Consider the following 57,378-nt stretch of genomic DNA (forward strand, 5'->3'; position numbering starts at 1 on the left):
CGTAGAAATGATTCCCCTGTTCCTTTTCCCCCAACAGCTCAAAGTCAAGACGGGGCACCCTGCTTCGGTTGCTATCCTTCAGCACGCCCGGCTGCACGGACTGGAATATCAGGTCCTGGATTTTACCGGCCTCAAGCTTGATCTCGACCAGATAGAGGGGAACGGATTTGTCATGGATCGTGATGGAACCGGCATTGGCCACTCCCTCCGGCAGCGGCTCTCCAGCCAGGGGAAGGCGAACCGTGGTATCGGCAATCTGAGGCCCCACCAGACCGCCATACCGGGTGAGCCGCGCCGTAAGAACGGGCTGTTTGGCCGGCGATTCTTCGACAGCACAAAGGACCCAGGCCCGGTAATATGGCTTATTGGGCACCGGTACCACGCAATTCTCCCTAGCGGCATTGTAGGGGTTGCGCGTCCAGTAACGTTCCCCGCCCAGATCATCCCCCCACACGTTCCTGATGCTTGAAAGATCTACATTGTCCCCGCCACTGAGCACATTGAAAGGGATACCCGCCACTTGACTTAAGCCTCCACCACTCTTCAGGTCAAGCAGCAGAAACCGGGAAGGCTCCTTTCGTACCGCGACAGCAATGTCCCGTATTGCCGTATTTGGCGGCATTTCAAAGGATATCTTATTAAGCGGGTTCGCCAACCCGATCCGGCCACAGTACCGCCCGCCGATCCAAACCTCCACGTTCGCGGGATCAGTCAAGCGAAACTCATATTTAACAAATCGTTCGGATGCCCCGGGAATCTGCGCCCAATCCCGCATATAAGCGGGTTGCGCATCCGGATCCATTTGCGAAATCTGTGGCCTCACAAAGTAGTCGATTTCATCACGGAGTCCCGCATCGAGCCCTGAAAACTTGATTGAGGCATCAGGCAACAAAACACTCCCGGGCACCTGCTTCGATACCGGTTTGTCTGCAAATTGCCCCGTTTTGTCGTCCTGCTCATAAATACTTTGCGCCACCATCCGGGTGAAACGAAGCGGCATGACTTTCCCGGTAATCACCTTCTCGACCCCGGCCTGATCGACCAGCCTTATAGCCACTCCGCCTTTCAACCATCCAATCCTGACGCTGGCGCTGACGGTTCCGGCATCCGCCGGAACGGGAATATCCCACACGGAAAACCCATTGGCCGTGGAGATGCTGCCCTCGGCAACAAAGGCCTCTTTCCCGCGAACAGGCAAGGCCACCAATTGAATTTCATCAAAATCAATGGGAGTACTGGTTTTGAAATTGAACCCCATCAATGGGGTCCCCAGTGTCTCGACGACCCCGAATTTAACCCATCGTCCGTCGATGGCCGCAAACGCTTCCAGAGTACGTCCGCAGGAAACCATCTTGATTTCCGACCAACCCGATGCGGGAAACCCCGCCAGTTGAAGATCCTTGAACGACGCCATCGGCATGGCCATCCTGGATGTGGCGGCCCCATTTTTGAACGCCATCCCTTCATCGCTAATGGCAAACGTATATTTCTGCAGCTTCAGCTTGTTCCCGTCGCCTTTCGCCACGAGTTCCAGGTCAAAGGCCCTCTTGCTGTCGCGCGGAAACTGAAACTTAAAGCGAAATTCATAATCGGGGACTTGAGCCGCCGGGATCAATTGATTCATCCCCCCGGCGTAAACGGAAGCGGGCTTGTCTTCTTTCGGCCTGAACTTCAAATATCGCAGGGCCGGGGGAATTTCGCCCAGTGTGCAGGCATCGGTAAAGATGGACTGCGGAGGAATGTCGTTATAGCCATTGAAATCATCCTTAAAAACAACGCCCTCCGCGACAGCCACGCCGGCCATTCCCGCAAGAACCAATATCATCATCCATTTTTTCATAGTAGGGGTCCCGGTATTTTAGATATGTCGCCGCTGAAATTCCGAAGGTTTAAGGCTCACATCCATCACGCCCGTCGGCAAATGAAGCTTAAAGTCATGAGAGCGGTCAAAATCGATATTCATCAAACAGACCGAGCGATCCTCGGGAAAATAACTGAACATGATATAGTCACACTCGGTGCGAGGCAATAGCCCGTCATCCGTAATGTAAACCGTCCCGCGCGACTTATTGGCGAGATGCTTGAAAATATAGCCAGGCAGGCCCACGGAGTCCAGCACCGCACTCGGACCCTCATCCCGGTAAAGGGCCCCGGGATAACTCCACGAATTCAGGAAATAGACCTCGCCCTTTCCGAATTGATGACGGACCATGAGCGGAGAAAAATCCTCATCATCGCAAAGCATCACCTCCACGTCGCCGGTTATCTCCATCTCCCCCATGCACGTGTGCATGGTGCCGAAACGACGGGGATAGGCAAACTCGAACTGGCTGTTCATCCGGGAAGACTCGGAGGTCGCCCAATAGAAACGCTTGCCCCGCCCCTTGACCTTAACCCCGCACAATTCAGAGAAATCACCGCCCCGCACCAGTTCTGTAACGGCATAATTCCCATAATTGCGGGTTTCATTGGTTGAAAGATGAGGGATCGAGATGAAAATACGCCCTCCCCGCCTAACATACTGCGAGATCAAAGCATATTGTTCTTCCGAACAGGTATTCCAGCCGGTAAAAATCAAGGTTTGATAATTCTCCACCAGGAAATCGACATCTATTTTCCCGGATAAACTCACGATATCCACGGGTCCGTAAGGGGTCCCTGAAATATAGCGGTTATAGTATTTCCCGGTAATATTCCGCCTTGGGAAAAAGACTTTCTTGGCGAGATCCCAACCCCGTTCCGGCGCCCCTTCAAACCAGAGCGGGTTTTGGTCCGCGAGGTTGTAGGCCCCGGCAATAGCCCGGTTGGGATTGAATTCGTCACAACACGTCAACAGGTCAAGGTTCCCTTTAGCTAATGCGATCCTCGTCTCCGGCTGTCCCGCTGGGGTCCCGTTCTCCTTTACATAATCATAGAAGTCGGAGATTTCCTGCCGGTACCGCCGGGCGTGCGGCGAGTCGTAGTTAATGGTGTGATAGTGACGACGGGCCTCGTCCACGTAATCAGCCGAACGATTGTAATCATTTTTCCGCCCGGGTTGATGCAACTTTGGCATTTCAGTCACCATCGGGGAATCCTCACAGAGATTTGACTGCAAGTACCAGTTCCCGCATTCATTGATCAACATTTTCGAGCCTGACATGTACTTGATATACATGCCGTTCCGGAACGATTCAAACCGGTATTTACAGCTATAGGGCAACCACGCATACCACTCGTGATTCATATGGGTGCCCCACCCCGCCAGGCCATATTGCCGGGCAAGGCCCCGACACAGCGCCGAGGCCATATTGTCGGCATAATCTTCAAACAGCGGAAATTCTATGCCGGCCTGAATCTCGTAATCCACGGCAAATGAGCCGCCGGTCGACATCAGCATCCCCCACCCCGCCTGATGATATTCATCGCACTTCGCCTTGACGGTGGCCCGGAAACCGTCAGCAAGCTGACTGAGCTTCACCCCTTCGGCGGCGCTGATCGATGTCAGGGACTCGTCAAACCGGAATGTAAATATCTCCCCGAAATCGGAGCCAAGATACCTGTCGCCAAAGCGCGAAAGCATTTCAGAATATTTCTTTTCTGCGTGGGAATAGATGACCATGGAATACAAGTTCTTTTCTGCCGCCTTTTCAATGAAATCAATCATCCCTTCGCCGAAACGCGCATCACTCTTCGCAATTTCAGGCCAATCCCCCGGGGAGAGCATCTTCCGGTTTTTCCAGTCTGGCTGCGGAATGTCGACGCCGTCCTTAAACATCCCTCGCCACCAGGCCGCCGCCTTCAATTGGCTGCCAAGACAGTTTGGCCAAAGCTGGACAATGTTCCCCTGGTTCTCTTCGATCGTCTTGTCCAAATACCATTCCGGCGCATGATCCTCAGGGTTCCAACAGGTGAACAGGCGTCCAAGTCCGATGGTGTAATCGGCAAAAGACACATAGATGGCTGAGCCAATGAATATTCCGCACGGAGGCAACCGTAATATTCTGTCCGACATAGCGACACTCTCTCCCTGTCAGTTATTCTGACTCCCTTGATCGTCACACGCCATAACCGGGCGAACAAGTCGCCATTTGTGACATGTTGCGCTGTATTGTGACATAGAACGGGACAAGAGATCAGCACCTCACCCTGCAGACGAAGAGGTACTTCTGTCCCGATCGGCATCTTGCGGTATGACAGGTAGAATCAGTCGCGATGGGTATTCCCGCGAATGGTAAACCATCTGGACCGATTCCTGTAGTTCAGCTTCATCGCCCGCCGTCCTGCCGGTATTCGGGTTACGGGAATAATGAGGAAAATTGCTTCCGGCAATTTCCAGCCGGACGCCATGCCCCTGCATGAAGACATAGGCGGTTACATCCACTTCAAAACTGAATTCATATACGGTACCGGGGTTCATCAGTTGCGGCTCCTTTTCGATTCCGCCGCGGAAACGTGCCCGCATGATCCCGTCACAGACATTATACGGCCTTCCGTCAGGATACACATCCACCAGCTTGACGGCAAAATCAGCATCAGGCGTTGAGGCGGCGGCGAAAAGCGTAACGGACACAGGACCGGTTACCTCCATCGGTTGTTCCAATGGCGGCAAGGTGTAAACCAGCACATCCTGTCTATTTTCGATATCAGACTGGTCGCGTTGCCCCGCATTTCCCACCCCGCGACCGCCACAGGTAGGGACCGGGTTTTGAGGGTCACTGATAAAGATATCCGGCGGACACTCATTCCCGTCAAGCTTGAACCGGCTCAGACGCCCATCCCCGCTCGCTGTATTGGCATGCCCATTGCCCCCGAGATAAAAAGGAGTCCAGTTCGTCCGCTTAAGCGGCCATTCATTCTCAAACCGCCATTTGTTTTCGCCCATGACGAAAATCTGGAGAGGCGACGGATTCCCAGCTGATTCCGGGACCTGGCCTTTCAATAAGCATGTCAGGAAGTCGATTTCATGGTCTTCAGTAACGAGGGCAGCCGGGCCATAATCCAATTCACCCTCCTTGACATTAACCCCATGCCCCCAAGGGCCGATTCTCAAGCAAGAATACTTTTGACGCGGGGTTGAAGCAATGCCCGGGCTGTTGATGATTTCACTGAAAAAGGTAAACACTTTTGAGCCGATATGGTCGAACCAGCTATTCTGAAGAAATACGCCTACCTCGGTATCCCGGAAGCGGATTTTACTGGTTTTTTCTTTCCAATAGTTGTCCCTGCCATCGTGAGCCACAATCTCTTTCCATGAGGGACAAGGAATGCCGGCCTCGTCGTCTAACGAGGAAAGCGGTGTTTTCTTCAATAGTTCCGGCCAGTCTGGCAAAAGAGTCCCTTCGCTTTTGCGTTGTGTCATCCCCACATGCCAGGCGAGCATGAAAGCCAACGTCAATACTCCATGGGTGTAATACACCGAGTAAAGATCGTTCTGAATGGCGGACGGCGCGATCGCTTTGAGTGCGGGATGCCGGCTGGCCGCCGCCGCCAACTGGGTAAAGCCGGCGTAGGAGCCTCCCACCATGCCGATATTGCCGTCACACCACGACTGTCCCTGTATCCACTCAAGCAGCGCATAGGCATCATCCTGCTCATTCACCCATGGCGTGAAATTACCACCAGACTTAAACCGGCCTCGACAATCCGCACATACAAAGGCAAACCCGTGCCCGGCCCACTTCATCGCAGCTGGAAGATGACCACTGGTGACATCATAGGGGGACAGGAGCAGGACGACAGGGTACGCCCTGGCGTCATCGGGAGGCAGATACACATTGCACGTCAACTTCACGCCATCGCGCATGATTACTGGTTCATCAGTGATCATTTTTTGAATCCTCAGAAAGGGGCCTACTTTCCCCATGGAACACGCACGCCTCTCCACCGCGTTTCTTCCATTCCTTGTATACCATGGCGAGCAATATCAAACCCAAGCTAGCGAAAAAAAGTTGCCAGCCCGGAATTAACCGGTAACAGAAGTCTTGCCCGTAGATCATATCCGGGTAAATCCGCCGCATCCGATCGATGTACAGGCCCCCGATGATACCTGAGGCCACACCGACCAGCGCGGTACAAATTGCCAGAAACGAACAGAACTGGCCAAATTGCTCACGGGGGAAGAGGCGCATGTAAAGCGGCATGAGCGTTGCGGCATAGATTTGCCAGAAGATCACACTAATGACGTTCAAACTCAAAAGGATCTTGAAATTAACGGATGGCTCGAAATGGGTGAACAGCCACACGAAGTTGAGCGGCATCCAGATGACCATCCCCAGCTTCAGCCACACCATCACCCGCATGGGATGGAACCGGTCCGCCAGCATTCCCGCCGGATAGGCCAGCAACCCTGTCGCCACACTCGTAATACCGGCAAGGATCCCGATTTGTGCCAGCGTGAGGCCCAATGACAAATACATGAACACAAGGAATGCGGCACAAGCCGAGGCCAGGGTCCACACCATGGTATGCAGGTAAAGGAGCACGAATAACTTCTGATGGAGACACTCCTTCACATAGACGCGTATCCTGGCCAGGGAGCCATCACCCACCGGGCGCGAGGAAGGAGGGGGATACTCCCCTTCTTTCACGCGGAAACACATCATCACAAATCCGACGCAATACAGTAAGCCGGCCACTACAAAAATAACCCTCATGTGGGTCAGCGCGTGCTGGAAAACGAAAAATTCATAGAGCGCGCCCCCAGCCAGGCCTACCACACGGGCCAAGGCAAGGAAACGGGCAATCACCTCCCGCGGAACCACATCGTTGAAAAAATAGTAGAACAGCGTACTGATGAATAATTCAGCAATCCGGAATAGAGCAATAACGGCACCAATCACCCCGATGGTAATGGCACTCAAGCTTAACCCGGTTGCCCGCCCAAGCCCGAGATCGTACAAACCCCGTCCAATTTCTGGGAAAAACCCCATTACACACAGGAGGATCCCGATAAATGGCGAGGCGATCAGCATAAAAGGACGGCGCCTGCCCCACGAACTGCGATAACGGTCACTGGCGGTACTGATCAACGGATTGAGGAGCAAGTTGAGAATCTGGGGTAGACTCACCATGACGGCGCCGATCACCCAGTTTGGCGCCTGAAGTTCCTTGATCTTCAGGGGGATAATGCTGGCCCACACCTTCTCCATGATGACGAAACAGAAGTCGCCCCATAGCAGCCAGAAGAACAGCGTGACCAGCCCGGCGGCCGTATAGGTCAGCGTGCCGGCCTGGTACGTTTTACAAGGTACCCCGTCAGCGGATGCCGAAGGACCCTCGGGTGTCAGCGGGCTATTCATAATCAGGACTATTCAGCGACCGGGGCCCTGCTTTTCTTGCGCTTTATACCCAACCCTGATTCCGCGATCTCGCCTTTGCAGTTATCAACCATCACATCGATATCCGGACCTTTTGCCTCGTATACGATGGAACAATCGCTGAACTCACAGTTTTTGAAGTGAACCAGACGGGTGTCGCTGTCGGCAATGAAGTGCACATTTGTGAGATTGCAGTCCACGAAACTGAAATAGGTTCCCTTGATCCGCTTGACGTCGTTAAGGGTTTCGTGTTCGAACCTGAGAGGACGCGTTTCAACGGACTTCGCCGGCGTGTGGACGAAGCCGTCATTAAATCCCTTGGGATCAAATATGATAGAGAGGGTCTGGAATTTTTCGTAAAGATTTCCCTGCATACTGGCAACGCCCGTCCGTGTCTTGAAGCCGGTGTCGCCCATGAAATGGTTCTTACGGAAGGTATAGTTGTGCGTACGGCCCCACACGTACACATTCTTCTCGAATTGATTCCCTTCAAATATCATCTCACTCCCGGCGCAAACCACGAGGTCGCCCTTGCGGTTGTCCTTGAAGGTGTTGTTCCTGAACACGACATCCTGCATAAAGTCCCACCCATCTTCAAAATCGATACCACACCCCGGTGCGGTACCCCCGTTTCCTTCAAATCGGTTTTCCTCGATGAGCCATCGCTGCCCCCCGCAAAACGCGAAGCCCAACCGCCTGTTGCCCGCGAGAATGTTATGATGAAAATGCACGTCCATCGGGGGGCGGGAACTGAGAACGGCCCCGTAGAGTGAAGGAGCTTCAGGGCCTTTGGCCTCAGGCTGATTAAATTCCAAACGAACGAATTTCCCGCCTTCCGGTATCGCTGTTTTCTTAAACTGAATACAGGATTTCTTCTGAAGGAACTTCATATCCTTGTCATAGAAGCATGCCTGATAATACCGATCCATCACCGCCGGATAACTCATATACCCGAACATGAACCCGAACTCGAGTTCCCCATTGAATTCCTCACCCGGCAGTTCATAGGGTTTTATCGTCCGCGTCTTCAGTGCATCCGGCTCCGGTACGCCGGCGTTTGAAAGGGCACCCTGTTCAAGGTTTTTCGCCATCACCTTCAGACAGCGCTTGGCGTCCTTGAACGGAAGACCGGCATTGGAACGGATGCCATCGCCGGTACAATTGGTGACGGTGACATGATCGACCTCCAAATTGACGCCTCCATCGAAGACCAGACCGCACCCCCACTCGTGCGTCCCCGGCACGGTCTTGTAGTCATGTGACTCCTTGTCCCCGCACAGTCGGCCGTTAGTAAGTCTGACATTTTCAGCCCCGTGCTCAAACCTGAAGATGGCATATTTCGGGAGCCCGTTTGGATTGATCCTGAACGTTGCCCCATTCAGGTCAATGATCATATCCTTGTTGATGATCACCACCGGGTTTGACTCGCCAATCAGGTAGGTCCCGGGCGGAAATACAATCCGATTGGCTCCTGCCGCCTGAGCCTCCCGAAGGGCCAGGTTGATTCCTTGCGAGGTTTCAACAGGATTTGTGGCATTGCAGCTGATGTGAAATTTATCGAGGTCAATGCGGTATTCCCGGGTATGCTTCGAGTCGTCCGCCGTCGCTTTCGGGGTTTTAGTAATCGCGACCGGCGTCGCTTTCAAGTTCCCATGATAGGCCCCGTCCATTTTGCCGTTTCGGGCTTCTTCAGGCACCCACTCGTACTTGTTTTCCGAACTGAAGCAAGGATGGACGAGCACACATGCCGCCATGAGTGCTGTGATAATGGCCTCTTTTGCTTTTTCAGGAAGGGTTAACATGCCGCTTATTCTTCCACGTCTCTTCAGGGCACACAAGACTCCCATTTGTGACATGTTACGGTGAATTGTGATGACCCTCGCTTTTATTTGGTCGTAGACCATCCCTGCTTCGCTAAAGCTACGCAGGGCAGGCCGTAGCTCAAGCCGAACGGCGCCGAGCGAAGGCTACCAAAGGTGCTTGTGCGCGAAGGCATGTCCAGATCCGGTCTTGAAATATTGCTCAAGCCGCCGGGCCTGATCTTCAGTACGTACTGCCACGTACGTAACGATTTCCCACGGGCAAAACCTTGAAGTATAGGGGCATTCCCCGGCATTGTGGGTAATCAGTCGAGATTCAACATCCGAAGTCATTCCCACATACGTTTTATTGGGCCGAGAGATGCTTCGAATCAAATAGACAAAGTACATCCTGTGATCGTGCCCTCCTACGCCCTGCGGCTTCGCCTTGTGCTTCGCAGGGCATCCTTCGCTCGGCGCCTATGGCTTGGTCGTAGACCATCCGTAGCTCAAGCCGAACGGCGCCGAGCGAAGGATGGAGCGGGCGACCGGGTTCGAACCGGCGACCATCTGCTTGGAAGGCAGAGACTCTACCAACTGAGTTACACCCGCTTTGTGTGGTAAGACAGCGCTTCTTATATCAGACGCTGCTGGAAGCGTCAACATTGTGCGCTGGACTCCAAAATCAGGCGTGGTATGATTGACCGAATATTTAGGAGAAACCCATGAAAAAGAAGAATGATTTTATCGTTAAAGACATGTCGCTGGCCGCTTTCGGCCGCAAGGAAATCGAACTGGCCGAGAAGGAAATGCCCGGCCTGATGGCCATGCGCGCGGAATTCGGCAAGAAGAAACCCCTCAAGGGCGCCCGTATCACCGGCTCGCTCCATATGACGATTCAGACCGCCGTCCTGATCGAAACGCTCCAGGATCTGGGCGCCAAGGTCCGCTGGGCCAGCTGCAATATCTTCTCCACCCAGGATCATGCCGCCGCCGGCATCGCCGCCACGGGTACCCCGGTCTTCGCCGTCAAGGGCGAGTCCCTGGAAGACTACTGGGATTACACCGACCGGATTCTGGACTGGGGTAACGGACAGGGTCCGAATATGATTCTCGATGACGGCGGCGATGCGACCCTGTTTGTGCATCTGGGCTTCCGGGCCGAGGAAGATCCCTCCATCCTCAACCGCAAACCGGAGAGCCATGAGGAAGCCATCCTGCTGGCCCAGCTCAAGAAGTCCCTCAAGAAGGACCCCAAGCGCTTCCACCGGATTATCAAGGAGATTCGCGGCGTCAGCGAAGAGACCACCACCGGGGTTCACCGCCTGGAGCAGATGCACGCCCGGGGCGAACTGATGATGCCGGCCTTCAACGTCAATGACTCGGTCACCAAGTCGAAGTTCGACAACCTCTACGGCTGCCGCCACTCCCTGACGGACGGGATCATGCGCGCCACCGATGTGATGCTGGCCGGCAAAATCTGTGTCGTGGCCGGCTACGGCGACGTCGGCAAGGGCTGTTGCCAGTCCCTGCGTGGCCAGGGCGCCCGCGTGATCGTGACGGAAATCGATCCGATCTGCGCCTTGCAGGCCGCGATGGAAGGGTATCAGCTCATGACGATGGATGAGGCCTGCCCGATCGCCGACGTCTTTGTCACCGCCACCGGCTGCAGTGATGTGATCACCGAGAAGCACATGCGCCAGATGAAGGACATGGCCATCGTCTGTAACATCGGCCACTTCGACAGCGAAATCCAGGTCGAGGCGGTTAAGAAGTATAAGTGGCTGGAAATCAAGCCGCAGGTCCACAAAATCACGTTCCCCAGCAAGCGCAGCATCATCATGCTGGCCGAGGGACGGCTCGTGAATCTGGGTTGCGCCACGGGTCACCCCAGCTTTGTGATGTCGGCCAGCTTCACCAATCAGGTGATGGCCCAGATCGAGCTCTACACGGACACGGCCAAGTATCCCGTGGGCGTGTACGTGCTGCCCAAGCGGCTGGACGAGAAGGTCGCGGCCCTGCACCTTGGCAAGCTCGGTGTCAAACTCGAGAAGCTTACCAAGAAACAGTCCAAATATCTCGGAATCCCTGAAAATGGTCCCTTCAAGCCCGCGCATTACCGGTATTGATGGGCGACCGTCTCACATTCCCGCCCAACTCCGTGGCACTGGTTACCGGTGCCACGGGCTTTACCGGGGCCGTACTCATAAAAAAACTTTGTGAGTGCGGGATCCGCGTCAGCGCCATCGCCCGCGCCTCCTCCAACCGGGAGGCCTTGCAGGCGCTTCCGATTGAATGGATCGAAGGCAATGTCTACGATCCCGACACCGTCACACGGGCCGTCGCGGGCGTGGATTTCATTTTTCATGTGGCTGCGGCCTACCGGGAAGCCGGCATTGCCGATGAGACTTACCGTAAAGTTCATGTGGACAGCACCCAGTTACTGGCTCGTGCCGCGCTCAACAACCCCGGCTTCAAGCGGTTTGTGCATGTGTCCACGGTCGGCGTGCATGGGCATATCGAGACCCCTCCCGCCAATGAGTTGTATCCCTTCAGTCCGGGCGATATCTATCAGCAAACCAAGGCGGAAGCGGAATTATGGCTCCGGGATTTCGCGCCAAAAAACGGACTGCCCTTCACGGTCATCCGGCCGGCGGCCATCTATGGCCCCGGTGACCGGCGTCTGCTGAAGATTTTCAAGATGGCGACCTGGCCGGTTTTCCCGGTTCTCGGCCGTTCCCGCGGTCAGTTGTACCACCTTATCCACGTCGAGGATCTGGCGGGAATTTTCATTCAGGCGGCCCTGCATCCCAAGGCGCAGGGGGAAGTGTTTATCGGCGGCGATCCCCGCGCCCTGGCCCTGGCGGACATCGTCAGTATCATCAGCACCGAATATGGCCGCCAGGCCCGGATGCTGCGCATCCCTGCCTGGCCCTTCTTCTGGCTGGCCGCCCTGTGCGAAACCGTATGCCGGCCCTTCGGAATTGCCCCGCCGATCTATAGGCGCCGGGTCGCTTTTTTCACGAAGGACCGTTCATTTGACACCACGAAGCTGCGAACGCTCCTGGACTTTCACTACAGCCGGACCACCGAGCAGGGCCTGCGCGAAACCGCCCGCTGGTATCGGGACCATAACTGGATATAAGAACAATGGAGGGCGCCGCTCTGTCGGCGCCAGCGTGAATCACTTGACTTTATCGAGCTAAGGCGTAATCAATATCACCCTATTTATAGCAGGAGTAACTGATGAATGACGTAAGTATTATCGATATGATGATCCGTGGGTGGCCGGTTCTGGCCATTCTGCTGGTGATGTCCATTTTTTCCGTGACCATTATCGTGGACCGGGTGCGCCTCATCCGCCGTTTCAAAGTCAATGAGCGCTCCTTCATGGCGCGCCTGCTCCGTATTCTTGCCGAACAAGGGCACGCCGCAGCGTTGGAGTTCTGCCGCAAATACGACTTCCCGATTGCCGCGGTGTCCGCTGAAATCCTGTCCCAGCCCGGTGGACGCGAAGCCAAGGAGCGGGCGATGCAACATGGCATTCAGGCGCAGGAGCGAAAACTGGGTGCCATGGTTCCGGTACTCGGCACCGTCGCAGGCACGGCCCCCTTTGTGGGTCTGTTCGGTACCGTCATCGGGATCATCAAGGCCTTTGCCAGTATTGCCGCCAATAGCGGCGGCGGCCCGGAAGTGGTCTCGGCCGGTATCGCCGAGGCCCTGATCACCACCGCCTGTGGTCTGGTGGTCGCGATTCCCGCCCTGATCGGCTACAACTACTGCATCCACATGACCGAAGTCCTGATGACCGATGCGGAACTCCTGGCGTTTGACCTGATCGAGACGCTCTGTCCGGAAGGCAAGCCCGCGTGAAGGCCCCCTCCCGGGCGTCCGGCAAGCACCGCATCATGGCGGACATCAATATGATCCCGTTCATTGATGTATCGCTGGTATTGCTGCTGATCTTCATGATCATGACCCCGCTGATGGTGCGTTCCCAGCTGAAGATCAACCTGCCAAGCACCAAGGACTCCCAGCAGGACATTACCCGCAAGGAAACCATTCAGGTTCAGGTCGACCGGACCGGTACGGCCTATCTTTCCGGCATGCCGGTGGCACCCGACCTGCTTGAGAGCCGTCTGCGCCAGCTTTTGAAAGATCCGAATCAGCCCGTTGTGGTCGAGGCCGACAAGGACGTTCCCTTCCAGTTCGTGATCACCGTCATGGATGCGGCCAAACGCATTGGCGCCCTCAAACTCGCCGTCTGCGTGAAGAAGCAGGGAAAGAAATGAAGTGGGGGCTGCTCTGCGTGGGATTGCTGGCTCTGATTCTCCTCCGCAATCAGCCCTGGGATTGTCTCACCGGATATGACCAGGCCAAACAGGCGTACGTCTCACTGGAAATGGTCTAGGATGGGCACTGGTGGCACCAGCATCTCCCGACCGGCCGACCGGCCACCAAGCCTCCGCTGGCAGGCTGGGCTTCAGCCGCCCTCTATCCCGTGATGGGCGGCTGGTGGGAAGGCGCCTGGCGGGCCCCGTCCCTCCTCGCCTATATCGGAATGCTGTTTATCCTGGGGCGGGCGGCCTGGCACGTGAGCCGGGAATGGGGCGGCTATACCGCGTATTGGCATCTGGACACCCGGAATCAGGAAAAGAACAAGGAACTTGCCCGGCATGACTTGTGCCATCAGGTCACCGACTTTGCACACAAAACCGGGGTTGACATCAAAGGGGCAAGGCCGGTTTCAGACTTGAACCAGTCCCTGTTGACCACCCTGCGCTGCACGCGCCCCATCGGACAGAATCAACTGAGGGGCGAGTTGGATAAAGGCAACGCCGTCCTCCTGCCCTTGCCGAAGGAGGCTAAATCCAACGAGGCATGGCTTGTGGTGGTCTCGAGTGATCGCGTCACCGAGGCCGGCCGTGGCTATGGCTTACTCTATCGAAAGTGAACACCGTATGTTAACCCGTGTTTTAAATAACCGGCCGTTATCTCGCTACGGAATCATCGCGCTGGTCTCACTATTCTTCCTGCTTTGCCTGCCCCAGTTGCCTTGGTCGTTGAGTGTGATGTTCAGGGTCTCCGCCCCGTTGGTATAACCGACCGTCGTCAGCAGGTAGTTGCTCGATGTCACAGCGGTTAGGGTATAGCCATCAGTCTTGAAGAATTTGCCATCAAAATCCCTGTTTGTAACGCACAGATCTGTGATTTCCGTTAAGTTTTTCCCGGAATCTCCTGTTGGATAGTGCCCATTTTCTGCTTGGTACGCCTCCATCGCCCTGCGGATTGTGCTCAATCCCACCCGTGCCTCGGCCACCATGGTCCTGTTTTTAGTTCCCGTTATTAGTGGCGCAACCACCGCCACCACAATGGCTATAGTAGTCGCAACCATCAAAAATTCCGCTAACGCAAAACCGGCTTTAATCTTCATATTTTTCCTGACGTGAACTTGACCACCCGGCATACATATAATTAACTGCCGCTAAGAACGATTTTTCATGTTTCTCGATCGCCATTGTCTCCATGCGTAGGCTTAGCTCCTTCGCAAGCGTTGTCCGTTCTGAATTCTGTTGGAGTAACACCAATAACTGATTCGTCGGGTGTCAGGCTTTTGACAACCCTTATTGCACCCCATAGCAGCGGTGGGATGGCGGCCAGCAGGATCCAGGATGGGCCACCCACAAATTGCCAGAATACATGGGCGGTGTGGAGAAATAAAATTCTGAAACTGCCCGGGGGAAGGGTGATGCTGGCCCAGGCGAGGGCTGTTCCGGTCAGAACCCAGATCCACCCCGGCTTCGGGAAGGACTTGACCAGCATGGCCGCGCCCAACATGGGCAGGGGCGCCAGCATGAGAAGATGACGGGAATTAGTCTGTGGACTGAAGATAAGCGCCAGCGCGATCAGAACCGCCCACTCCAAGGCGATTAAGGCTTGCCAGGGTTGCTGTTGCTGTTGACTCGCGTCGGGCCAGTGAAGTCGGGGGATGCCGCCCCGCCGATAGACCCATGCGCCGAAAACAATGATCGCCAGGAAGATGGTTCCCACGGCGGCCCAAGCCAGGAGTTCATGGCCGGGGCCAACCATTCTAACAATGCCGCTGGGGAGCGAAACGCTATAGGAGGCCGTCACATCCTTGATCTGGGCTTTTTGATGAACCCCAGTTTGTATTCCGAGAAGTGACAGGAACCCTCCCGAGGACTGCGCCAGATATTGCAGATTTGTTTTCCATCCAAGCGCTCCCGCCGGGAGTAGTCCGAATGCTATCGTGGTTATCACCATGGACGCTGCGGACCGGTACCGTCGCCTGAATAAAAGGTAAGGCAACATGATGATAGGGAAGGCTTTGATGTTCATCGCCAAGCCGAGGGCGGCTCCCGCCAAAAATGGGCGGCGATCGAGCCAGCGTAACGAAAGAACTAGGAGGAATAGCAGAAGGGAGTTGACTTGAAACATCTGCAGATCGGACTTGATCCGGTCCTCCATGATCGCAAATGAAATGAGGAGCGTAATTCCGAACAGAAGGGGGGTGACAGGAACATTGAACCTACGCAGGATTTCCCGGACTCCCCAGGAAAAGGAAAGCAGGATCGCGGCGACCATGACCGGTACGTAAGCCATGGCCGCAATATTGGCGGGAAGTAAGGCCAAAGGCATGCAGAGTGTCGCAAAGAGAGGAGGGTAAATATATGGTCTTTCCGCGAAAACGTATGGGTCGTTGTGTTCGCAGAGCGCTTTGGCGGCAACATAATAGGCCTGAAAATCGCAGAGGTCGCCGCGGGCCGCTTTTTTAAAGGCGTGAGCCGTGAAGGCAAGCATCATGGTGCTGATGACAAGGGAAATGAGAAGGATCCATTTTTGGGGTGAAATGCTACTCTGTTTCATGTTGTTTAGCCCTGTGATTAAGGTCTAGAGAGTAATGATAGAGCAGCGTGATGTCGATGGCATTCCTGCGGGGTGGCCGGGGCTGTTGAAGTCAACGGTGTTTCTCCTTGACGGGTCTTCTTGCTCGGATGATGATATCGCTCATTTTCAGCGAGCATATATGAAAGTATTACTGGTAGCGGGGGTTGGTGATCGGCCGGAAGCGTATCTTTTTCCGGAACTGGCGGCTAGGGGCGTGCAGGTTAAGCTCCTTTGCGATTCCACATCCCCATACTTTGATTCCCTGAAGGAATCGGGTTTCCCGATGACCCATTTTGTCATGAAGGCCCGGATTGATCCTGCGGCGATTCGAGTCCTCTGGCGGACACTTCGGACAGATTCTTATGATATTGTGCACGCGTTTAATAGCCGGGCACTTTCGAATAGCCTGCTTGCCTCTATGGGAATGAACCTGAAACGCATCGGGTTTTGTGGTACCATGGGACATCTCAAACGGTGGGACCCCTCAGCCCGCTTGGCGGTGTTGAGTTCACGCGCCGACCGGATTGTATGCGTCTCACGGGCGGTTAAGGGTTATCTTCGCGAACTTGGAGTCCCCGACAGTCGCCTTCTCACGATTTATGCCGGGCACGATCCGTCCTGGTTTGCTCCTGCGCCCCGCTCGGCTCTTCGGGAGTTTGGCATCCCGGATAATGCCGTGGTAATTGCCTGTACTGCGAAGGCCCGACCGATCAAGGGGGTGCCCATCCTCATGCAGGCGGTTCGCCGCCTGGCGGCTGATTTCCCCGTCCATGTCCTGCTGATCGGACAAAATGACGATGCTGAAATCAGCGAACTTCTTGGCGATCATGTGTTGCGCGAGCGAATTCACCTGACTGGCTTTCGAATGGATGCACCAGCACTGATGGGGGCCTGCGACTTGTTTGTGATGCCGACTCTCAGGAATGAAGGGTTATCCAAGGCCGTCGCGGAGGCGATGTGCATGGGTGTGCCCTCCATCATATCGGCCGTTGGTGGAATGGTGGAACTCGTGGAGAATGGTAAAACCGGGCTAATCGTTCCCCCGGGAGATCCTGCCCCGTTAGCGGAGGCGATAACGAAATATGTCCGCGACCCCTTGATGCGGAAACAGCATGGTGCTTCCGCCCGTGAACGTCTGCTCGCTTCTTTTTCATTCACGCAAATGGCAGATCAGACGGTGGCGATGTATCGTTCCCTTGTCGCGTAAACTTATCCGGCACCACAGTCAATGAAAGTCCCAGGAAAACATCGATACGCTGCGCCCCTTTTGACGGTGGCGCTGGTCTTGGCCGTGGCGGTATTCGCCTATCCCCATGATACTCAGATCTTCCGTGCCATGCAGTCACTCTCCATCCGGGCAGGAAAATTCCATGTTATACGGGAATTTCTAGAGATGTTCCGCCCCTTCGGGCAGGCGGATGTCATTTTGGTGATTGCTGCCGGCATGGGGTTGTGCGGGGCGCGCCGCCGCGCCCTGCATATCATTCTGGCGCTTGCGGTGATGAGCCTTCTAATCTGGCCGGTCAAGGTCGGGGTCGGCCGGGAGCGCCCCGCCTTCAAGAACTTCCAGTCGTTCCCCAGCGGAGATGTTGCCACAGCTGCCGCATTTGTGACGCCGCTGGTAGGCTTATCTTACTGGATGGCCCCTGCCGCGGTCTTTGGGACCGGGGGCGTTGCCCTGGAACGGGTATATTATGGCCGCCACTATGCCAGCGATGCCCTGGCGGGGGCCGGATTTGGAGTTTTGTCCGCTGTCATCGCCATGGCTATTCTTCGACGGTGGCGGTGGCGCCCCAAACGGTGCTGGTTCGTTCTGGCGGGGCTTCTCCTGATGGTAACCCCATTGATTGCCAGCCTCCTGCGTTCCCGCGGGGCACCCTATCTTTTCGATGTTCTTCGTGTCTGGGGGCCTTTTGGCGCCTTCCTCATTTCGGCACGCCTAATTCCCGGTTTGATCCGGAAACGCAGAACGAAGACCGGTCTCCCTCCGCGACCATTCTCCTCCGGTGGAGTCGGGGTCCAAATGTTGCTGGTCGCCAGTATCGCGGGAGGCTTCATGCTTCTGGTCACCCCCTGGTTTATGCCCGTCTTCGGGCTACGCCTCCCCCTTGTGACTATGGGACTGATTACCCTGGCCATGGCTCGCAGCGTCTGGCGGTTGAACCGGAAAAAGCGAGGGGAGGCCATCCCCGCTGTAACGCTCATGGGCCTGGTGTGTGCGCTCCTGTCGACCGGACTCGCGCTCCTTCCTGCCTTTCTCGCTTATCGGGATTCGGTGCTGACTTTCTAGATACGATTCTTCCGTCTTGACTCCATTCCCCATGGAAAGTAGCTTGCTAAGCAATGATTTCGAGGCCATGAGCCGGAAAGTGTTTCAACGATGATGATAGGTGATGTTCTTTTCATAATCAACGGGTTAGGGATGGGGAACAGTACCCGTTGCCATGCCATCATAGAACATCTCATGGATCAGGGGATCCGGATCCATGTACTCACATCGGGAAACGGGCTCATGTATTTCTCTGGCGTCAAGGAAATTGCCTCGCTGACTCCGATGGAGTCTTTTTTTTATTCAGGCAAAAACGGCGGAGTGAGCGGGTGGCGGACTTTCGCTTCTATTCACGCGTTATATGGTCGCGCTACGGTCAAAAAGCGGCAGCTTGAAGCCTTCCTCCAAACACATCACATTGATGTTGCCGTGGTTGACTCGGAATACATCACCTCGCCGTTGCGCAGACGAAAAATCCCCATCATCGGACTGAACAACGCCGATGTGGTGGTCTCGGAATACTTGAAGCTGAAAAATCCGCCCCCCGAAATCCGCAGCCATTTCTGGCTCGTTGAATTTACGGACTACCTGTTCCACCGGTTTTTCTGCAATTGGGTGATTAGTCCTTCTGCAGTTCCCGGAGAACTCCGTCATTCCCGTATTCGGCGCGTGGGGCTCATTGTCCGCCGATCGATCCTCAACGTGCTTCCTGCGGAGCCCTCGGTCCCGGTACACCCGGCGGAGATGAAGTCCATGGTGTTTCTGTTGAGCGGTTCCGTATACGCCTCCCAGATCGAGATGGGGGACGGAAAATTTGCGTTCCCGGTTGATGTGGTTGGCCGGGAGGGTGAGAACATCGGGGATGTGACTTATCGTGGACGGATGATGGACAACATCGCGTATCTTCAAAAGGCTGACGCCATGGTCATCAATGGCGGCTTTTCGGCGGTCAGCGAAGCCATGGCGCTCGGAAAAATCACTTTTGTCATTCCCGTCCCTGGCCATGCGGAACAGCACATCAACGCCCGGATCCTTGCCGACATGGGGTACGGCTATGTTGTCAAGGAGAACGAGGTGGTAGCCAAACTCAAGGAGTTGTGCCGGGGCAACCACTGGGAGGGTTTGAAGCCGCGCCAACCCATCTTGGGTGTGCAGGGTGCCCGCGAAGCTGCGGATATCATCAGTGAGGTTGTGCGGAATCGGTGTCCCAAGTCCTGATGGAGCATTGTCATGATCGTGTGTGCCGATGATTTCGGGTTGTCCAGTGACATTGATCGCGCCATTCTCCAACTTTCGGAAAGCGGCAGGATTTCAGCAGTGTCATGCATGGTGGGCCTCAGCCACTTCGACCGGGTGGCGTTTTCAAAACTGCTCCGTTTGGGAGGCCGGGTGGATATCGGTCTTCATCTGACACTTACGGATATTCCGCCCCTCCATGCCGTATCCGGTGTGGTTTCGCTGCTCCAGTCAAGGGGTGTTTTTCATCCCATGGATGTCTTACTGAGGCGGGGAGTGCTGGGGCGGATCAAACCGGATGATGTGACTCGCGAGACTCAAAGTCAGTATGATCGCTTCATTCAGTTTGCAGGACGTCCTCCGGACTATCTGGATAGTCATCTCCACATTCATCAGTTCCCGGGTGTCCGGGAAGGTATTCTGAAGTTTCTGGACGGGATGGGACCTGAAGCCGCGCCCTATGTCCGGAATTCCGCCATGACCCTCCGTAAAATCATCCGGCAGGGAGTCTCTCCCTTGAAATGTATGGCCATCGGTTTTTTGGGAAATCATTTCCGCAAGGCCCTTCAATTACGGGGGTTGAAAACCAATGACGGGTTTGCCGGTATTTATGCTTATGACGGGCATCGTGCCTACCCAGAGTACCTCAGGCGCTTTGTGGATTGCATGGAAAGCCGGAATGGAATTCTAATGACCCATCCCGGTGAGAGCGAGGCCTGGCGGAAATGCGAATACAAAACGTTGCTTGAGTCTGACAATCTTCCGGGCCTGCTCAACCGGTTTGGCGGATAAGGCTGTTGTTCTTTTTGGACGAGTCGCTTTTTTCTAATAAAATCCGGCGACATGGCTCGGCATGACTCTTCCAGGGTGCCCTAGATGTTTTCTGGCCGGTGGCTGAGTTGCGGGTTATTCGAGATGTTAAACACTGAGACGGTGCCGCCCCACTTGGGAGCCGCAACCCTCATCCCTTTCGCCCGCGGCTCAGTAAAGTTTATACAGCGTGGGCAGGATGCCCGCGTTCCTTAAGGCCTCAGCCATCTGGATGATTCCCAGAATCCACACGAACCAGATCGCGTCCAGCAAGGCATGCCGGAATTTGACGGGCGAGACGATATACTCTTCAGGTTCCACAATCTTAAAGTTGCGCGGCCAGAAGCGCGGCACGCTGGCCATGTAGGCCTTGAAGGGCTCCCCGTGCAGTTCGGCCAGCTTCGTCTCCTCATCGCGGATGACTTTCGGATAGAACACCGCAAACAGGAGCGCCAACACAAAGGGAATGGTGAGCGTCTCGGTGGCAAACCCGAGCCCGACCGCCCCGATGGAGCTGAAGACATACAGGGGATTCCGGGATAAGGAATACGGTCCGCTGGTGACCAGGTGCTTGGTCTTGTACGCGCAGATGTACTGGGAACACCACAGCCGGCCGATGGCGGCCGTACTCACAAACACACACCCGATCAGGAAGAGCAAGCCGCGCAACACAAACTGCTGCTCCCATTGAGAGCCCGCGAGAATGATCCCCACGGCGAGAGGCCAGACAATTAGTCGTGAAGTACGTATTCTGTAGCGCATAAAAATCTACCCTCTCGCGGCTTGCTTTTGAAGCATACTTAGTTTTAAGACATTCAAAAAATCGACTGAAACTACAGTGGTCACAGCAAAATGTAAATTGGAGGCTGGCCGCCTCTAACTATTCGGCAGAATCAAGATAATCTGACAGAATTTACAGAATGTATAAAATGGTGAAACAAACCCTTGCAAACGCATCTCTGTGTTTTGGCTCCACCCTTCAGGGCTCAATAAACACGTACAGGATCGTTTTTCGCTGCAGCAGGGGGGCAACGAACTCGCGGAACGCCCCGTACCTCATGGATGGGGGGACAAACGCCAGGATGACCCCCGGCACGTCTTCTTTGGACGTCAACGCAGGGATGAGTTGAGCCGCCGTTGGAACGGGAAGACGGGTCTCGCTGAAGGTGGGCGTGGAGTCGTCCCCCTTCCACTCCATACTCACCAGGACCAGGGTTCCCGTGGCCCCTGTGGCTCCGTTTTCAAGAATCAACTCTGCCGCCAGGGCCGGCCGGGCTTCCCGTTTCCGATGCTGTTCGTTGGGAAGAAAGGCCCGGAAATAAGGATGACCCGGTGGCGGCGCATCCACCCGGACGCCATGTTCCGAATCCAGTTTATCCAGCAGCCTCGCCACTTTCTGCAAGGATACCATGGTCAGGGACTCCTCCGGATGGAAAGTCAGATACGCGGCCTGATCGATACCGGAGAAGCCTTCGAGCACATCGAGCACCCCTGAGAGGGTCCGGTTCGTATTCACCGGCTGTCCCGCCGCATCCTGTAACGTGTAAGCCAGATCCGCGGTATTGCTTCCTGAGCCCGGGCCGACCGTCAATACGAAATCAAAGTCATGTGCACGCCCGTCCTTGAAATAAGGTTCAAAGGTCACCTCGATCACCTGGTTGGAAGGGAGCCGCAGGGCTGGATTGGGGACTTGATAGGAATAGACTTCACTTTGGGCGTCACGGCGGGGCACATCCAGCACCGTCGTCCGTTCATTGTAATGCGACACAATGCAACCCGGGGTGAACGCATCGGCGGCATACACCCGGCCGGTGACCGGCTCCGTCACCTCCGTCCACTCGGACCCCGTGAACACAAAGCCATTCTCAGGCAGCGTTTTCCCCGTGCGGGTATCAATGGTCAATCGAGCGGCCGGAATATGGACCTGGTTGGTAAGGGTGGGATCCTGGTAATGGAAGGTGACGGCCACGCGGTCCCCCCTCGGCCAGAACTGGAGAGCGCCCGCATCCACCCCGTGGCCTGGTTTCAACCCGATGAACTGCAAGGCATTATGAATATCCAATGCGGCAGCGAACGCCACCGCATGCGCCTCGTAATCCTTCCCGCTGGTCGCGGTCACCAGCGGGAACTCGGCCGGGCTGCCCGGCTCCAGCCTAAGCGACTCCGCTGACACCCGGACGATGCGGCCGGTTTTGTCAGCCAGCAATCCGGGACGCACCATAAAATTATCCTGCCCGCCATACTGCTTCAGCCGGGCGGCATCGAACGCCTGAACGCTGACGAGGGCTTTTTCACGTGGGGTCAGTTCCACCGGCGGCGCAGCTACCGCACCCACCTGCATCCTGTTGAGCGCCCACACGGCGCCGAGAAGTCCCATCCATTGCTGGCTACGCATCATCATGATTCCTGTTGAAGAGTCCGTTTATGGTTTCGCCCGCTTCACCTGATTTTTTGACTGGGCGATTTTCCAGGTGAACCCCAGGCCCACCATATAGCTGTTCTGCGCCCGCACCAGGGGACTGTCCTCATAAACCGCCCCCGCGACATTATCCATCCGGGCGTAAAGAGCCGCCGATACCCCATCGAACAGGCGGCGGGACAGCCAGCCGGAGGCAAACGCCCCGCTATATCCGCCCTGACTGTGATAATAGGGCCGGGCAGAAGTGACGTAAGCCTCATCCACATCATAGAAATACCCGTGGTAATCCCGGTCCGAAAAATCCAGCCCTGTTTTCAGGCCGGCCGTCCATAGCGAGGTGGGCGTCGGCTTGAACCCGGCCAGCACCAGACTGAGACTGCTTTTCAGTCCTTCATAGCCGGGGCTCAGATCATCCATATCGATGGAAATGACCCCGCGGACGGCGGCTTCCAGAAAGATGGCCCTCACTTTTTCCCCGTTATACAAATAGAATCGGGCCGCCGGCCCCAGCTCAAGCAGCGGGTTCAAATCCGGCATCCCGGTTCGCGCGCCCCCCTCGTCCGTTACCGGAGGATTGCCGCTCATCGATAGTTCAAGCTCGAACCGGTACCCCTTGTAAAATGAACCCCGGACGCCATCCTTGTCCGCCTGGATATAGTCCCCGCGATAGATGAAGAACGGGAGGGGAAAGGCATAGGTTTTATACTCATCGGAGCCACGGTAAAACGGGACACGGGCGGCCATTCCAAAGACGCCAACCTCCCATTTCGGCAACCCCGGCGGAACCGGGGGGCCGGCGGGGGCATTGGAGATCGCGATATCCGCAAACCCGTAAGTCCCCATTCCCAGGAGGAGCACGCCCATTATTATTAATTTAATCAATTTGATCTCATTTACCGGCCACGATAAGACCTGAAACACTTGTCGGGCTAAACTAACGGGCCAGCCATCAGCATGCAACTATTTTGACTCGCCTGTTCCAATATCTATATTGACAGCAGCAGAGGCGAAAGCTTAGGCTTTCCTGCAATTGGGACCTTTGAGTCGCATTTAAGACATACGACAGCAAACAGGAGGTAGCATGAAGAAAATAATAATGGGTTTGGTCATCACCAGCGTCTTGCTCGGAACCGTGTGTCCGTCCCAGGCGATTAATGAAAAACGTGGCGGATTAATGGGCTTCATCGCCGGTTGCTGCTTTGGCATCCGTGCTGGAGCCGCTTATAATGACGGCAGAGAGATCCACTGGCGCGAATGGGTTATGCTGATTCCGTATGTCAATATCGTGTTCGCGATCTGGAACGGAATTGACGGCGCCAACGGCATGCAAACGTCTGATTATACCAAGAAATACGGCGCTGCGTTTTATTGAGTTGTTTCGCGGATAAATTGACAATTACTAAATTCAGATATATTCAGGAGAAATAATGAAAAAAATAGTCATGTGTTTGACGATCAGCGGCATACTGTTCAGTTCGGTAAGTCCGTCTATGGCCATTAACGAACAACGCGGCGGGTTGATGGGTTTCATCGCCGGATGCTGCTTCGGCATTCGTGCTGGAGCTGCCTATAATGATGGTAAAGACATTCACTGGCGTGAATGGATTTTGTTGATTCCTATCGTCGGTTTTGTGGCATCCATCTGGAATGGAATCGATGGCGCCAATGGAATGCAAAAGGCTGATTACGCGAAGCAATATGGCTCTACGTTTTATTGAGACACCCTGCCATTTAATAAAAAGGATTCCGGGCTTTTTGACCGGAATCCTTTTTTTATTTCTGCCCTTCCGGGTGACTGCGGCGGATACGGACTTAGCCGATCAACTATTTCAAGAGGGGAACTGGACGACCTGCATGCAGGAAAGCCAGCGGATCTTGTGCCATACCCCCTCCAACGAACAGGCCCTCCTGCTCTACACCACCTCCGCCCTGCGATCCGGCAAGGCTCATGCCACCAATAGCCTGCCCGCCCTGCTTCACCTCTCGAACCTGGCCCGGCAGCCTGATATCCGGGCACAAGCCGCCAATGAGGCCGCCTGGCTTCTGGCCCGTCAGAACCGGCTTCAGGAAGCCTGGCCCCTTGCCGAACAGGCGTTTCTATCATCTTCCCAGACCCCGATCTTCCTTTCCAGCGGGGCCCTGTTGCTGCGACTCATGACCGCTCATTCCCAGCTCTTCACCCCCTCCGAAAGCCTTCGACTCCAGCTGGAAAGTTGCGACCCTATCCTGCGAGACGTTCTCCCGCCTCCTATCGGCGCCCTCCCCTCAAAACCGGCCTCCCTTCTGTCCAGACCGGGACAATGGGTCGTCGCCTTCTACCGACGCGCCATTCGCCCGGCCATTGGGGCACGCTGTTCGCTGAAACCGCACTGTTCGGAATATTTCCTGCAGGCAGGGCGGGCCCATCCGCTCCTCGCCCTCCCCATGATCGCCGACCGGCTCGTGCGTGAACCCAGCGTGGTCAACTCCGGTACATCGGACGTCGTCCAGGAAAATGGCACGACCTTTTACAAAGATCCGCTTTCAAATCATGACTTCTGGATGACCACACACCTATGACACACCCTTCTCCCCCCCTCTTGACCATCTTTTCCCTGGGACTGGCCTTCTGCCTGCTGCCCCTCCTTCCCGCCCGTGGGACTGACCCTGCCGATGCCAACATCCTCCTGGCCAACACACTCGGCGAGGAAGGCCATCACACAGCGGCAGCCGTGGAATTCCGCCGACTGGCCCTCCTGTCCCCCGCCCCGAGCGACCAGGCCTCCTTCTCCTGTGCGGCAGCCTATGAATACCAGCGTGCGGGAGATATCTTGCTTGCCGAAAAAATGCTCGATCAGGCGGAAAATGAGTATTCTGGGATCACCCCGGAAATCCTCCTGTTCCGGGGCAAGAACGCCATGTCGGCCGGAAACTGGACGGAGGCCTCATTCTATTTCCAGGGTCTGACCCAGGGGGCGACGCAGCCCGTCACACGGTTGGCCAGCCGTTCGCTAGCCGTAACCCAACTCCATCTCAAGGATCCTGCAGGGGCCAAAAAATCCCTCACCGAATCCCCCGGCGATGAAACTGAGGGACTCAAGGCTCTTGAGCACTACTCCCGCGGCTCCGACAAGAGTCCCCGCATCGGAGGACTCCTCGGCATGATCCCCGGCATGGGCTACGCCTACTCAGGGGAATACCCGAACGCCGCACGCTCTTTGATCCTGAATGGCATCTTTATCTTCGGTATGGTCTCCACGGCGGAAGAGGATCTCTGGGGGGCCTTCACCGTCATCAGTTTCTTTGAAGTGACCTGGTACTCGGGAAGTATCTATGGCGGTGTCGACGCCGCCAACCGCTACAATCAGAACCGCCTGGACACCTGCACCTCCGCCATCTACCGGGAGAGTCAGGCCAGACCGGACTATACCCAACTGCCCCTCTTGCGCCTTCAATACAAGTTTTAATGGAAAAAACGAACCCCTCAGGAGCTCCCCATGACCCCACGCCTTGAATCGATTGCACTGGCCCTAGTGTTTGTGTTAGGTTCCGCCACCATGAATTCCGCCAGCACCCTTGTTGACCAGTTGATTGCCGGATACGAGACCATCCAGTCCGTATCCTGCGATGTGCGGCGTGACGCCGAATCATCGGGCAACAAGGTGCGTGCCCTGAGCCGCGTCTTCTTCGAGAAACCTGATAAACTTCATGTGGATAATGTCACGCCGCTGCCCCGCCGGATTATTTGCGACGGAGTCACGTTCTTCAGTTTTTTGGAGGGGGACCCCAAGGGGTATTCCCGCCCGGTAAGTAAGCTGGAAAATGACATGCTGATTTCGTTACGGAAAGTACCTGCCACCGCCATGGATCACCTGCTCCGGTTGCGCGGTATGGCGGAAACAAATCTGGAGGCCACCAGCACGTATCCCGTCCGCAAGGGGTATGATACCGGCAAGATGTTTGCCGTGCTCTCCCTGGACACCTCCAATCGCCTCACTCGCATTGAAATGTTCACCTCGGCGGACTTGAAACAGCTGATTGCCCGGATGGATTACGGAAATTTCGTTGAAGCCGTACCCGGCGTCTGGCTGGCGGCTCTCCATCAGAGTTCCATGTGGTTGGGGGGAAAAGAAAGCAAGGAGACCTCCCGCTTCGATCATCTCACCATCAATCAACCCATTGCGCAGGATCTATTCAAGGCGTCCCTCTATTTCAAGGGCATTGAGTTTGTTTCCAGCTTTGAACAAATGTATCCATGAAGGTAGCCAGAAGTCAGAATTCTGAATACCTGAGCGGTTCCCCACGAAGAAGCCCGACGAACTAGGAAAACACCCCCTCATGTCTGATCCCACCATTGAAGAACTCAAAGCGGCGACCGCGCTGCTCAAACAAGTCGCCGGCAACCGGGCGTTATTAGCGGAACTCTCCCTGGAAGACCGCAAGCATCTGATCTCCGCCGCGGGCGATGTCTACTGCCCGGATATGTTTGAACGCCGGCGTCTGGTCCGCGCCACTGAACGCCGCCGTAAAGCCGAATTGATCGCCCGCGATCAGGCGAAACTCGCGGACACAGGAATCCGCAAACTGCGCCAGAAGCCCGTCTTCACCACCCCCAACATCCTGCCTCCCGCCCAGTTTGAGCAGCAGGATGTCGAGGGCGACCCGGAATTCCGCGATGTGGTGGAGCCCCGCAACTGCTATACCTGCAAACAGAACTATACGTCGATCCACCATTTCTACGATCATCTCTGCCCCGCCTGCGCCACCTTGAACTTCCATAAACGCACCGAGTCCGCCAATTTGAGCGGCCGAGTCGCCCTGCTGACCGGTGGCCGCGTGAAAATCGGCTATCAGGCGGGCATCAAGCTACTGCGGGCCGGCGCCCACCTGATCGTCTGCACGCGCTTCCCCCGCGATTCGGCCACCCGCTATGCCGCGGAAGCGGATTTCGCGGAGTGGGGACACCGGCTGGAAATCTTCGGCCTGGATTTCCGCCACACGCCCAGTGTCGAGGCCTTCTGCCGGCATCTGCTGGCCACCCTGCCCCGGCTGGACTTCATTATCAATAACGCCTGCCAGACGGTGCGGCGTCCGCCCGACTTCTATCAGCATATGATGGCGGGCGAAACCGCCGCCATTCAGGATATGCCGGAGGCGACCCGGCGCTTGCTGGGCGCCTATGAAGGTTTGCGCGGCTACCATCTGTTACCGGAAGGCGATGCCGTGGTTGCCCAGAAGCGGATGTCCGAGGTCGTCGGCATGACCCATGCCGCCGAACTGTCACAGATCCCCCTGCTCCCCGATGAACTGGCGGCCCAGCAGTCCCTCTTCCCGCAAGGCCGGCTCGACCAGGATCTGCAACAGGTCGATCTGCGCACCACCAACTCCTGGCGGATGCTGATGGCCGATGTGCCGGCCGTGGAGTTACTGGAAGTTCACCTGGTGAACGCCGTGGCCCCCTTCCTGCTGAATGCGCGGCTCAAACCGCTGATGCTGCGTACACCGGAGCGCGACAAACATATTGTGAATGTCTCGGCCATGGAAGGCCAGTTCTACCGCAAGCTCAAAACCACCCGCCATCCCCACACGAACATGGCCAAGGCCGCCTTGAACATGATGACCCGCACCTCGGCCACCGACTATTTCAACGATGGCATCCATATGAACGCCGTGGATACCGGCTGGGTGACCGACGAAGACCCCATCGAGCTGGCCGAGATGAAGACCAAGATGCACCGCTTCCACCCGCCACTGGACATCGTGGACGGTGCCGCCCGGATTGTGGACCCCATTATCGACGGCTTCAATACCGGCACCCACGTCTGGGGCAAGTTCCTGAAGGACTACAAGCCGACGGATTGGTGAGGAGAGAGGTCGAAGTCGTGAGTTGCGAGTCCAAAGCCGAACGTGGGCACTCGTGACTTTATTCGCTTAGGCGATAGCTTGTGCTCCGCCCGCGACTCGGATTCAGCATCAGGGTGCCACGCTCGAGAAGTTCCCTTATATCACGCAAGGCAGTGTCGGCGGAACAGTGCGCCAGCTTGGCATATTTGGATGAGGTCAGGTTCCCCTCAAACCCATCCAAAAGCCGGTTGACCACCAGGCGCTGACGGTCATTGATGGCTGACATGTTGATTTTCTCCCAGATCCGGGCTTTTCGCAAGACACCGGCCAGCGTCGTGTGCGCAAGCTCCAAGGCACGACCCAGACATTCAAGAAACCATTTCATCCACAGGGTGATCTCGATGGTGCCCTTCTGGCTGGACTCCAAAATCTGATAATAGTCTTTTCGTTCCGCTTCAATCTGGGCTGACATGCTGTAAAACCGAGTAGCCGTGCCATCAGCTCTGGCCAGGGCCATGTCCGCGATGGCACGGGCAATACGCCCGTTTCCATCCTCAAACGGATGGATCGTCACAAACCAGAAATGCGCCAAAGCGGCCTTCAATACCGGATCGACGGCAGGCGGCGCGTTGAACCATTGAAGAAACGCGTTCACCTCGGCATCCAGTCTGAGAGCGGCAGGAGCCTCGAAGTGCACCTTTTCGCGGCCGATTCCACCGGACACCACTTGCATTGGCCCCGACTCCATCGTACGCCATGCCCCCACGGTGATCTTTCTCATATTGCTATAGCCTGTAGGAAACAGCGCAGCGTGCCAGGAGAAAAGTCGTTCCTGAGTCAGGGGTTCGGCATACTTTTGCGTGGCATCAAGCATCATCTCCACCACGCCCTCAATGTGCCGGGACGACAGAGGTGTCCCGCCAGTCTCCATCCCCAGTTTACGAGCCAGGGAGGAGCGAACTTCGCCCGCATCCAGTGACTCGCCCTCTATAGCAGCAGACTTCACAATATCAACGGTCAAGGTGGCAAGGTGCGCTTCATCACGCAAATGGAACCCCAACGCTTCCATTCGCCCCAGAAGCCGGCCTTGCCGATGCCGAATTTCCACCAGCGCAGGAGCCAATAGCGCATCATCCCACTTGAAATTCGGCCAATCTCGATCTTCGTATATGTACGGCATAAACACCTCACCTGATCGAGATACTGAACTTTTAACGCGAATAGCGCAAGTATTTACCGCATATCCTGCGGTGATTAAGACGCTTATTCGCCGCAAATACCATCATCTCTCCTTCTGTTCTGGCTCCTGGATACGGTCATTTTTCGCCTCTTGATTTTATCAATAGCCAATGCTAAACAGCTTGAGCATGAGCAAGACCGCTACGTTAAAAGATGTGGCCATAGCCGCCGAAGTGGATCCTTCGACAGCCTCTTTTGTCATCAACGGCAAAGGAGATAAGCTCCGGATCAGTCCCTCCACCCAGGCTCGGATTATGGCTGCAGCCCGCCAGTTGGGATACCGCCCGAACGCCATTGCCAGGGATGTCGCTCTGGGGCGCGGTGTCGAGCCGATTATCACAAGTGACGCCTCGTCCACGTCGGCAATACCGAGAGAGCGGCAAATCGGCCTTGTGCTCTCGGCCACCAGTCCGGGCGAAACCCTGGCCTTGATCCCCAGGCTGGAGCCGCCACTCTCCGCCGCAGGCTACCAGTTGGTCGTGATCACCCTTCCTGTTGATGAGAGTGCAGTCCGGGAACGAGTGTTGAAACTTGGGTTTGCCGGACTCATCTGCTGTCCCACCGTCTACGCCACCGTGTCCACGCTGGTCGCCGGGGTATGTCCCACCATCGTTTTATGGGAAGGCGCAGGGAAGGCGATCTTGATTGCGGTGAGCCCGCCACGAGCGGATGCAACCGTGGAGGGCAGTAGGCAGTCGGCAGTGAGCAATCCACAGCCTCCGGTACAACCCGCACCACCCATCCTTCAACCCAAACCGATAGCCGTTGCGCCAGTTGCAACACCGAAGCCGGTCATCGTGGCTCCAACGCCGAGACCCGTTCCCGCGCCGACACCGGAGCCAATACCTGTGCCTGACACGGTCCCAGCGCCGGTCTTTACGCCCGAACCCGAGCTGGCTCCGGTGTCGGAGCCGAGTCCGGCCTTGGCCGATCCTGAACCGGTGTTATCGCCTTTGTCGCCGGAAGCCAGCATGTCAACACCGGCAACACCGGAATTGGATTCCAACCCGGTGCCGGAGACCGCAACACCGGAGCCCATTCCGGTGTCAGAGCCGAGTCCGGCCTTGGCCGATCCTGAACCCGTATCGTCGCCTTTGTCGCCGGAAGCCAGCGTGTCAACACCGGCAACACCGAAATTGGATCCCAGCCCGGCGACGGAGGCCGCAACACCGGTGCCGGTCATTGAGCCCAGTGAACTCACGCCGGTCACGGTGGCAGACCCTGCCGCTGACAACCCTTCGACAAGCTCAGGGCAGGCGGCGGCTACTACAGAAGAAAATTCAATTCCGGTTGTGACCGACGAGGTGCACGCTGCACCTGTAGTAACCGGTGTATCGCCGGTAGAAGCCAATCCAGAGCCACAACCGGAACCTGCCCCGGAACCCGTGCCGACATTTACGCCAATCGTTACTTCAGCTCCGGCTCCCGAACCAGTAGCCCCACCCCCTGAACCCATCGCAGATCCACCGCCAGTGGTTTCCCCGCCGCCCGCGCCAGTGATACCTGCTGAGCCGCCACCTATCATTCCGGTCCCGGCTCCGGCAGAAGTTCTACCGCCAACTGATTTTCCGATTCCCGAGGCACCTTCAGCCGACCCGCTGTCAGCAGCGAATGAGGCAACCATCGACACCGATTCGCCGATGTCAGAAACTGATTCGCAAGCTACGATTTCGCCCGATAAGCAGGCACCACCAATTCAATAATAACTAATGCTCAACAGCTTGAGCACAAGCAAATAGCGAGGTATCAAATCTTCGTGGACACAGTGGACTTTGCTGACGGGGTTGACCAAGGACGTGGCGAACGTTTCTCGGAGCGGATCCGGTAGAGGCGTTCAGTGAAACCGCCTTCGGCCTCAAAAGCAGAGGCTTGAGATGCAATTTGGCGATCAAGCAAACTGCAGGCAACCGCCAGCAAAACCAGCGCCGCATTGGCCGCAAGTTCAGGATATGGGTTTTGTCCACTTGGTCCACCCAGTCCACTCCCCCGATTATCCCGCACCCAGACAGCCACATCATCCGCGGTCACGCAACGGCGATCAATCAGGTTTTGTCGGCGAGGATCCTCGCGCTTCCAGATCGGCATGCTTCTCTGGCGAAGGAAATCTTCGTAATCGAGGCGGAGTTCTTCCAAACTGGCACGGGCCACATTCGTAAGTTTCAGTTCGGTCTTTTTGGAAGTTCCCGAAGCCTGGCTCCCTTCGGCAATATTCTGGACCCCGGACCGCGCCGCCTGGACCATCTGGTCATGGGTACGACTTCGCCGGTCAATGAATCGGTCGCAAAAACGCACGGTGATATCGAAAGCCAATTGAGCGACCTGAAAGCTTTTGAGCTTCCGGTAGCCTCCATGCACAGGTATGAGCGGCTCGGCCATTATTCATCAACTCCTGCTTATTAAGCAGGTAATATGACAGCACCAGCCGAGTTTCGTCTATCTGCGCCAGTAACGATTTTTCTATCAGCGAATGTTGGAGCAGAGCGGTGTTGTTGCGGTATTGCAACTTACTCAGCTTCGTACTATTGTTTCAGAACATTACAGGGAGACAAACCTTCAGCATGCCAGACAAACACACAGATATTCGCTACACGCCCCTTTACCGACTGCCCGAAGTAGCAATGTACACGCATGGCAACTTGAGCACGCTTCGCACATGGGTTATGGGGCGTTCACACGCCACCAAAGATGGCCAAAAATACCAGCCAGTAATCAAGGTCGAACAACCTAACCGCGCGGATGCCTTAAGTTTTATCAACTTGATCGAAAGTCACGTTCTGGTGGCATTGAGGAGGACTCATCAAGTTCCCCTGCCTAAAATCAGGGATGCCGTCCTTTGGCTCCAGCAGGAAACGGGTTCAGAACATCCTCTGGCAGAACTCCAGATCGAGACAGACGGACTTAATGTTTTCTTTCGCCATTTAAATCAAATCATTAGTGCTTCCGAGAAAGGCCAAGTGGTAATTCGGGATGTCATGGAGCGCTACCTGCGCCGGATCGAACGTGACGCCAAAGGCATTCCTATCAGTTTTTGCCCCTTCACCCTTTCGGATCCTTTGCGTGATTCTCAAACCGATATCATCATGGATCCTGCCGTTGCATTCGGACGCCCAGTGATCCGGGGAACACGCATTGCAACCGCCACAATTTTGGAGCGCTATAAAGCGGGGGAAGGCCTGACTGACCTCTCAAAAGACTATGACTTGGAGATGAGACTCATTGAAGAAGCACTCCGCTGCGCAATCGACCAGCAAGCCGCCTGACGCTTTCCGACTGGTTCTTGACGAAACCTTGGCCGGAAAATCCATTCTGGAAGGACTGCAGCAACAAGGTATTCCTGCAATCCCCTTAACTGAATTCGTTCCCAGGGGAGCGACAGATGAAGCGGTGCTGGAAGCATTGGCGCAAAAGGGAGACCTGTACTTTATCACCCGCGACCATCATTTCCGGTATCATCCAGGGGTCAAAGAAAGACTTCTTGCAGGTGGAGTGGGTGCATTTGTCATCACATCAGCAGGGAATAAGACGGCCGCGCAAATAGTTGAGCTTTTGTTAGCAGCCTGGCCCCACATTAATAAATTTGTGAGTACCCACCAACGGCCCTTTGCAGCCAAGGTAGCCGCATCCGGGAAAATCGAGTTACACTCGTAACAGTCCCGTTACGCATTGCAGAATGTCGCTTCCACCAGGTTGAGATAATCTAGTCCGCTAAATTCCGCGTTTGTCTTCAATTAACTTGAAGTAATTCATCAGCGCCTTCGGCCGGTATTTCGGATCGCCATCCCACCGCGACAAGACACTGGCATGCAAAGACTGGGTTGGATCAATTGAGGGGGCCGTTTTACGCGATTCGGCAGGGCCTGAAGGCTGGCCGATGGCACGATCTATACCGAAGGTGGGCCAATAGACGCCGGTTTTGGAGTTATGCAGTTTGGCGAGAGGATCAGGATGGATCAAATGGGTTTGAATTACACCTTCATCAAAGACCAATCCGGCTCCGCGTGCCTTCTCAATCATCCATCCCAGGGCAATATCCGAATGTCCACATTCCGAGGCCGGATACCCGCCGCCGATATCACTATGCGCACCACAAAACCAGACTTGTTCAACTGTCTGCCCCGGTTTCGGCACATAGTCCCATATTGACGGGGCGAATGGGGCGCGATGCTCATCAATGGCTAGGGCGTGGTAAGCAGATTCAACCGTCTTACTTAATTCCGTGTCGTGGAACTGAAAATCATGCCGGGTAAGATACCGCAATCCCCGTAACGGTATACCAAGCGCACCCACCGTATCCCAAACCCCAATAAACTTAATGGGAATATTTTCGGCACCACAAATGGAAAAGTCCGTCCTGAATTTAAGCGGCTGCTCATCGTCGGGATGGACGTCCATCTTCCTGTACAAATCAATTGCGTCCCGGTAATGCTGAACAAATTCACGCTTGAGAATGCCACATTTGCGAATCATCCCGGCAATACTGCGAGCGGTAAAGGCCCCGCGACTAAACCCAAACAGAAAAATCTCATCCCCAGGCTCATAATTGGCCACCAGAAACCGATAGGCATCATGAATATTGGCCTCCAACCCTTCGCCAAAAGCCCCACCTGTCGCCCTATCGACCGAATTCCCCGTCCCAACCCCCTGATCGTAATAGATGATCTGAGGAATATCGCCATCCCGCTTGGCCACTCGATAGGCAATTTTTACGACATTAGAGGGGCAAGGAACGCCATTATCATCTTCCTGGTCGGGCTTATTCCAGGTGCCGTCACAACAAAGAATGAGTCTTTTCACTTTTACCCCATAATTCTGATTCACTGCCTACATGCCCTTGCACCCCCTAGAAACGACGGCCGAATAGTCCGCCATCTTCCTTTGCATCGGTCAGGACGACAGGTAAAACATGTTCTCGTAGGTCAAACCCATCCGTCTTCTCTTTGTAAGCATCATCTTCGTTCATTGTGACAATATATTGGAATCTAAGCTCCCGAGCAGTTTCCGCCCCCACCTTCAACGCACTGACAACTTGTCGTCCATCCACCCCATCAAAAAGGTGGCTGTCATGCACCAAAAAACCGGGGCCAATCCCACGCTTCGCACAAAGGCGCATAAGCATCATATCAAAACAGAATATCTGCATGTTCTTTATACCCCTACTACGCGCGCCCTGCATGGGAAATTGAAAAACGGGCCCGTTGGAGGTTTCCTCGATAGTCATACTGCCGGCTGACTCATAAAGGCGTTTTGACGTCTCTTCGAAAGCGAGAATTGCCTCTGCCAAACGACCCTTTTGTTCTGAAAAATCCCGACGCAGGCGTATTGCTAGGTGATTTCGTTCAATTTCAAGCTCGTTTTTGGTGCCTTCCAACTGCTCGGCAGACTCAAAGCGTTGGCGTAACGATGCCACCTCCGATTCAAGACGGCCTGCTTCACCTTGCAGTTTTGCAAACTGCTCCAAAGCCCCGTGACTATCCAACACGCTCATAACTTCGGCTCGACGCTGATCGAGGCGTCGCTTCTCCACGCCTCGGGAGGCCATTCGCTCTTTGGCTGCGCCTAATTCCCCTGATAGGTAATCGCGTCGGTTACGGATTATCGACTCATGGAAACATCGTACTTCCTCGTAGCGTTTGACAGTTAGTCCCGGCAAGGCGACCCCCGCTTCAGCATAAATACTTTCAATCTCGATCTGTGATGGCGGCGCCTCTCCTTTCATAGCACTCTCAAGGTCATGGATTGCCGCAGTGTCTATGATGTTGACGTTGGATATGGTCTTAATTTGTTTCGTAATCTGATCCGCTTCTGCTTCAAGTAGTTCATATTGTGGCAACACGCGAAAGGCAGTAATTTGAGACTGCAAATCGATCAGTCGAGATTCAGCAACTGTCAGTTGCGTTCGAAGGTCGGCAGCCTTGCCAATGATGCTCCCGAAGGCGCCAGCTCCGGCGGCCTTCTTAAGTGCGGCAAGCGTTTTTTCTCGGTCGCGCACTTTCTGCCAGTCGCTCGCGATTTTCCAATCTAGACCAAGCAAAAACAACAGAGCCACCTGATAGTCTCCGGCCTGTTGCATGGCAGCCTGCTTCTCAGGTGTCATGAATGCCCCGCTATGTTGACGCCGGACGAAGTATGCAAAAAGTGATCTAAAGGTTGGGACGCGTCCCTCCATTTCGGATATAGCCTTCAATCCGAACATCTTTTCCCCAAGCGCCTGAACCCACTCAGAATTGGACAGGCTTGTTTTCCCATTTAGAAAAGCACCGCCCTCAACAAAAATTTTTGATTTCTCCTTTCCACAGCGCTTCACCGCTGCTCGATCTACACCAAGATCGAGATCAATGCCGAACATTTCACCGGCAACCGCTTCCCCTCGGAAAAGTGAATCTTTCCCAGCCTCAGAACCCGTGAGAAAATGAATAATCTCAATCAAGCTTGTTTTACCTGCCCGGTTCCGGGTTTGCTTTTCGGTTGCACCCGACTCCTTCTGAGCAATCAAGACATTTAGTCCATGGGTGAATTCAAGATTCTTAAAAGTTGTGAGGCTGCTAGAAATGCTATGAATCATGGTGTTCTCCGGGATAAAAGCCCATTTTGAAGGTCAATTGCACCAATGAGAAAAAGAAGGTCAAGAGCAAGAACAAAGCTGTCATAGCGCAAGGGTGGCACAATATTCCGCCCGATGTCCCTTCGCGGCAATTCTTCCCATAATGCGGACATCGTTTTCGGCTGTGGCAAGTGATGCAAGATCCGAGCCCCTATCGAGAGAAGCGCGCGGTCTTGAGAAAGATGTTTCGATGGCAGGATCATAACTCAAGAGTTTTAGGTTCTTCAAAAATATCACACCTCTCAAAATAATAAGCAATCACCGTCAAGACTGCCAGTTCATGCTCTGGCGTGCCGCGGTGGCCACCTCCAGCCCATGATTGTAGCTCAAAAAAAACCTCATTTGGGCTAAATTTAGTCCGGAGTTCTTGATATTTGGCCTTGAATGATTCAGCGATGCGCTCCCCTAACGTTTCGTCATGCCACTTGCTGAAGAAAGTTTCGACTAACAATGCCTTGGTGATACCAACCTTCAATAAATCGGTGACGCTTATAGACAATGCATTAGCTTCGATCTTCCCCATGGGCACTTCCCTCACCGCAAGTGCTGTCAGCACTGGTCGTTTTGCGATGGTTTCTAACACAACTTGTAAATCTTTAAAACCCAAATGAGTCTTGGTCTCTTCTGAAGGAACAGGTCCAAACCAAGACTGGAGGTCGTCGTGTGACAATCTACGAAATACGAGGCGAAATTCCTCTAAACCCCATGTTTCCAGCGTAATACCTGAATTGGCTACTTCAAAGTCGAGCACAAACTTTTGAACATGCGGAGGAATTCCCCCAGTTGCGTTGTGCGCGAAAACCCATTTATCAAAATGTTTACCCCAGTAGGCTTTGGCCCCCTCAAAATCCTCGGTAATTTTCGAAATTGCCTTGGATGCCTCCATCTCGTTTGGCGCATATACTTGAAATAATCTTCTTTCTGATTTCAGAAAACCATCGTTCTTACGGTCTCCCTGATTCCCCCATGGCCGACAAGCCATAAAATCAGCCTTGTAAGCCAAGCCCATCAATCTTTCGAAAAGTGACTGAAATTCGTTACCCTTCGCCCGGAGAAAGGCAATCTCGAAACCTTGCTCATAAAATGCTTTTTGTAGGCGGTCCATGTTTTAACCCTCCGTGTTTGCTATTTCTTCTCCCCACACCCGCCCCAACGTCGTCTGGATCTTCTTCTCAAATCGGACGATCAGTTCGCGGTTCGCCGCTACCAGCGCTTGCTCGGCTTCGATCTCCGCAATGATCGCTTTCTGCGTGGCGAGGGGCGGGAGGGGAATTTGAACGGAAGACAGAATGCCTTGGTTTAAGTTCTTCATTGTGACGCCAATGGCTTGTTCTTCGAGATATGCCCTAACCTTTTGAGATGCAATTTGGAAGAAAGCGAATCGAGGGAGGCACTTGCTTTTTAAACGAATGACAAAACTCCCAGTACCGCAAAGCCAGCCAGCCATGTCCGCAGAGACCACTGCACACCTTCCCATTTCACCTCGCCTACCGATAACAATGTCATTCCCCTGGACAGTGAATTCTTTTAGGCGGTCTCTGGTGGCAGCGGACACCATCTTTACACCATCAGTGCTTATAGCTCCATCGACTATGTTTTGCGGATTGATGACAGGTATTCCATCCGCGACGTAATCACTTTGGTGTAGAGCAGTTCCGAATGGACCGGTCATTATGGCCTCACACACCTCCCCCAACTCCACCATCGGCCACCCGGGGTCAATAGTGATGTGGGGGCAGTAGTTATCGAGGACGGCGCGGGCACCATCGATGACTTTCTGGTAACCCTCGATCTCTGTCACGATCTCCTTCTGTATCTCTAATGGCGGAAGGGGGATTTGAATCGACCTCAAGATCGGCATATTTAAACCGCTTCGTTCATTGTCTCCCGTTAATGCCCGAATTTCTGCATACATCGAGCGAAGCACCCAAAAGACAAACTCTACGACTGCTCGGGGTGGTTGCGCCGGGGTAATAGCAACGAGAGATTGGTTACAAGTAGCACCTTCCATACGCAGCAATGCAACTGTCCCGCGCGTTTTCCCCTGCCCATTAAGCGCGATTAAAACACTGTCCTTTGGTAAGATTCGGGCATTCGAGTTCTCCACTGCCTTCCGGGTAATGCGCTTCTCGCAATCCCAAATCTCAAACCCATGAATATCACCCGATACCAACCATGGAACGGACCCATTCTCGTAATATTCCGCGAGGGTTGAGGTTGGTGTTCCCCCAGTCATAAAAGTGCATATTTCTCCAAGTGAAACGGTTGGCCATTTTCCCTGAAGCATCCGTGTTTGCTCGCTATACCGCTCTCCACTGAGGTTGTAGTCGCCATTGGCGCCTATCTTTTCTTTTGGAACGATGAGTCCCGTGGTGATGGCTATGCTCTCGACTCGCTGCTTGGCTCGGATTGCTTGAAGGTAGGACTCCAATTCACCCTGCACTTGCGGAAGGTCATTTTTATTGAAGGCGCGGCGCTGAGCCCCGAGGCCGAAACCGTCGTTTTCAACTTTGAAAAAGGCGATGGTCTGGCATTGCCGGGCCAGGGATTTGTCGAGAATGAGAATACTGGTCTTCACTCCTGAGTAGGGATTGAAACAGCCCGCTGGCAGGGAGATGACGGCGACCAGGCTGGTATCCACCAGCATCTTGCGTAGTTCTTTGTAGGCGGTCTGGCTCTGGAAGATGATTCCCTCTGGCACAATGATGGCGGCGCGGCCGGTAGGCGTAAGATGCTCGGCCATGTAATCCACAAACAGGACTTCACTGCGCTTGGCCTGGATGGAGAAGCGCTTATGGGGCTTGATCCCGCCTTTGGGTGACATGAAGGGCGGGTTGGCCAGAATGACATCGGAAAAATCGTTCCAGCGCTCTTCGGAGGTAAGGGTGTCGTATTCGTAAATGTGGGGATCGGTAAAGCCATGAAGATAAAGGTTCACCAGGGAGAGGCGTACCATGTCGGGCGAGATGTCATAGCCCTTGAAATTCTTGGCGAGGCGCCCTTTGTCGTCAGGCGTCAATTTGCTGTGGCCCTTGGCGTCGGTGTTGTTGCGAAGAATATGCTTATAGGCAGAGATGAGGAAACCGGCGGTACCGCAGGCGGGATCAAGGATGCTCTCGCTTTTCTTCGGCGCGAGCACCTCTACCATGAAGTCGATGATATGGCGTGGAGTCCGGAACTGCCCAGCATCGCCCTGACTGCCCAACACGGAAAGCAGATACTCAAAGGCGTCGCCCAGCTTTTCGCTATGGTCATAGCTGAACTCGTTAACGATCTTGAGGAAAGACTTGAGCGTCTCGGGGTCACGGTACGGGAGATAGGCGTTTTTGAAGATATCGCGAAAGAGCGGCGGGATGCCGGGATTCTCCGGCATCCTGGAAATGCCTTCACCGTAGAGGCCAAGCATCTCGTGCCCACCAAGTGAGGGCGCCATGAGTTTGGCCCAGCCGTAGCGGGCGAACTCCTTGGTGAAAAACTTGCGCTTTCCCCCAAGCTCCTCGGATTCGGCATCCATGTCATCCATGAATTTATAGATCAGCGCAATGGTGATCTGCTCAACCTGGGATTTGGGATCAGGCACTTTGCCAACAAGAATGTCACGAGCGGAGTCGATGCGGCGTTTGGTGTCAGTATCTAGCATTTTGGATTTCTGATTGAGGATTTCTGATTGTATGGCACGTATTGTGAAAATTATTGATTGTTTTGTTTGGCGGTACGGCCAGATGCGACAAATATAGCGGTGAGTTCCCCGGCTTCTTGATGTAGTTGCGCAACCTTCCCTGCGGGAAGAAGCCCACCTTCCATAATTAATTCCATCCAAAGGGAACTTTCATCGGCTTCCTCGGCAACGACGCCAATCTTGGCGACAAACTCTGCTTTAGAACGGCTTCGGCATGAGGCACGATAATTGGCACCTACAGAGGTACCACTGCGCACAAGTTGATTTCCGATGGCTCGACCTGCAGTGGTTTTCGGCAACGCATCGACGAGTTTCAGCACTCTCAATGCAAAAACCTTCGTCCGTTGCTTCAGTTCTGCCTCGTTCATGAGCATTTTCTCCTAATCAGAAATCCGCATTCAGAAATCAAAAATCACTTTAAGCCGCAAATTGGTTCAGTGACACGTAGTCTTTAATATATTCCGGGATCAGTGTCCGGTATTTCGCGGGAACGGCCTTGAAGTCTTTTGTTGAGAAAGCAGGATTCGTGGCAAGATCGGCGTATTCTTTTTCGTCAATGATGTGGCGGACACGGCCGTCGGTGATGTAGGCCTTGAAGTAAGTTTTAATTGCCGGGATGGCCTCGGCTTCTTCGGGCTTGGTGTCGGCCACAAATTTGGCGAATTCCTCCTCCAGCAACTCGTCCTTGGATTTGAAACTGGGAATGAGACCGAAGATTTTCTCCAGGATCTCCCGCAAGGTGAGGCGCCGGTCCACTGCGGCCGCTTTGCGCAGTTTGTCCAGGGTGTAATATTCCCGGGGTTTGTCAAAAACCTCGCGGTTGACATAGTCAATGACTCGGTCCCACTGACCCGCCTCAATGGCGGCGGCAATGGTCTTGTTATCGCGTACGGCATCCTCGAATTTCTCAAAGAACATCCGGTCGATTTTCATCCCCTCATAGCCAATGGTCGCCTCCTTGACCGAGGCGATGATGTCCGCACCTTTATGATCATAAATACCACCAGGTGGGGGCGGTGGGTTGGGCCCCTCCCCACCTTTACCTTTCGGCTTGGGTAACTTCAGCACCTCGTCATACTTGAACTCCTGTTCGAAGTATTCGCAGTTGGCAAAAAAATCGAAAAGTTTATAGGCGCTCTTCTGGGGCTTTGTCACCCCCTCCTTGATGGCCGGATCAAAGACCTGTTCCAGAAAGTTGTGCTTACGGGTGCCGCGTCCCTTGATCTGAATGAAATCAGTAGGCGAGAAAATGGGACGGAACAGTCCGAGGTTCAGGATATCCGGACAATCATAACCGGTGGTCATCATGCCCACAGTCACACAGACCCGGGCCTTACTGGTCTTGTAGGCCGGAATGAAGTTGGCGGAACCCAGCAATTTGTTGTTGGTGAAGTTGATGGTGTGCTGCTGGGCTCCATCCACCTGAGAGGTCACCTGCACGGCAAAATCCGACTGGTATTTGCCGGGGAACATGCGGTCGGCCATCTGGTTCAGGATTTGCGTCAATTTGGCCGCATGGTTCTGGCTGACCGCAAAGATAATCGACTTGCCAATCTCACCGCTGACAGGATCACGAAGAGCATTTTCGATGAACGTCTTGCAAAACAACTGATTGGTGGAATCGGCAAAAAACCGCTTTTCAAACTCGCGCTGTTTATAGGCCTCCTCCTGGTCTTCCCCGGCATCATCCTTAAAGGTAACGACAAATCCCTCTTCGGAAAGAAGTTCGGTGGTGATTTCGGTGCGGGCATCCACCACCGTGGGATTAATCAAATACCCCTCCTTGACGCCATCAAGCAGGGAGTAGCGGTAAGTGGGCTGGCTGTTTTCGCACCCGAAAGTGCGGTACGTATCCAACAACAGTCGGCGCTCGGCTTCACGCGGGTCACGCGTGGAGGCCTTGGCATGATCAAACCGCTTGAGGTAGTCACGGGGGGTGGCCGTCAACCCCAGTTTATACCCGATAAAATAATCAAACACCGCGCGGGCATTGCCGCCAATGGAGCGGTGAGCTTCGTCAGAGATCACCAGGTCGAAATCCGTCGGCGAGAAAAGCTTCTGATATTTGTTATTGAACAACAGGGACTGCACAGTGGTCACTACAATTTCCGCATGACGCCAGTCGTCCCGGTTTTCCTTGTAAATGACGGTCTTGAAGTCGGCCGAAAGCTGGGCATCGAATGCTTTCTGGGCCTGGGTTTCCAACTCAAGACGGTCCACCAGAAACAGCACACGCCGGGCGTTGCCGGACCGCAAGAATAACTTGATCACCGCAGCGGCCGTCAAGGTCTTGCCGGTCCCCGTGGCCATCTCGAAAAGAAACCGGTCCTTCCCTTCTTTTACGGCCCGCTGTAAGGCATGGATGGCGTTCAACTGGTAAGGACGCAGAAAGCGGAGTTTATTGACCTGGATATAGCCGGGCCGCTCGGCTTCATTTTTCCAGGCCGCCTCGGATTGGTAGTTGGGGCACTGGGTCAGGACGATATAGTCCGCACCGACCTGATCCTCGCCCAGTTGTTCCGGATTGGGCTTAACCTGCTGGTAGCCGGCAACGGAATCCGGCGTAGGGAAAGATGTGATGAGGCAGGGATTTCCGCGTTCGAGATCCCAGAAATAATGCAGATTGCCATTGGAGAGGATGACAAAGCGGCAGTTTTGCGACTTCGCATACTTACGCGCCTGTTCTTTGCCGACCAGCGGGTCCTTGTTTTCGGCCTTGGCCTCCAGCACGAGGAAAGGGAAGCCTTTGGCATTGAGCAGGAGAAAGTCGATGAACCCTTTCCCGGCCTTCTCGAAGTTATTACCCAACGCATCAAGGTCATGCGCCTTAAGCACCACGCTGGGTTCAAGCTGAATGTTGGCGGGGCCGGCGTCGTCTGCAAAGAAACGCCAGCCGGCGGCTTCGAGCAGTTTATTGATCTTGATACGGGCGGTTGCTTCTTTATCAGCCATTCGTTTCCCTATTCCACAGATATGTTTTCGAGAGTGTCAAAAGGCCACCGGGAAGGCAAGAGCGATGACTTCACCGGTCCGGTTATTTCTTTTCGAGCACCGCCAGGACCCGGTCCAGTTTCGCATTCAACTGCTTCACCTCGACACTGTTCTTATAGGCCATGGCCACCACTTTAACGGATATCAGAAAGACACCCGCCTCCAGGAACAGGTCGTGAGTCATTCCTTTGACAAAAAAAAAGGATTCAGAACCCAGAATCCAGGAAGTGATCTCACTCCCCATTCTGACTCCTGAATCCTGACTTCTGGATTCTGTCTTTTTTATTTCCGCTTCACGGACTTGATCATGACCGCAGTGGCGGGGACATCGCCCATGCCATTCTTGTTGGTCGTCTTGACGGCGGCGATCTTATCCACCACGTCCATACCGGCCGTCACCTTGGCGAACACCGCATATCCGAAATCACGGCTGCCGTTATTGAGGAAGTCGTTATTGGCCACATTGATGAAGAACTGCGAGGTCGCGCTGTCCACCACCGCCGTGCGGGCCATGGCCAGGGTGCCGCGATCATTCTTGAGCCCGTTCTTAGCCTCATTCTTGATCGGCGCCTTGGTGCTCTTCTGGCTCATATTGGCTTCGAAACCGCCACCCTGGATCATGAAATTGGGGATCACGCGGTGAAAGACCGTGTTGTCATAAAAGGCCGCATCCACATAGGCCAGGAAATTACTGACCGACACCGGGGCCTTGTCCGCAAACAGTTCGATCTCGATATCGCCCTCGGACGTCGCCATCACCACCACTGTATTCGCTGTCACATTCGTCGTCATATTTGTCTCTCCTGCACTCACGGACCCCGCGAGCAGCATTGTTGTTAACGCCATCATTGATAGTTTCATAACTGACTCCTTAACCTAAACGCCGCTTATGGTATTACAGCCTGCGCTGCCGGTCAATATCGCCGCATTGCCAGCCCGATTCCTTTATTGCTATAGTGCATTCCATGACACCTCTTGAACTCATCCGCACGAAAACCGGTTTTATCTGCGACATGGACGGCGTGGTCTACCACGGAAACCAGCTCCTGCCCGGAGTCGTGGAATTTGTGAACTGGCTCAAGGCCGAACAAAAGAAATTCCTCTTCCTGACCAACAGCAGCGAGCGGTCCCCGCGCGAGTTGTGCCACAAACTCAAACGACTCGGCCTTGACGTCAGTGAAGACCATTTTTACACCAGCGCCCTGGCCACCGCCGCCTTCCTGGCCAGCCAGCATCCCGGCGGCAGCGTCTATGTCATCGGCGAAGGCGGCCTGAACAATGCCCTCTATGACGCCGGACTCACCAATAATGACATCAACCCGGACTATGTCGTGGTCGGCGAATCGCATGACTATACCTATGAGCGCATCTGCCGGGCAGTCAAACTGGTCCTCAAGGGCGCCAAGCTGATTGGCACCAACCCCGACCTGACAGGCCCGGTCGAAGGCGGACTGGTGCCCGCCACCGGCGCCCTGATGGCGCCCATAGAACTGGCCACCGGCAGCAAGGCGTACTATGTGGGCAAGCCCAATCCGCTGATCATGCGCAACGCCCTCAAGAAACTCGGTTGCCGCCGGGAGGAGTCGGTGATCATCGGCGACCGGATGGACACGGACATCATCGCCGGCGTGGAGTCTGAAATTGACACCATCCTGGTCCTGACCGGGGTCAGCACGGAGGCGGATTTAAAGCATTTCGCCTATCGTCCGCACCATGTGATCAAAGACCTGCAGACACTTTTATAAGCCGCCCGCCAGTAACTCCATGATGGTCTCCGCCACCTGGTCGGCGGTGGGTGTCGTCGTATCCACCTGATGAGGAATGGCGGCATACAGGGCCTTGCGTTTCTCCAGAAGCTCCACAATCCGCTGCATGCGGTCTTTCTCTTCCAACAGGGGCCGGTTGCGGTCCTTGGCGGTACGTTTGAAAATGGCCTCCGGCGTGGCCGTCAGACACACCACCCGCCCAGTCCGGCCATAGTCCCGGACATTGTCGGGATCAAGCACCACCCCGCCGCCACAGGCGATCACCAGCCCGTGTTGCCGGGAAAGCTCCTGCGACAAGGCCCGCTCCAGGGCACGGAAATGCGGTTCCCCTTCCTCGGCAAAAATCCGGGCAATCGGCTTTCCCGCCCGCTCCACCAGGATCGCATCCATATCCAGGAACCGCATGCCGAGCCGATGCGCCAATACCCGGCCAACCGTGCTTTTGCCGGTCCCCATAAAGCCCATAAGGACGATGTTGGAGAGGTTGTTATTGGTTATCAGTTCCTGGTGATTGGGACAGGTGGGGGCGGACCAGATCAGCTTTCCATCACAGAATGTTTTGATGGCGCGACCGATCAGCGGCCACCCGTCAAAGGGAGTGTTGCGGGATTTGGACGCAAACTCATCAGCGTTGACTACCCATTCATGTTCAAGATCCAACAGGACCAGATCCGCAGGCGCCCCCGGGGCCAGGGTGGGCGCAGGCCGGCCGATAATGCGGGCCGGCTCGGTCGTCCAGCGGGCGGCCCAGTCGAGTGCCGTCATCAGCCCCTTTTTGACCAGCAGGGTATAAGTGACCCCGACAGCCGTTTCGAGGCCAACCACTCCAAAGGGCGCGGTCAGAAATCCCTTGGCCTTGGTCGCCGCCGTGTGGGGCGCATGATCAGTGGCAAAACACGCCAACGAGCCATCCAACAAGCCCGCCACCAGGGCGGTGCGATCCGCCTCGCTCCGGACGGGCGGATTCATTTTGTAACATTCCGGTTTCGCCGCATCGACCATGGCATCAGTCAGCGCCAGATGATGCGGGGTCAGTTCGCCCGACACCCGCAGCCCGTCCTGACGGGCTGTCCGGATGAGATCCACCGATCCGGCCGCTGACACATGCTGGATATGCATCGCACAACCGGTGGTGCGGGACAGTTGAATGTCGCGCTCCACAATCACGGTTTCTGCCGCCGAGGGAATTCCCGCCAGGCCCAGGGCGCGGGAATACACCCCTTCGTGCATCACCCCCCGGCCGGCCAGTTTTCCATCCAGGGCATGATCCATCACGGGAATATTCAGCCGACCGGCTTCCTGCATGGCCCTTTCCATTACCTCATTACTGGATACCGTGCACCCATCATCGGTGAAAGCCACGGCTCCGGCCCGGGCCAGGGCGGCCAGATCAGCCACCTCATACCCCGACCGGCTCCGGGTAATGCAGGGCGCGGGCAAGACATGAATCAGGTTTGCGGCAGCGGCCCGCTCCGCCAGGGCGGCCACCTGCGCGGGCGTATCCAGCGCCGGATTGGTGTTGGGCATCACCACGATCGCAGTGAAGCCGCCGCGCGCGGCCGCCTGACATCCGGTGGCTACCGTCTCCGCCGCTTCATGCCCGGGCTCGCGGAGATGGACATGAAGATCGATCAGGCCCGGGACCGCCACCAACCCTTTTGCATCCATCACCACGGCGTCAGGCGGCAAAACATCGGGCACGGCGGCAAACACCCCGTCCTGGATGAAAAGGTCACGAAAAGCGTCTATTTGCTGGGCTGGATCGAGTATCCGAGCGCCTTTGATCAGGAAATTTCTTGTCATAGCTGCACATATACAACACCTCTAGCTTGACAGAAAAGCTATAAATGGTACTTTGTGCGCCTTTTGTAGAGAGGGACAACCGATGAAGATGACATATCATCCATCCAAAAAGAAACGTGCACGTAAATGCGGATTCCGGAAACGGATGAAAACGGCGGATGGCCGTAAAGTATTGGCGCGCCGCCGCCAAAAGGGCCGTGTAAAGCTGGCTGTATAAGCTTTCCGCCTCAAAGCAGTAGGGATGAAGATGAACGCCGTCGTCCGTTGACGGGAAGGGACACCCCTTTCCGTTTGGCGGGCGGCGCTTTGCCCGGGTGGGCAGAGCCGGCGTTCATTTCTTCTTTATTGAGCGCGCGCATGGGCGCGACCCGTGAGGGAGGGCTGGTTATTTATGGCAGTGCCAGCAGACATAGCTGAGGTCACGGTTCCAAAGGAACCGGATCGCCGCTTGCGGCGACATCAGCGCTTGAGATCCAATGCGGATTTTCAGCAGACGTATGCCCAGGGGAAATCCTGGGCCGCCCGCACCATGGTGCTATGGATCCGCAAGGCGCCCGACGCCTCGCTCCGGCTTGGTGTGGTGTCCAGCCGCGTGATCGGCAACGCGGTTAAGCGCAATCGCGCCCGCCGGCGACTGCGGGAAGCCTGGCGCCTCAACCGGCATCTCTTTCACGGCGACGTGGATATCGTGCTGGTGTCACGCCGGAACCTTCTCACCGCCAAATGGGAAGACGTGATTATCGATTTGTTATGGCTGGCCAGACGGGCCGGAATATTGACATGATCGGAAAGCTGTTTATTATCCTGATCCGGATCTACCAGCATACGCTGGCAGCCGTGCTCGGGGGACAGTGCCGGTTCCATCCGTCCTGCTCGGAATATGGCATTGACGCCATCCGGAAGCATGGCGCATGGCGTGGGTTTTGGCTGGGATTTAGACGGGTATTAAAATGTCATCCTTGGCATCCGGGCGGTTTAGACCCGGTGCCTGATGGGGACTCCAGAGGTAAAACGATATGAAAAAGTTTCTCACAAAAGACACGTTGATTTTGGTAGCCCTCTTCACGGCCATGCTGGCCTGGGGGCCGCTCTATCAGAAGTTTTTCCCCGCCCCCCCGACGAGATTAGCCCCCCCCGTGGTCGCAGGACTCACCAATGCCCCGGCCGCCGGCACCGGTGCCGTGGCTGCCGTCACCACATCCGCCACCACACCCGTGCCCCTCGTACCGGAACTCCGGCAGGCCGTCGCCCAACCTCGCGCACCCGAAGCCGTGGTGGAACTGACCAATGGACTGGTCCGCCTGACGCTCTCTTCCTATGGGGCCAGCGTGAAGCGCGCCGAATTACCCGCCTTCGCCATCCGCGTGAACAGCAAGGATCCTGTCATCCTGGACTTTGAAAAGGCTCCCGCCCTGACGTATCGCGGACTGGACGGACTGGACGAAACCGGCGACTTCACCATCACGGTCCTTTCGAATGGCACGGCCGCGCGCCTGGAAGCCACCACCCCGGCCGGCCTCAGGTTGACGCGGCGCGTCACCCTGGGCCCCCGTTACGAGGTGATGGTGGCGGATGAGTTCGCCAATACCCGTCACGACGCCCAAACCCTCCCGCCACACAGCCTGTCCGTAGGCAGTATGGCCATGCTGCCGGGTGAAACCAAGATGACGGGTATGGATTTTCTAGGCATTGACACCCTGTTCACCTCCGGTGAGAACACGGTGCGCCATTGGTCCAGCAAGGCCTGGTTCTCTGATGAGTTGACCCTGGTTAACTTTTTCGACGAAGCGCCACGCCGGGGCAAGGGCTGTGTCGGCCGTCCCGCCATGACCAAAATGCTGCCGCTTTCCATCAATGAGCACGTCACCCGCGACATGGCCTGGGTCGCCGTCAGAAATAAATTCTTCGTCCAGATCCTCAATCCCAAAGAGGGCGCGGTGGGCTGCGACCTGATCGTGGATCGCGAAGCGGGTAAATCAGAAACGGCTGACAATCCGAGCACCTGGCAAGCGGCCGCCATCCCCAGCCGCGTGGCCGCCGCCCTCTATTTCCCGGCGCGTCCGCTAGCCGCCGGTGAAACGGTTCGCAGGGAGTGCAGTTATTACGTCGGCCCCAAGGAAATCTCATCCATCGCCCCGATGGGCCTGCAGAAAAAGAACGTCATGGACTTCGGGATGTTCCGCTGGTTCTGTGAAATTCTGCTCTGGAGTCTGAACAAACTCTACTGGCTGATCCCCAACTACGGCGTGGCCATCATTCTGCTGACCCTGATTGTGCGTGTTCTTTTCTGGCCGCTCACCCACAAGGGGACGGAAAGCATGAAGCGCCTGCAGGAGTTGCAGCCTCAAATCAAGGACCTGCAGGCGAAATACAAAGACAAGCCCCAGACCCTCCACGCGGAAACGATGGCGCTTTACAAAACGCACAAAGTGAATCCACTGGGTGGCTGTCTGCCGATGCTGGTCCAAATCCCGGTATTCTTCGCCCTCTTCAGCGTCCTGCGCAGCGGCGTCGAGTTGCGTTTTGCCCCCTTCCTGTGGGTTCAGGATCTGAGCACGGCGGAAAACCTGTTCGCGGGCGTCCTGCCGATCCCCCTCAACTTACTCCCCTTGCTGATGACCGTGACGCAGATCTGGCAGCAGAAGCTGACCCCTGCCGCCGGTGACCCGATGCAGCAGAAGATGATGATGTGGATGATGCCCCTCATGATGCTGATGTTCCTCTACTCCATGCCCTCGGGCCTGGTTCTCTATTGGACGGCCAATCAGGCAATGATGATCATCCAGTTGATGTGGCAGCATCGGGCGAAGAAGGCCGTCGTCAGTAAGCAGTAGGCAGTGGGCAGTAAACAGTGAGGTAGAAAGAGATCAATGATCATGAACGGCTCGTGTAACGGCAGTCCAACGCTGGTGATCGCGGCATTCGGGGTGGTGTCCTATCTGCTGGGCTCGATTCCGAACGGCCTCCTGATCGCCCGTGTAAAAGGCATCGATATCCGCAAGGTCGGCAGCGGGAATATCGGCGCCACCAACGTCTACCGGTCCGTAAGCAAGTCACTCGGCATCCTGACCTTTGTCCTGGATGCGTTGAAGGGCGCCATCCCTGCCCTCTGGTTCCCTGTACAAGCCGCCCATTGCGCGCAGTCGCCACTCCCGCCGTGGCTACCGCTATTGTTTGGCGGACTGGCCATTGCCGGTCACACCTGGCCGGTTTACCTCAAGTTCAAGGGCGGCAAAGGCGTGGCCACCAGCGCAGGCGCCCTGATCGGCATTGCGCCCGCCGCCACCGGCATCGGCGTTTTGTGCTGGGCCCTCGCGCTCGTCACCCTCCGCTATATGTCAGTCGCCTCGATGGTCGCCGCCGTGGCGGTGCCTGCCGCCGGCTGGTGGCTTTACCGGGCCGATGGCCTGGCCCTCCCTGTGGCCCTGACCGCGCTTGGCGCATTGATTATCTGGCGGCATAAGGGCAATATCCAGAGACTGATGAATGGATCCGAGAGCCGGTTTGAGTTCAAGAAGAAGGCATCATGAGTAAAGAGCAGATTGCCATCATCGGGGATGGAGGCTGGGGGACCGCGTTAGGTCTGGCCTTGTTGCGAAACGGGCACTCGGTCCGGATCTGGGGCCCCTTCCCTGAGTACATCGCCCGCGTACGCACCAGCGGTGAGAACCAGGACTACCTGCCCGGGGTCCGCTTGCCCGGGGAGTTGGAATGGACCGCTGACCGCGCCCAGGCCGTTGCCAAGGCCTCCGTGGTGGTCCTGGCCATGCCGACCAAATATTTCCGCACCGTGTTGTCCTCCTTCACCGGCCTGATCCCGGCCCAGGCCCGCGTCATCAGCGTGGCCAAAGGCCTGGATGGAACCGATCACCGCCGCATGACGGAAGTGGCGGAAGGCATCCTCAACGCCGGACCGGTTGCCGCCTTGTCGGGCCCCAGTTTCGCCTCCGAAGTGGCCGTCGGCGCCCCGACCGCCGTCGTGATTGCCAGTCGGGAGGCGGCCTTGGCCCATTCCCTCCAGGCCGTTTTTAACAGTCAGAAATTCCGGGTTTACACCTCAGATGACGTGATCGGGGTGGAACTGGGCGGAACCTTGAAAAATGTGATCGCGGTCGGGGTCGGAGTGAGTGACGGACTGGGACTGGGCCACAACGCCCGCGCCGCGCTGGTCACCCGCGGGTTGGCGGAAATCACCCGGATAGGCGTCGCCATGGGTGCCAAGGCGGACACCTTTGCCGGCCTGAGCGGCATGGGTGACCTGGTCCTGACCTGCACCAGCCGGTTGAGCCGCAATTATTCAGTGGGTGAACGCATGGGGCGCGGCGAAAAAATCGCCGACATTCTGGCGGGCATGAAGCAAGTGGCCGAAGGCGTTGAAAATTCCGCCTCCGCCTGCTCGCTGGCGCAACACCTCTCGGTTCCCGCCCCCATTGCCCGTGAAGTCCACGCCATGGTGCATGAAGGGAAATCCCCTCTGGCGGCGGTGGAAGCCCTGCTGGGCCGCGACCCGAAGGCGGAGAGAGGGTGAAGAGAGTCGCGACTCTCTTCTTGCTTCCCTGCCTTTCTGGAGGATAATAGAGCCCATGACTAGCGGGAATCGATGGCACTGTTACGGGATGGGCCTCTGGATCACCTTGTGCCTTTGTGCCGGGGCCCAACCTGAGGCTCCGCCGGCAGCCCTGCCGGATTTTAACCGCTATGGCGTCATTCTGGAACGAAAACCCTTTGGCGTCGAAGCCCTTGCCCAGTCCCTGGAACCGCCTAAAATTTCCCCCGACATGTCCTTCACCGCCAAATTCAAAATGGCCGCGGTGACCCGTGATGATAACGGGGTCATCCGGGTTGGCCTGGTGGACCTCAAATCCAAGCAGAGCGTCATGCTGGGGGTAGGCGACAGCATTGAGGGCGTTGAAGTCGTCGAAGCCGATTACGTCAAGGAGCGGGCCCGACTCCGGCGGCCCCCTGAAGATTACTGGGTTTCCATGTCCGGCGGCTCGAATTCCTACGACATGGTAGGGAAAGAGCCGTCGCCTGAAGTTCAGCCCGATGCCGCTACCCCCGCGGCCGCACCTGCAGTAGCCACTCGTGCCAAGGCCGGCCGTTCCTCTTATGCCGCCCGCCGGGAAGCCCGGTTGCGCAAGGAGCTGCAACAGATCCAGGCGATCGAAGCCTTGCACGCGAAGGAATCCAAGACGGCGGATGCCACCTCCGTCGCCTCGGTCCGCGCCGGCCGCCCCAAAACGGATGCAAGTGGCAAAGCCGCCCCCATCAGTGACACCGGGCAAGCCCTGTTGCGGCTGCTCAAGAATGCGGATAATTCCGAACTGTCACCGGACGAAGTCAACTCCCTCCTTCAGGAGTATCAGAAGGAATTGATCCGCACGGGCCAGACCCCGCTCCCCATTCCCCTCACCCCCGAAACGGACCAGGAACTGGTCAATGAAGGGATCCTGCCGGCCGGGGAGTAGGCCTCTTTATTTCCTGAATTCCTTCGGCACAGGGAAGTGAATGTTCTCTTTGATGAGAACCTGCTCAATCACCGTACTGAACCCGCGGGTCTTCAAGCGGGCAATGGCCTGTTGCACGAAATACTCCGGCGTGGAGGCCCCGGCGGTCACCCCGAGCCGACAGACCTTCTCCAGGGGAATCGTATCGAGCCTTTCAATCGTACTCACCAGCGTGGCACCACATCCCTCCGAGCGCGCCACTTCCACGAGCCGGTTGGAATTGGAACTATTCTCCGCCCCCAGCACGATGATGGCGTCCGCCTGCTTGGCAAACAGGCGCACCGCCTGTTGCCGGTTCCGGGTGGCATAACAGATATCGCTTTCCGGCGGGGTCTGCAGGGCCGGATAGCGCTCCTGGAGAATCCTCATGACCTGGGCCACTTCGTCCAGGCTCAGGGTGGTTTGCGTCAACACCGCCACCTTTTCAGGATCCGTCACCGTCACCGTCCGGGCTTCCTGTTCGGAGGCAATCACGATCACGCGGTCGGGTGCCTCGCCGGCCACTCCGATAATTTCATCATGACTGTGGTGGCCAATCAGCAGCACGGTAAAACCTTTATCGGCATATTGCCTGACCTCATGGTGAACCTTGGACACAAAGGGACAGGTGGCATCCACCACGCGCAAGTTCATGGCGCTGGCCCGCTCCCGCGTCGCAGGGGGAATCCCGTGAGCACTGAAGAGGACGGTCCCGCCTTCAGGGACCTCCCGGATGTCCTGGACAAAGACCATCCCTTTAGCCGTCAGATCATCAATAATCTGTCGATTATGAACAATCTGTTTTAGACAATACACGGGAAGCGAACAGGTGCGGAGCATTCCCTCTGCGAGCTCGACCGCACGTTCAACCCCTGCACAGAACCCATGAGGGGTAATCAGGACTATTTCTTTTTGCATACCGACCCACTTCCTTGCCTGTAGTCATTCGGATCTGATTAGTATACTATTCCCCCCCATAAATGAAGCGTGAAGCGGTTATGAACAAGTTGATCATCAAATGGAACAATCGGCTGGTACGCTGGCGCCGGGTCAAGGTACGCCCAGACGAGATCCTGCTGTTACTCCCGCACTGCCTCCACAAGCAATCCTGCCCGAGAAATGTGGTGCACAGCCTTGATGAATGCCGACGCTGCGGGGCGTGCAGCGTGGGGGCCCTGGCGGGAATCCGTGATGATTTCGGGGTGGTGGCCTGTGTGGTTGGCGGCGGCCGGGACGCACTGGCACGCAGTAACCAACCTCACATTAAGGCCGTGGTCGCGGTGGCCTGCGAAAAGGAACTCGTCCAAGGGATCTTCGCCGCCTTCCCCAAGCCGGTGATCGGCGTCCTGAATACGACCCCCGAAGGCCCCTGTAAAAACACCCTCGCTGATCCCGCTGAAGTCATCAAGGCCATAGAAAGTCTGGTAAGGAAACCCATATGAAAAACAAGACGTCTTATTCCCGATCGATCGCCACCGCCCTCCTGTTATCTTTGGCAGGCACTCTTTCCGCGGCCCCCATTTCCAAATCGCAGGTTCCCGCCGACTCCAAGTGGGTGATGCATCTGGATATGAATCAATTCGCCGCCTCACAAACCTGTCGCCTCCTGGCGGCCGGACAGGGCGATTCCAAACGCTTTCAAGCCATGCTTGCCCACTATCGCACCCTGTTGGGCGTCGACCCCCTGAAGGATATCGCCTCCCTGACGCTGTTCGGAAATGAGGTCACGGGAAACCGGGGGGTGGCCCTGATCAGTGGCTCGCTGAATGCCAAACAGATCAGCAAGCAGTTCAGCACCTATCCCCAATACAGCACCAAAAAGAACGGGAGTCTCACCGTGCAGACCTGGCTGGACAAAGGGAGCAACAAGCCGCTTTGGGCGAGCTTTTATAATTCACGCCAGTTGATCCTGGCATCCGACGAGTTCTCCCTGTTGAACTCCGCCTGGGTATTGGATGGGGAAAAGCCGAACCTGGCCGCCAGCAAAACGGCCGCCCTCCCCTTTCCCGCCGTCCAGCCGGGCAGCTTCTTCACCGCCGTCACCAAGGGCTATTCCGGCACCAGCCCCACCCAGGCCATGATCCTGAGGAACACGGAGAGCGCCAACCTTCAACTTTCCGAGAATGCCGGCATTGTCGATGGCGTCGTTCTGCTGAATGCCGATTCGCCTGAAGCCGCCGTTCAGATCCAGCAGATTCTCAACGGACTGCTGATCTCATCAGGCTTCGCCGATCCGGACAGCCCCCTGTCGAAACTGGGCGAGCTCAGCACCATTACCCGTAACGGGAATACCATGAGCCTCAAGATCCACTGCCCGGCCAGCGAAGCCGCCGGACTCGTCAGCGCCGCCCTGCAGGGGCACTGAGGGTTGATCTACCACCGCGTATAGGGCAGTACTCGGATCCGGTAAAACGCTTTGTCGGTTTTGTTCGACCCCACTTCCACCACCGTTGAGGAATCGATGCGGCCCCAGACATTGCTGCTGACATTCGTCCAGGTTCCCGAGACCAGATCCGTGGAACGCTCCAGGAAAAATGACTGCCCCAACTCCGTGGTGAATTGAATGTTGGCCACCAGGCCGGTTTTATCCAAAGCCAGAACCCGGATGGCCGACCGGCCATCCAGCGGATTATTCCCGGCCTGATATTCAGTCATATTGTTCATCCCATCCCCGTCCGGATCCGCGGTGGCGCAGGACTCCGCATTCGTCGTCTTGCCATCCCCACCGAAATAATATTGCCGCCACCAGTCGGGAATCCCATCACCGGTGCTGAGCCGGGCCACCACCACGACGGTTCCCGTCGCCAGGTTCGAGTCACGGAATGCCGAGCTGCAGGCATAGGTAAAGGCATCGGTTCCCACAAAAGAGAGCCCGGGGAAATACGTCGCCACCGCCCCGGACAGACCGATTGTCCCGTGTGCAGGTTGGGCAATGATCCGGAAGGTGTTTGTGCTCCCTATCAAATTCACCGTAACCGGCACTCCCGCATCCGTTGAGGCCGCCATGCTGGTGACGGTGGGAGCGGCGGGTGCCACTCCGGCATCAGGACCACTGGCGCCATTGTGGCAATCGTAGCATCCCACCTTGCGGCCTTTCCAGAACATCACGCTCCTAAGGGTCCGATCCATCTGGGACCGGGACAATTCCGTGCCATTATACGCAAGACCGTGGCAGGAGCGGCAGGCGGAACTGGCTTTTGAAGTATGGGCGGTAACCCAGGGCGTGCCCACCGGGTGCATGCCATGGGGGCCACCTGTCACGGTGACGGGGGAGGACTGATGACAGGCCGTACATTCCGCCAACGTTACCTCATGTCCCTGAATCGCGATGGACTGAAGGTTGTCGTTACGGAACGCCGTCGGATACTCCGCATGGGTGGACCCATGGCAGGCGGAACAGGCCAGCCCCCCATGTCCGCGCGAAAACCGGTACAGGGAAAATCCCGCCGCCGGCGTGTCGGGGTTCGTCGCAAAAACCGTATTTGAGGGAACCCGCATGACCCCGTTGGTCGCGTAGACAGACTGATAGCGGATCTGTCCGGCGTTCGCCAGGGCCGTTCCGGTATGGCACGCCTGGCAGGTGGGCTCCATCAGCCAGCCTGTGCGATTAGTGGCCCCCACCTGGCTCATGCTTCCGTGGCAGCTCTGACACTGCATCGCCATGGCGCCATCTGCACCCACCGCTTTGCCCATCGCCCCCCGCAGACACCGGGTCACTGAACCGGGGTGGCAGGTGTAACAGGCCGTCCGGTTTCCCTCGTTATTCAGTACCAGGTTACTCCGGGGGTCTTTGACCCCGGCATGCATGGAATGCATGGACCGGGTCAGGGGCGGAATTCCAGGCTGGCCGCTTCCCGGCAACGCTTCCGACGCATGACAGCGGGCACACAGAATGGAGGTATGATCCATCACCACGGAGGGATACAGGCCATTCGAATTGTAATGGACATTGGTGAGCGCGGCGCGGAAAACCGGGTTCGTTCCTTGTATCTGATCATGGAGGCGAAGAATGTTAAGCCGGTAATCGCGCCCCGGGTGCGCGACATTCACCCAGCCGGCGGCAGGCTTGGCGGCGGGATCGGACTCGGAAAGGTGACAGAGCCGGCAATTCATTTCATCAGAAACCGGCAGGACAATATCCGTGGTTTTCAATACAGCGGCCCCATTGGTGGCGGTCAGACGCATCAGGGAGTATTGATTCGGCTTGCCTTGATCATCATAAGGCGTCATCGGAATGCCATACGCGACATACCAGTTAAAGGGGGTTTCGAACCCCATGGCTTGGGGGGCATTGGAAAGACCGGGCATGGAGTAGGAGTTCGGGCCGGGCACAGGCAACCCGACATCCATCGGCAAAGATAACCCGAACAACGACTGCACATTGGCTGAAAAATCCGATTTCCCCGTGGAGAAGGTGTTGATGGAGCCATCCGGATCCGCCACGGCCTTGTAAGAAACGCCGCAGTTTGTAGTGGTCTTGACCAACCAGATGTTGGTGCCTACCGACCCGACCACTTGTGCATTGATGGTATTGTAGGGAGGCAGAATTGAGAAAACCGAATACTCACTATCCATGCAATGCATGCCCAGGTTATTCCAACCTACCACGGTCCAGTTGGTCGCGACGGCAATGGCATTTGGCATCCTAAACCCAAAAGCCAGCGTCAGCACCAGGGCCAAACGCCATACCCGAAAACCGGCAAAAGAACCCGTCTTGTTTTTTTGCATAATTGACTCCACTGAATGTTTGCCACCCTGATGTTACTCTCTACTTATATCACGTAACTCGCCCAGGATATACTCTTACTTGAGAATTTCCTGACTCCGAAACGCCCGGTATAACGCCATGATCCACCCGACGGTAAACAGCAGGAAGAGTGCCAATGCCGTAAAGATCACCCATGAGTTACGCATCAGATCCCCCCCCCTAGCCCACCCGGCCCCTGGCCAGGAATACCGGATATTCCCGAGTGCCCCCTTCGGGTTGGGGCCTTACCATCCGGTAGGCATCACGGAGGGACACGTCTTGGAAACCGGCCACCTCCAGCCAGTTGGCGATTTGTTGGCGATCGAAGCCCTGATGAAATACCCCTGTCGGGTCCGGATGGAAACTGCCGTCTTCTGAATCCAGATCTGCCAGGGCAATCCAGCCGGCGGGCCGCAGACACCGCCGCAATGACTTGAAGACCTGCGGGACATCGGCAATATGGTGCAGCACCATGGAACTGACGACCAGATCATATCCGGCCT

The 57,378-nt window shown here is 55.9% G+C and carries 55 protein-coding genes and 1 tRNA gene (2 of these 56 only partly in view); 29 read left to right on the plus strand and 27 right to left on the minus strand.

Features of this window, described 5'->3' with window-relative positions:
• The 7 genes from WCS52_05880 to WCS52_05910 all read right to left on the minus strand — a co-directional run.
• Nucleotides 1–1,840, minus strand: partial view of a hypothetical protein gene (locus tag WCS52_05880; protein MEI6166704.1) — the 5' end (the start) only. Its footprint begins 2,291 nt before the window's first position; 1,840 of the gene's 4,131 nt are visible here — the first part of the coding sequence; the start codon lies at nt 1,838–1,840; its stop codon lies beyond the left edge, outside the window.
• A gap of 18 nt (nt 1,841–1,858) precedes the next feature.
• Nucleotides 1,859–3,994 carry a hypothetical protein gene (locus tag WCS52_05885; protein MEI6166705.1) on the minus strand — a complete coding sequence of 712 codons (2,136 nt, stop codon included), beginning with the start codon at nt 3,992–3,994 and terminating at the stop codon, nt 1,859–1,861.
• Between the two features lie 129 nt (nt 3,995–4,123).
• The gene (locus WCS52_05890) at nt 4,124–5,809 is read right to left on the minus strand and encodes a CocE/NonD family hydrolase (GenBank protein MEI6166706.1); all 1,686 of its coding nucleotides are present in this window, start codon (nt 5,807–5,809) and stop codon (nt 4,124–4,126) included.
• The gene (locus WCS52_05895) at nt 5,799–7,280 is read right to left on the minus strand and encodes an MFS transporter (protein ID MEI6166707.1); all 1,482 of its coding nucleotides are present in this window, start codon (nt 7,278–7,280) and stop codon (nt 5,799–5,801) included. Before WCS52_05895 ends, WCS52_05890 begins: the two co-directional genes overlap by 11 nt.
• Nucleotides 7,281–7,288: 8 nt before the next feature.
• The gene (locus WCS52_05900) at nt 7,289–9,100 is read right to left on the minus strand and encodes a right-handed parallel beta-helix repeat-containing protein (GenBank protein ID MEI6166708.1); all 1,812 of its coding nucleotides are present in this window, start codon (nt 9,098–9,100) and stop codon (nt 7,289–7,291) included.
• Nucleotides 9,101–9,265: 165 nt separating this feature from the next.
• On the minus strand, nt 9,266–9,508 hold the full coding sequence (locus tag WCS52_05905) for a GIY-YIG nuclease family protein (GenBank protein MEI6166709.1): 243 nt from the start codon (nt 9,506–9,508) through the stop codon (nt 9,266–9,268).
• Nucleotides 9,509–9,633: 125 nt separating this feature from the next.
• Nucleotides 9,634–9,709 (minus strand) — tRNA-Gly (locus WCS52_05910).
• 113 nt (nt 9,710–9,822) lie between these two features.
• Here WCS52_05910 and ahcY point away from each other — a divergent pair.
• The 6 genes from ahcY to WCS52_05940 all read left to right on the plus strand — a co-directional run bounded on the left by ahcY (nt 9,823) and on the right by WCS52_05940 (nt 14,051).
• Nucleotides 9,823–11,226: an adenosylhomocysteinase gene (ahcY, locus tag WCS52_05915; protein ID MEI6166710.1), complete on the plus strand. Its 1,404-nt coding sequence runs from the start codon at nt 9,823–9,825 to the stop codon at nt 11,224–11,226.
• On the plus strand, nt 11,226–12,242 hold the full coding sequence (locus tag WCS52_05920) for an NAD-dependent epimerase/dehydratase family protein (GenBank protein MEI6166711.1): 1,017 nt from the start codon (nt 11,226–11,228) through the stop codon (nt 12,240–12,242). The genes ahcY and WCS52_05920 overlap by 1 nt, the downstream gene beginning before the upstream one ends.
• A 101-nt stretch (nt 12,243–12,343) precedes the next feature.
• The gene (locus tag WCS52_05925; GenBank protein MEI6166712.1) at nt 12,344–12,970 is read left to right on the plus strand and encodes a MotA/TolQ/ExbB proton channel family protein; all 627 of its coding nucleotides are present in this window, start codon (nt 12,344–12,346) and stop codon (nt 12,968–12,970) included.
• Nucleotides 12,967–13,389 (plus strand): biopolymer transporter ExbD, encoded by a 423-nt coding sequence (locus WCS52_05930; GenBank protein MEI6166713.1) that lies wholly within the window; start codon nt 12,967–12,969, stop codon nt 13,387–13,389. Before WCS52_05925 ends, WCS52_05930 begins: the two co-directional genes overlap by 4 nt.
• A complete protein-coding gene (locus WCS52_05935) occupies nt 13,386–13,508 on the plus strand; it encodes a hypothetical protein (protein MEI6166714.1) in 123 nt (40 codons plus the stop codon). Before WCS52_05930 ends, WCS52_05935 begins: the two co-directional genes overlap by 4 nt.
• Before the next feature lie 93 nt (nt 13,509–13,601).
• The gene (locus WCS52_05940; protein ID MEI6166715.1) at nt 13,602–14,051 is read left to right on the plus strand and encodes a hypothetical protein; all 450 of its coding nucleotides are present in this window, start codon (nt 13,602–13,604) and stop codon (nt 14,049–14,051) included.
• 45 nt (nt 14,052–14,096) lie between these two features.
• Here the strand turns inward: WCS52_05940 and WCS52_05945 are convergent, their stop codons facing one another.
• Nucleotides 14,097–14,531, minus strand: a complete 435-nt coding sequence (locus WCS52_05945; GenBank protein ID MEI6166716.1) for a hypothetical protein — start codon at nt 14,529–14,531, stop codon at nt 14,097–14,099.
• Nucleotides 14,532–14,596: 65 nt separating this feature from the next.
• Nucleotides 14,597–15,985, minus strand: coding sequence for a glycosyltransferase family 87 protein (locus WCS52_05950; protein MEI6166717.1), 1,389 nt, complete (start codon nt 15,983–15,985; stop codon nt 14,597–14,599).
• A 160-nt stretch (nt 15,986–16,145) separates the two neighbouring features.
• Between WCS52_05950 and WCS52_05955 the strand changes: the two genes are divergently transcribed.
• From WCS52_05955 to WCS52_05970, 4 genes are all read left to right on the plus strand, one after another.
• Nucleotides 16,146–17,213 carry a glycosyltransferase family 4 protein gene (locus tag WCS52_05955; protein MEI6166718.1) on the plus strand — a complete coding sequence of 356 codons (1,068 nt, stop codon included), beginning with the start codon at nt 16,146–16,148 and terminating at the stop codon, nt 17,211–17,213.
• A 21-nt stretch (nt 17,214–17,234) separates the two neighbouring features.
• Nucleotides 17,235–18,296 carry a phosphatase PAP2 family protein gene (locus tag WCS52_05960; GenBank protein ID MEI6166719.1) on the plus strand — a complete coding sequence of 354 codons (1,062 nt, stop codon included), beginning with the start codon at nt 17,235–17,237 and terminating at the stop codon, nt 18,294–18,296.
• Between the two features lie 93 nt (nt 18,297–18,389).
• A complete protein-coding gene (locus WCS52_05965; protein MEI6166720.1) occupies nt 18,390–19,493 on the plus strand; it encodes a glycosyltransferase family protein in 1,104 nt (367 codons plus the stop codon).
• Between the two features lie 12 nt (nt 19,494–19,505).
• The gene (locus WCS52_05970; GenBank protein MEI6166721.1) at nt 19,506–20,303 is read left to right on the plus strand and encodes a ChbG/HpnK family deacetylase; all 798 of its coding nucleotides are present in this window, start codon (nt 19,506–19,508) and stop codon (nt 20,301–20,303) included.
• A 189-nt stretch (nt 20,304–20,492) separates the two neighbouring features.
• Here the strand turns inward: WCS52_05970 and WCS52_05975 are convergent, their stop codons facing one another.
• From WCS52_05975 to WCS52_05985, 3 genes are all read right to left on the minus strand, one after another.
• The gene (locus WCS52_05975; GenBank protein MEI6166722.1) at nt 20,493–21,083 is read right to left on the minus strand and encodes an isoprenylcysteine carboxylmethyltransferase family protein; all 591 of its coding nucleotides are present in this window, start codon (nt 21,081–21,083) and stop codon (nt 20,493–20,495) included.
• 217 nt (nt 21,084–21,300) lie between these two features.
• Nucleotides 21,301–22,722 carry a YdjY domain-containing protein gene (locus WCS52_05980; protein MEI6166723.1) on the minus strand — a complete coding sequence of 474 codons (1,422 nt, stop codon included), beginning with the start codon at nt 22,720–22,722 and terminating at the stop codon, nt 21,301–21,303.
• Nucleotides 22,723–22,743: 21 nt separating this feature from the next.
• On the minus strand, nt 22,744–23,622 hold the full coding sequence (locus WCS52_05985; protein ID MEI6166724.1) for a MipA/OmpV family protein: 879 nt from the start codon (nt 23,620–23,622) through the stop codon (nt 22,744–22,746).
• Nucleotides 23,623–23,821: 199 nt separating this feature from the next.
• Here WCS52_05985 and WCS52_05990 point away from each other — a divergent pair, with 199 nt between their 5' ends.
• From WCS52_05990 to WCS52_06015, 6 genes are all read left to right on the plus strand, one after another.
• The gene (locus WCS52_05990; protein MEI6166725.1) at nt 23,822–24,112 is read left to right on the plus strand and encodes a hypothetical protein; all 291 of its coding nucleotides are present in this window, start codon (nt 23,822–23,824) and stop codon (nt 24,110–24,112) included.
• Between the two features lie 55 nt (nt 24,113–24,167).
• A complete protein-coding gene (locus WCS52_05995) occupies nt 24,168–24,458 on the plus strand; it encodes a hypothetical protein (GenBank protein MEI6166726.1) in 291 nt (96 codons plus the stop codon).
• Between the two features lie 37 nt (nt 24,459–24,495).
• Nucleotides 24,496–25,299: a membrane protein insertion efficiency factor YidD gene (yidD, locus tag WCS52_06000; GenBank protein MEI6166727.1), complete on the plus strand. Its 804-nt coding sequence runs from the start codon at nt 24,496–24,498 to the stop codon at nt 25,297–25,299.
• Entirely contained in the window at nt 25,296–26,186 is an 891-nt protein-coding gene (locus WCS52_06005; GenBank protein ID MEI6166728.1) for a hypothetical protein, read from the plus strand. Before yidD (WCS52_06000) ends, WCS52_06005 begins: the two co-directional genes overlap by 4 nt.
• Nucleotides 26,187–26,216: 30 nt before the next feature.
• Nucleotides 26,217–26,978, plus strand: coding sequence for a hypothetical protein (locus tag WCS52_06010; protein ID MEI6166729.1), 762 nt, complete (start codon nt 26,217–26,219; stop codon nt 26,976–26,978).
• Between the two features lie 79 nt (nt 26,979–27,057).
• Nucleotides 27,058–28,584 carry an SDR family oxidoreductase gene (locus tag WCS52_06015; protein MEI6166730.1) on the plus strand — a complete coding sequence of 509 codons (1,527 nt, stop codon included), beginning with the start codon at nt 27,058–27,060 and terminating at the stop codon, nt 28,582–28,584.
• 58 nt (nt 28,585–28,642) lie between these two features.
• On the opposite strand, the gene WCS52_06020 is transcribed toward WCS52_06015, so the two are convergent.
• Nucleotides 28,643–29,743 carry a Fic family protein gene (locus WCS52_06020; GenBank protein MEI6166731.1) on the minus strand — a complete coding sequence of 367 codons (1,101 nt, stop codon included), beginning with the start codon at nt 29,741–29,743 and terminating at the stop codon, nt 28,643–28,645.
• 187 nt (nt 29,744–29,930) lie between these two features.
• Here WCS52_06020 and WCS52_06025 point away from each other — a divergent pair, with 187 nt between their 5' ends.
• Nucleotides 29,931–31,505: a LacI family DNA-binding transcriptional regulator gene (locus WCS52_06025; GenBank protein ID MEI6166732.1), complete on the plus strand. Its 1,575-nt coding sequence runs from the start codon at nt 29,931–29,933 to the stop codon at nt 31,503–31,505.
• Nucleotides 31,506–31,548: 43 nt separating this feature from the next.
• On the opposite strand, the gene WCS52_06030 is transcribed toward WCS52_06025, so the two are convergent.
• Entirely contained in the window at nt 31,549–32,178 is a 630-nt protein-coding gene (locus tag WCS52_06030) for a four helix bundle suffix domain-containing protein (GenBank protein ID MEI6166733.1), read from the minus strand.
• Between the two features lie 182 nt (nt 32,179–32,360).
• Here WCS52_06030 and WCS52_06035 point away from each other — a divergent pair, with 182 nt between their 5' ends.
• Together WCS52_06035 and WCS52_06040 are read left to right on the plus strand one after the other, a co-directional pair.
• Complete coding sequence (locus tag WCS52_06035; protein ID MEI6166734.1) at nt 32,361–33,062, plus strand: DUF433 domain-containing protein; 702 nt, start codon at nt 32,361–32,363, stop codon at nt 33,060–33,062.
• The gene (locus WCS52_06040) at nt 33,019–33,450 is read left to right on the plus strand and encodes a DUF5615 family PIN-like protein (GenBank protein MEI6166735.1); all 432 of its coding nucleotides are present in this window, start codon (nt 33,019–33,021) and stop codon (nt 33,448–33,450) included. Before WCS52_06035 ends, WCS52_06040 begins: the two co-directional genes overlap by 44 nt.
• Before the next feature lie 57 nt (nt 33,451–33,507).
• Here the strand turns inward: WCS52_06040 and WCS52_06045 are convergent, their stop codons facing one another.
• The 9 genes from WCS52_06045 to WCS52_06085 all read right to left on the minus strand — a co-directional run bounded on the left by WCS52_06045 (nt 33,508) and on the right by WCS52_06085 (nt 43,934).
• Nucleotides 33,508–34,596 (minus strand): DUF2235 domain-containing protein, encoded by a 1,089-nt coding sequence (locus tag WCS52_06045; GenBank protein MEI6166736.1) that lies wholly within the window; start codon nt 34,594–34,596, stop codon nt 33,508–33,510.
• Nucleotides 34,597–34,642: 46 nt separating this feature from the next.
• Complete coding sequence (locus WCS52_06050) at nt 34,643–36,364, minus strand: ABC-three component system protein (protein MEI6166737.1); 1,722 nt, start codon at nt 36,362–36,364, stop codon at nt 34,643–34,645.
• Nucleotides 36,361–36,606 (minus strand): ABC-three component system middle component 6, encoded by a 246-nt coding sequence (locus WCS52_06055; GenBank protein MEI6166738.1) that lies wholly within the window; start codon nt 36,604–36,606, stop codon nt 36,361–36,363. Before WCS52_06055 ends, WCS52_06050 begins: the two co-directional genes overlap by 4 nt.
• On the minus strand, nt 36,603–37,508 hold the full coding sequence (locus tag WCS52_06060; GenBank protein MEI6166739.1) for an ABC-three component system protein: 906 nt from the start codon (nt 37,506–37,508) through the stop codon (nt 36,603–36,605). The genes WCS52_06055 and WCS52_06060 overlap by 4 nt, the downstream gene beginning before the upstream one ends.
• A gap of 3 nt (nt 37,509–37,511) precedes the next feature.
• Nucleotides 37,512–40,043, minus strand: coding sequence for an N-6 DNA methylase (locus tag WCS52_06065; protein ID MEI6166740.1), 2,532 nt, complete (start codon nt 40,041–40,043; stop codon nt 37,512–37,514).
• Between the two features lie 50 nt (nt 40,044–40,093).
• Nucleotides 40,094–40,450 (minus strand): four helix bundle protein, encoded by a 357-nt coding sequence (locus WCS52_06070; GenBank protein ID MEI6166741.1) that lies wholly within the window; start codon nt 40,448–40,450, stop codon nt 40,094–40,096.
• 49 nt (nt 40,451–40,499) lie between these two features.
• On the minus strand, nt 40,500–43,034 hold the full coding sequence (locus WCS52_06075) for a DEAD/DEAH box helicase family protein (protein ID MEI6166742.1): 2,535 nt from the start codon (nt 43,032–43,034) through the stop codon (nt 40,500–40,502).
• 82 nt (nt 43,035–43,116) lie between these two features.
• On the minus strand, nt 43,117–43,317 hold the full coding sequence (locus WCS52_06080; protein ID MEI6166743.1) for a hypothetical protein: 201 nt from the start codon (nt 43,315–43,317) through the stop codon (nt 43,117–43,119).
• Nucleotides 43,318–43,355: 38 nt separating this feature from the next.
• The gene (locus tag WCS52_06085) at nt 43,356–43,934 is read right to left on the minus strand and encodes a peptidylprolyl isomerase (protein ID MEI6166744.1); all 579 of its coding nucleotides are present in this window, start codon (nt 43,932–43,934) and stop codon (nt 43,356–43,358) included.
• A gap of 104 nt (nt 43,935–44,038) precedes the next feature.
• On the opposite strand from WCS52_06085, the gene WCS52_06090 reads away from it, so the two are divergent.
• Nucleotides 44,039–44,818 (plus strand): HAD-IIA family hydrolase, encoded by a 780-nt coding sequence (locus WCS52_06090; protein MEI6166745.1) that lies wholly within the window; start codon nt 44,039–44,041, stop codon nt 44,816–44,818.
• Here WCS52_06090 and pyrC read toward each other — a convergent pair.
• The gene (gene pyrC / locus WCS52_06095; protein ID MEI6166746.1) at nt 44,813–46,642 is read right to left on the minus strand and encodes a dihydroorotase; all 1,830 of its coding nucleotides are present in this window, start codon (nt 46,640–46,642) and stop codon (nt 44,813–44,815) included. The two genes, WCS52_06090 and pyrC, sit on opposite strands and share 6 nt — an antisense overlap.
• Before the next feature lie 82 nt (nt 46,643–46,724).
• Between pyrC and rpmH the strand changes: the two genes are divergently transcribed.
• The 7 genes from rpmH (at nt 46,725) to WCS52_06130 (ending at nt 52,110) form a co-directional block, all read left to right on the plus strand.
• The gene (gene rpmH / locus WCS52_06100) at nt 46,725–46,859 is read left to right on the plus strand and encodes a 50S ribosomal protein L34 (protein ID MEI6166747.1); all 135 of its coding nucleotides are present in this window, start codon (nt 46,725–46,727) and stop codon (nt 46,857–46,859) included.
• Nucleotides 46,860–47,033: 174 nt separating this feature from the next.
• Nucleotides 47,034–47,426 carry a ribonuclease P protein component gene (rnpA, locus tag WCS52_06105; protein MEI6166748.1) on the plus strand — a complete coding sequence of 131 codons (393 nt, stop codon included), beginning with the start codon at nt 47,034–47,036 and terminating at the stop codon, nt 47,424–47,426.
• Nucleotides 47,423–47,662: a membrane protein insertion efficiency factor YidD gene (gene yidD, locus WCS52_06110; protein ID MEI6166749.1), complete on the plus strand. Its 240-nt coding sequence runs from the start codon at nt 47,423–47,425 to the stop codon at nt 47,660–47,662. Before rnpA ends, yidD (WCS52_06110) begins: the two co-directional genes overlap by 4 nt.
• The gene (locus WCS52_06115; GenBank protein MEI6166750.1) at nt 47,659–49,476 is read left to right on the plus strand and encodes a YidC/Oxa1 family insertase periplasmic-domain containing protein; all 1,818 of its coding nucleotides are present in this window, start codon (nt 47,659–47,661) and stop codon (nt 49,474–49,476) included. Before yidD (WCS52_06110) ends, WCS52_06115 begins: the two co-directional genes overlap by 4 nt.
• 42 nt (nt 49,477–49,518) lie before the next feature.
• Nucleotides 49,519–50,172: a glycerol-3-phosphate 1-O-acyltransferase PlsY gene (gene plsY, locus WCS52_06120; GenBank protein ID MEI6166751.1), complete on the plus strand. Its 654-nt coding sequence runs from the start codon at nt 49,519–49,521 to the stop codon at nt 50,170–50,172.
• Nucleotides 50,169–51,170 (plus strand): NAD(P)H-dependent glycerol-3-phosphate dehydrogenase, encoded by a 1,002-nt coding sequence (locus WCS52_06125; GenBank protein ID MEI6166752.1) that lies wholly within the window; start codon nt 50,169–50,171, stop codon nt 51,168–51,170. The genes plsY and WCS52_06125 overlap by 4 nt, the downstream gene beginning before the upstream one ends.
• A gap of 55 nt (nt 51,171–51,225) precedes the next feature.
• Nucleotides 51,226–52,110 carry a hypothetical protein gene (locus WCS52_06130; protein ID MEI6166753.1) on the plus strand — a complete coding sequence of 295 codons (885 nt, stop codon included), beginning with the start codon at nt 51,226–51,228 and terminating at the stop codon, nt 52,108–52,110.
• Nucleotides 52,111–52,116: 6 nt separating this feature from the next.
• On the opposite strand, the gene ispH is transcribed toward WCS52_06130, so the two are convergent.
• A complete protein-coding gene (gene ispH, locus WCS52_06135; GenBank protein ID MEI6166754.1) occupies nt 52,117–53,046 on the minus strand; it encodes a 4-hydroxy-3-methylbut-2-enyl diphosphate reductase in 930 nt (309 codons plus the stop codon).
• A gap of 80 nt (nt 53,047–53,126) precedes the next feature.
• On the opposite strand from ispH, the gene WCS52_06140 reads away from it, so the two are divergent.
• Both WCS52_06140 and WCS52_06145 read left to right on the plus strand, forming a co-directional pair.
• Nucleotides 53,127–53,570 carry a DUF116 domain-containing protein gene (locus WCS52_06140; protein MEI6166755.1) on the plus strand — a complete coding sequence of 148 codons (444 nt, stop codon included), beginning with the start codon at nt 53,127–53,129 and terminating at the stop codon, nt 53,568–53,570.
• Entirely contained in the window at nt 53,567–54,493 is a 927-nt protein-coding gene (locus WCS52_06145) for a hypothetical protein (GenBank protein ID MEI6166756.1), read from the plus strand. The genes WCS52_06140 and WCS52_06145 overlap by 4 nt, the downstream gene beginning before the upstream one ends.
• Before the next feature lie 8 nt (nt 54,494–54,501).
• Here WCS52_06145 and WCS52_06150 read toward each other — a convergent pair whose 3' ends face one another.
• Both WCS52_06150 and WCS52_06155 read right to left on the minus strand, forming a co-directional pair.
• The gene (locus WCS52_06150) at nt 54,502–56,856 is read right to left on the minus strand and encodes an Ig-like domain-containing protein (protein ID MEI6166757.1); all 2,355 of its coding nucleotides are present in this window, start codon (nt 56,854–56,856) and stop codon (nt 54,502–54,504) included.
• Nucleotides 56,857–57,055: 199 nt separating this feature from the next.
• On the minus strand, nt 57,056–57,378 hold the 3' portion of the coding sequence (locus WCS52_06155; protein MEI6166758.1) for a class I SAM-dependent methyltransferase. Its footprint extends 322 nt past the window's final position; 323 of the gene's 645 nt are visible here — the last part of the coding sequence; its start codon lies beyond the right edge, outside the window; its stop codon occupies nt 57,056–57,058.

The sequence above is a fragment of the bacterium genome, assembly GCA_037128595.1.
Classification (GTDB): domain Bacteria; phylum Verrucomicrobiota; class Kiritimatiellia; order CAIKKV01; family CAITUY01; genus JAABPW01.

Bases quoted from the DNA above. Each gene is read 5' to 3' on its own strand.
- WCS52_05885 (MEI6166705.1), bottom strand. From the start codon at position 3,994: ATGTCGGACAGAATATTACGGTTGCCTCCGTGCGGAATATTCATTGGC.
- WCS52_05890 (MEI6166706.1), bottom strand. From the start codon at position 5,809: ATGATCACTGATGAACCAGTAATCATGCGCGATGGCGTGAAGTTGACG.
- WCS52_05895 (MEI6166707.1), bottom strand. From the start codon at position 7,280: ATGAATAGCCCGCTGACACCCGAGGGTCCTTCGGCATCCGCTGACGGG.
- WCS52_05900 (MEI6166708.1), bottom strand. From the start codon at position 9,100: ATGTTAACCCTTCCTGAAAAAGCAAAAGAGGCCATTATCACAGCACTC.
- WCS52_05905 (MEI6166709.1), bottom strand. From the start codon at position 9,508: ATGTACTTTGTCTATTTGATTCGAAGCATCTCTCGGCCCAATAAAACG.
- ahcY (MEI6166710.1), top strand. From the start codon at position 9,823: ATGAAAAAGAAGAATGATTTTATCGTTAAAGACATGTCGCTGGCCGCT.
- WCS52_05920 (MEI6166711.1), top strand. From the start codon at position 11,226: ATGGGCGACCGTCTCACATTCCCGCCCAACTCCGTGGCACTGGTTACC.
- WCS52_05925 (MEI6166712.1), top strand. From the start codon at position 12,344: ATGAATGACGTAAGTATTATCGATATGATGATCCGTGGGTGGCCGGTT.
- WCS52_05935 (MEI6166714.1), top strand. From the start codon at position 13,386: ATGAAGTGGGGGCTGCTCTGCGTGGGATTGCTGGCTCTGATTCTCCTC.
- WCS52_05940 (MEI6166715.1), top strand. From the start codon at position 13,602: ATGGGCGGCTGGTGGGAAGGCGCCTGGCGGGCCCCGTCCCTCCTCGCC.
- WCS52_05945 (MEI6166716.1), bottom strand. From the start codon at position 14,531: ATGAAGATTAAAGCCGGTTTTGCGTTAGCGGAATTTTTGATGGTTGCG.
- WCS52_05950 (MEI6166717.1), bottom strand. From the start codon at position 15,985: ATGAAACAGAGTAGCATTTCACCCCAAAAATGGATCCTTCTCATTTCC.
- WCS52_05955 (MEI6166718.1), top strand. From the start codon at position 16,146: ATGAAAGTATTACTGGTAGCGGGGGTTGGTGATCGGCCGGAAGCGTAT.
- WCS52_05960 (MEI6166719.1), top strand. From the start codon at position 17,235: ATGAAAGTCCCAGGAAAACATCGATACGCTGCGCCCCTTTTGACGGTG.
- WCS52_05965 (MEI6166720.1), top strand. From the start codon at position 18,390: ATGATAGGTGATGTTCTTTTCATAATCAACGGGTTAGGGATGGGGAAC.
- WCS52_05970 (MEI6166721.1), top strand. From the start codon at position 19,506: ATGATCGTGTGTGCCGATGATTTCGGGTTGTCCAGTGACATTGATCGC.
- WCS52_05975 (MEI6166722.1), bottom strand. From the start codon at position 21,083: ATGCGCTACAGAATACGTACTTCACGACTAATTGTCTGGCCTCTCGCC.
- WCS52_05980 (MEI6166723.1), bottom strand. From the start codon at position 22,722: ATGATGATGCGTAGCCAGCAATGGATGGGACTTCTCGGCGCCGTGTGG.
- WCS52_05990 (MEI6166725.1), top strand. From the start codon at position 23,822: ATGAAGAAAATAATAATGGGTTTGGTCATCACCAGCGTCTTGCTCGGA.
- WCS52_05995 (MEI6166726.1), top strand. From the start codon at position 24,168: ATGAAAAAAATAGTCATGTGTTTGACGATCAGCGGCATACTGTTCAGT.
- WCS52_06005 (MEI6166728.1), top strand. From the start codon at position 25,296: ATGACACACCCTTCTCCCCCCCTCTTGACCATCTTTTCCCTGGGACTG.
- WCS52_06010 (MEI6166729.1), top strand. From the start codon at position 26,217: ATGACCCCACGCCTTGAATCGATTGCACTGGCCCTAGTGTTTGTGTTA.
- WCS52_06015 (MEI6166730.1), top strand. From the start codon at position 27,058: ATGTCTGATCCCACCATTGAAGAACTCAAAGCGGCGACCGCGCTGCTC.
- WCS52_06020 (MEI6166731.1), bottom strand. From the start codon at position 29,743: ATGCCGTACATATACGAAGATCGAGATTGGCCGAATTTCAAGTGGGAT.
- WCS52_06025 (MEI6166732.1), top strand. From the start codon at position 29,931: ATGAGCAAGACCGCTACGTTAAAAGATGTGGCCATAGCCGCCGAAGTG.
- WCS52_06030 (MEI6166733.1), bottom strand. From the start codon at position 32,178: ATGGCCGAGCCGCTCATACCTGTGCATGGAGGCTACCGGAAGCTCAAA.
- WCS52_06035 (MEI6166734.1), top strand. From the start codon at position 32,361: ATGCCAGACAAACACACAGATATTCGCTACACGCCCCTTTACCGACTG.
- WCS52_06050 (MEI6166737.1), bottom strand. From the start codon at position 36,364: ATGATTCATAGCATTTCTAGCAGCCTCACAACTTTTAAGAATCTTGAA.
- WCS52_06055 (MEI6166738.1), bottom strand. From the start codon at position 36,606: ATGATCCTGCCATCGAAACATCTTTCTCAAGACCGCGCGCTTCTCTCG.
- WCS52_06060 (MEI6166739.1), bottom strand. From the start codon at position 37,508: ATGGACCGCCTACAAAAAGCATTTTATGAGCAAGGTTTCGAGATTGCC.
- WCS52_06065 (MEI6166740.1), bottom strand. From the start codon at position 40,043: ATGCTAGATACTGACACCAAACGCCGCATCGACTCCGCTCGTGACATT.
- WCS52_06070 (MEI6166741.1), bottom strand. From the start codon at position 40,450: ATGAACGAGGCAGAACTGAAGCAACGGACGAAGGTTTTTGCATTGAGA.
- WCS52_06075 (MEI6166742.1), bottom strand. From the start codon at position 43,034: ATGGCTGATAAAGAAGCAACCGCCCGTATCAAGATCAATAAACTGCTC.
- WCS52_06080 (MEI6166743.1), bottom strand. From the start codon at position 43,317: ATGGGGAGTGAGATCACTTCCTGGATTCTGGGTTCTGAATCCTTTTTT.
- WCS52_06085 (MEI6166744.1), bottom strand. From the start codon at position 43,934: ATGAAACTATCAATGATGGCGTTAACAACAATGCTGCTCGCGGGGTCC.
- WCS52_06090 (MEI6166745.1), top strand. From the start codon at position 44,039: ATGACACCTCTTGAACTCATCCGCACGAAAACCGGTTTTATCTGCGAC.
- pyrC (MEI6166746.1), bottom strand. From the start codon at position 46,642: ATGACAAGAAATTTCCTGATCAAAGGCGCTCGGATACTCGATCCAGCC.
- rpmH (MEI6166747.1), top strand. From the start codon at position 46,725: ATGAAGATGACATATCATCCATCCAAAAAGAAACGTGCACGTAAATGC.
- rnpA (MEI6166748.1), top strand. From the start codon at position 47,034: ATGGCAGTGCCAGCAGACATAGCTGAGGTCACGGTTCCAAAGGAACCG.
- yidD (MEI6166749.1), top strand. From the start codon at position 47,423: ATGATCGGAAAGCTGTTTATTATCCTGATCCGGATCTACCAGCATACG.
- WCS52_06115 (MEI6166750.1), top strand. From the start codon at position 47,659: ATGAAAAAGTTTCTCACAAAAGACACGTTGATTTTGGTAGCCCTCTTC.
- plsY (MEI6166751.1), top strand. From the start codon at position 49,519: ATGAACGGCTCGTGTAACGGCAGTCCAACGCTGGTGATCGCGGCATTC.
- WCS52_06125 (MEI6166752.1), top strand. From the start codon at position 50,169: ATGAGTAAAGAGCAGATTGCCATCATCGGGGATGGAGGCTGGGGGACC.
- WCS52_06130 (MEI6166753.1), top strand. From the start codon at position 51,226: ATGACTAGCGGGAATCGATGGCACTGTTACGGGATGGGCCTCTGGATC.
- ispH (MEI6166754.1), bottom strand. From the start codon at position 53,046: ATGCAAAAAGAAATAGTCCTGATTACCCCTCATGGGTTCTGTGCAGGG.
- WCS52_06140 (MEI6166755.1), top strand. From the start codon at position 53,127: ATGAACAAGTTGATCATCAAATGGAACAATCGGCTGGTACGCTGGCGC.
- WCS52_06145 (MEI6166756.1), top strand. From the start codon at position 53,567: ATGAAAAACAAGACGTCTTATTCCCGATCGATCGCCACCGCCCTCCTG.
- WCS52_06150 (MEI6166757.1), bottom strand. From the start codon at position 56,856: ATGCAAAAAAACAAGACGGGTTCTTTTGCCGGTTTTCGGGTATGGCGT.